General features: G+C 69.4%; 54 protein-coding genes and 1 tRNA gene (1 of these 55 cut by a window edge). 24 read left to right on the top strand and 31 right to left on the bottom strand.

Annotated elements, in window-relative coordinates:
- The 3 genes in view from Q7S93_RS00365 to Q7S93_RS00355 are tightly spaced (each overlapping or abutting the next) and all read left to right on the top strand, a layout consistent with a single transcriptional unit that may run on beyond the window.
- Window positions 1-459 carry the 3' portion of a DUF484 family protein gene (locus tag Q7S93_RS00365; protein WP_304711516.1) on the top strand. Its footprint begins 228 nt before the window's first position, so 459 of the gene's 687 nt are visible here — the last part of the coding sequence; its start codon lies off the left edge, out of view; its stop codon occupies window positions 457-459.
- Window positions 456-1394, top strand: a complete 939-nt coding sequence (locus Q7S93_RS00360; protein ID WP_304711515.1) for a tyrosine recombinase XerC — start codon at window positions 456-458, stop codon at window positions 1392-1394. Before Q7S93_RS00365 ends, Q7S93_RS00360 begins: the two co-directional genes overlap by 4 nt.
- Complete coding sequence (locus tag Q7S93_RS00355) at window positions 1391-1891, top strand: GNAT family N-acetyltransferase (protein ID WP_304711514.1); 501 nt, start codon at window positions 1391-1393, stop codon at window positions 1889-1891. The genes Q7S93_RS00360 and Q7S93_RS00355 overlap by 4 nt, the downstream gene beginning before the upstream one ends.
- A gap of 272 nt (window positions 1892-2163) precedes the next feature.
- Here Q7S93_RS00355 and lpdA read toward each other — a convergent pair whose 3' ends face one another.
- From lpdA to Q7S93_RS00315, 8 genes are all read right to left on the bottom strand, one after another.
- Window positions 2164-3564: a dihydrolipoyl dehydrogenase gene (gene lpdA / locus Q7S93_RS00350; protein ID WP_304711513.1), complete on the bottom strand. Its 1401-nt coding sequence runs from the start codon at window positions 3562-3564 to the stop codon at window positions 2164-2166.
- A 51-nt stretch (window positions 3565-3615) separates the two neighbouring features.
- Complete coding sequence (locus Q7S93_RS00345) at window positions 3616-4080, bottom strand: PIN domain-containing protein (RefSeq protein WP_304711512.1); 465 nt, start codon at window positions 4078-4080, stop codon at window positions 3616-3618.
- On the bottom strand, window positions 4077-4316 hold the full coding sequence (locus Q7S93_RS00340) for an antitoxin (RefSeq protein WP_300573939.1): 240 nt from the start codon (window positions 4314-4316) through the stop codon (window positions 4077-4079). Before Q7S93_RS00340 ends, Q7S93_RS00345 begins: the two co-directional genes overlap by 4 nt.
- A 48-nt stretch (window positions 4317-4364) precedes the next feature.
- Window positions 4365-5600, bottom strand: a complete 1236-nt coding sequence (odhB, locus tag Q7S93_RS00335) for a 2-oxoglutarate dehydrogenase complex dihydrolipoyllysine-residue succinyltransferase (protein ID WP_304711510.1) — start codon at window positions 5598-5600, stop codon at window positions 4365-4367.
- A 46-nt stretch (window positions 5601-5646) separates the two neighbouring features.
- Window positions 5647-8598: a 2-oxoglutarate dehydrogenase E1 component gene (locus Q7S93_RS00330; protein WP_304711509.1), complete on the bottom strand. Its 2952-nt coding sequence runs from the start codon at window positions 8596-8598 to the stop codon at window positions 5647-5649.
- Between the two features lie 75 nt (window positions 8599-8673).
- Complete coding sequence (sucD, locus tag Q7S93_RS00325; RefSeq protein ID WP_304711508.1) at window positions 8674-9552, bottom strand: succinate--CoA ligase subunit alpha; 879 nt, start codon at window positions 9550-9552, stop codon at window positions 8674-8676.
- Window positions 9552-10775, bottom strand: coding sequence for an ADP-forming succinate--CoA ligase subunit beta (sucC, locus tag Q7S93_RS00320; protein ID WP_304711531.1), 1224 nt, complete (start codon window positions 10773-10775; stop codon window positions 9552-9554). Before sucC ends, sucD begins: the two co-directional genes overlap by 1 nt.
- Before the next feature lie 103 nt (window positions 10776-10878).
- Window positions 10879-11439 carry a DUF2306 domain-containing protein gene (locus Q7S93_RS00315; protein WP_304711506.1) on the bottom strand — a complete coding sequence of 187 codons (561 nt, stop codon included), beginning with the start codon at window positions 11437-11439 and terminating at the stop codon, window positions 10879-10881.
- Between the two features lie 88 nt (window positions 11440-11527).
- Here Q7S93_RS00315 and Q7S93_RS00310 point away from each other — a divergent pair, with 88 nt between their 5' ends.
- Window positions 11528-12367: a LytTR family DNA-binding domain-containing protein gene (locus Q7S93_RS00310; RefSeq protein WP_304711504.1), complete on the top strand. Its 840-nt coding sequence runs from the start codon at window positions 11528-11530 to the stop codon at window positions 12365-12367.
- 6 nt (window positions 12368-12373) lie between these two features.
- Here Q7S93_RS00310 and Q7S93_RS00305 read toward each other — a convergent pair whose 3' ends face one another.
- Window positions 12374-12928 carry a GNAT family N-acetyltransferase gene (locus Q7S93_RS00305; protein ID WP_304711503.1) on the bottom strand — a complete coding sequence of 185 codons (555 nt, stop codon included), beginning with the start codon at window positions 12926-12928 and terminating at the stop codon, window positions 12374-12376.
- A 99-nt stretch (window positions 12929-13027) separates the two neighbouring features.
- Here Q7S93_RS00305 and Q7S93_RS00300 point away from each other — a divergent pair, with 99 nt between their 5' ends.
- Window positions 13028-13765: a lysozyme inhibitor LprI family protein gene (locus Q7S93_RS00300; protein WP_304711502.1), complete on the top strand. Its 738-nt coding sequence runs from the start codon at window positions 13028-13030 to the stop codon at window positions 13763-13765.
- Between the two features lie 3 nt (window positions 13766-13768).
- Here the strand turns inward: Q7S93_RS00300 and Q7S93_RS00295 are convergent, their stop codons facing one another.
- From Q7S93_RS00295 to Q7S93_RS00270, 6 genes are all read right to left on the bottom strand, one after another.
- The gene (locus Q7S93_RS00295) at window positions 13769-14242 is read right to left on the bottom strand and encodes a universal stress protein (RefSeq protein ID WP_304711501.1); all 474 of its coding nucleotides are present in this window, start codon (window positions 14240-14242) and stop codon (window positions 13769-13771) included.
- A gap of 55 nt (window positions 14243-14297) precedes the next feature.
- Complete coding sequence (gene trpS, locus Q7S93_RS00290; RefSeq protein ID WP_304711500.1) at window positions 14298-15332, bottom strand: tryptophan--tRNA ligase; 1035 nt, start codon at window positions 15330-15332, stop codon at window positions 14298-14300.
- A gap of 253 nt (window positions 15333-15585) precedes the next feature.
- Window positions 15586-17271, bottom strand: coding sequence for a murein biosynthesis integral membrane protein MurJ (gene murJ, locus Q7S93_RS00285; RefSeq protein ID WP_370652029.1), 1686 nt, complete (start codon window positions 17269-17271; stop codon window positions 15586-15588).
- 31 nt (window positions 17272-17302) lie between these two features.
- The gene (locus tag Q7S93_RS00280; protein WP_304711499.1) at window positions 17303-18928 is read right to left on the bottom strand and encodes a peptide ABC transporter substrate-binding protein; all 1626 of its coding nucleotides are present in this window, start codon (window positions 18926-18928) and stop codon (window positions 17303-17305) included.
- A 71-nt stretch (window positions 18929-18999) separates the two neighbouring features.
- Window positions 19000-19425: a PaaI family thioesterase gene (locus Q7S93_RS00275; RefSeq protein WP_304711498.1), complete on the bottom strand. Its 426-nt coding sequence runs from the start codon at window positions 19423-19425 to the stop codon at window positions 19000-19002.
- Window positions 19422-19877 carry a PaaI family thioesterase gene (locus Q7S93_RS00270; protein WP_304711497.1) on the bottom strand — a complete coding sequence of 152 codons (456 nt, stop codon included), beginning with the start codon at window positions 19875-19877 and terminating at the stop codon, window positions 19422-19424. The genes Q7S93_RS00275 and Q7S93_RS00270 overlap by 4 nt, the downstream gene beginning before the upstream one ends.
- Window positions 19878-20236: 359 nt before the next feature.
- On the opposite strand from Q7S93_RS00270, the gene Q7S93_RS00265 reads away from it, so the two are divergent.
- Window positions 20237-21247 carry a ligase-associated DNA damage response exonuclease gene (locus Q7S93_RS00265; protein WP_304711496.1) on the top strand — a complete coding sequence of 337 codons (1011 nt, stop codon included), beginning with the start codon at window positions 20237-20239 and terminating at the stop codon, window positions 21245-21247.
- 11 nt (window positions 21248-21258) lie between these two features.
- Here the strand turns inward: Q7S93_RS00265 and Q7S93_RS00260 are convergent, their stop codons facing one another.
- Window positions 21259-21525 (bottom strand): DUF3892 domain-containing protein, encoded by a 267-nt coding sequence (locus Q7S93_RS00260; protein ID WP_304711495.1) that lies wholly within the window; start codon window positions 21523-21525, stop codon window positions 21259-21261.
- 83 nt (window positions 21526-21608) lie between these two features.
- Between Q7S93_RS00260 and Q7S93_RS00255 the strand changes: the two genes are divergently transcribed.
- Window positions 21609-23231 carry a cisplatin damage response ATP-dependent DNA ligase gene (locus Q7S93_RS00255; RefSeq protein ID WP_304711494.1) on the top strand — a complete coding sequence of 541 codons (1623 nt, stop codon included), beginning with the start codon at window positions 21609-21611 and terminating at the stop codon, window positions 23229-23231.
- A 205-nt stretch (window positions 23232-23436) separates the two neighbouring features.
- Here the strand turns inward: Q7S93_RS00255 and Q7S93_RS00250 are convergent, their stop codons facing one another.
- Window positions 23437-23967: a D-glycero-alpha-D-manno-heptose-1,7-bisphosphate 7-phosphatase gene (locus tag Q7S93_RS00250; RefSeq protein ID WP_304711493.1), complete on the bottom strand. Its 531-nt coding sequence runs from the start codon at window positions 23965-23967 to the stop codon at window positions 23437-23439.
- Between the two features lie 110 nt (window positions 23968-24077).
- Between Q7S93_RS00250 and Q7S93_RS00245 the strand changes: the two genes are divergently transcribed.
- The 4 genes from Q7S93_RS00245 (at window position 24078) to Q7S93_RS00230 (ending at window position 28932) form a co-directional block, all read left to right on the top strand.
- Entirely contained in the window at window positions 24078-25913 is a 1836-nt protein-coding gene (locus Q7S93_RS00245) for an ABC transporter ATP-binding protein (protein ID WP_304711529.1), read from the top strand.
- Between the two features lie 80 nt (window positions 25914-25993).
- Entirely contained in the window at window positions 25994-27106 is a 1113-nt protein-coding gene (locus Q7S93_RS00240) for a GNAT family N-acetyltransferase (RefSeq protein WP_304711492.1), read from the top strand.
- Between the two features lie 108 nt (window positions 27107-27214).
- Entirely contained in the window at window positions 27215-28423 is a 1209-nt protein-coding gene (locus Q7S93_RS00235) for a threonine ammonia-lyase (RefSeq protein ID WP_304711491.1), read from the top strand.
- Window positions 28424-28449: 26 nt separating this feature from the next.
- Window positions 28450-28932 carry an FKBP-type peptidyl-prolyl cis-trans isomerase gene (locus Q7S93_RS00230; RefSeq protein ID WP_304711490.1) on the top strand — a complete coding sequence of 161 codons (483 nt, stop codon included), beginning with the start codon at window positions 28450-28452 and terminating at the stop codon, window positions 28930-28932.
- 8 nt (window positions 28933-28940) lie between these two features.
- On the opposite strand, the gene Q7S93_RS00225 is transcribed toward Q7S93_RS00230, so the two are convergent.
- Window positions 28941-30659, bottom strand: coding sequence for an ATP-binding protein (locus tag Q7S93_RS00225; RefSeq protein ID WP_304711489.1), 1719 nt, complete (start codon window positions 30657-30659; stop codon window positions 28941-28943).
- A gap of 229 nt (window positions 30660-30888) precedes the next feature.
- Here Q7S93_RS00225 and argE point away from each other — a divergent pair, with 229 nt between their 5' ends.
- Window positions 30889-32082: an acetylornithine deacetylase gene (gene argE / locus Q7S93_RS00220; protein WP_304711488.1), complete on the top strand. Its 1194-nt coding sequence runs from the start codon at window positions 30889-30891 to the stop codon at window positions 32080-32082.
- Here argE and Q7S93_RS00215 read toward each other — a convergent pair.
- Window positions 32042-33079 (bottom strand): glycosyltransferase family 2 protein, encoded by a 1038-nt coding sequence (locus Q7S93_RS00215; protein ID WP_304711487.1) that lies wholly within the window; start codon window positions 33077-33079, stop codon window positions 32042-32044. The genes argE and Q7S93_RS00215 overlap by 41 nt on opposite strands.
- A gap of 36 nt (window positions 33080-33115) precedes the next feature.
- Here Q7S93_RS00215 and rfbC point away from each other — a divergent pair, with 36 nt between their 5' ends.
- The 3 genes from rfbC to Q7S93_RS00200 are packed head-to-tail and all read left to right on the top strand — an operon-like array spanning window position 33116 to window position 35387.
- Entirely contained in the window at window positions 33116-33676 is a 561-nt protein-coding gene (gene rfbC / locus Q7S93_RS00210) for a dTDP-4-dehydrorhamnose 3,5-epimerase (RefSeq protein WP_304711486.1), read from the top strand.
- Window positions 33673-34509, top strand: coding sequence for an acyl-CoA thioesterase (locus Q7S93_RS00205; RefSeq protein WP_304711485.1), 837 nt, complete (start codon window positions 33673-33675; stop codon window positions 34507-34509). Before rfbC ends, Q7S93_RS00205 begins: the two co-directional genes overlap by 4 nt.
- 59 nt (window positions 34510-34568) lie before the next feature.
- On the top strand, window positions 34569-35387 hold the full coding sequence (locus Q7S93_RS00200; protein WP_304711484.1) for a crotonase/enoyl-CoA hydratase family protein: 819 nt from the start codon (window positions 34569-34571) through the stop codon (window positions 35385-35387).
- A 173-nt stretch (window positions 35388-35560) separates the two neighbouring features.
- Here the strand turns inward: Q7S93_RS00200 and queG are convergent, their stop codons facing one another.
- The 4 genes from queG to Q7S93_RS00180 form a co-directional block, all read right to left on the bottom strand.
- Window positions 35561-36694, bottom strand: a complete 1134-nt coding sequence (queG, locus tag Q7S93_RS00195) for a tRNA epoxyqueuosine(34) reductase QueG (RefSeq protein ID WP_304711483.1) — start codon at window positions 36692-36694, stop codon at window positions 35561-35563.
- Window positions 36675-37361 (bottom strand): FtsZ-binding protein FzlA, encoded by a 687-nt coding sequence (fzlA, locus tag Q7S93_RS00190; protein ID WP_304711482.1) that lies wholly within the window; start codon window positions 37359-37361, stop codon window positions 36675-36677. Before fzlA ends, queG begins: the two co-directional genes overlap by 20 nt.
- Before the next feature lie 136 nt (window positions 37362-37497).
- Window positions 37498-38448 (bottom strand): cation diffusion facilitator family transporter, encoded by a 951-nt coding sequence (locus Q7S93_RS00185; protein ID WP_304711481.1) that lies wholly within the window; start codon window positions 38446-38448, stop codon window positions 37498-37500.
- 66 nt (window positions 38449-38514) lie between these two features.
- Window positions 38515-39621, bottom strand: a complete 1107-nt coding sequence (locus Q7S93_RS00180; protein WP_304711480.1) for a citrate synthase/methylcitrate synthase — start codon at window positions 39619-39621, stop codon at window positions 38515-38517.
- A gap of 88 nt (window positions 39622-39709) precedes the next feature.
- On the opposite strand from Q7S93_RS00180, the gene Q7S93_RS00175 reads away from it, so the two are divergent.
- Window positions 39710-40888, top strand: coding sequence for a citrate synthase (locus Q7S93_RS00175; RefSeq protein WP_304711479.1), 1179 nt, complete (start codon window positions 39710-39712; stop codon window positions 40886-40888).
- On the opposite strand, the gene Q7S93_RS00170 is transcribed toward Q7S93_RS00175, so the two are convergent.
- Window positions 40837-41820, bottom strand: a complete 984-nt coding sequence (locus Q7S93_RS00170; protein ID WP_304711478.1) for a complex I NDUFA9 subunit family protein — start codon at window positions 41818-41820, stop codon at window positions 40837-40839. The two genes, Q7S93_RS00175 and Q7S93_RS00170, sit on opposite strands and share 52 nt — an antisense overlap.
- 150 nt (window positions 41821-41970) lie before the next feature.
- Between Q7S93_RS00170 and Q7S93_RS00165 the strand changes: the two genes are divergently transcribed.
- The 5 genes from Q7S93_RS00165 to lptB all read left to right on the top strand — a co-directional run bounded on the left by Q7S93_RS00165 (window position 41971) and on the right by lptB (window position 44786).
- Window positions 41971-42057 (top strand) — tRNA-Leu (locus Q7S93_RS00165).
- A gap of 99 nt (window positions 42058-42156) precedes the next feature.
- The gene (locus Q7S93_RS00160; RefSeq protein ID WP_304711477.1) at window positions 42157-42774 is read left to right on the top strand and encodes a ribonuclease D; all 618 of its coding nucleotides are present in this window, start codon (window positions 42157-42159) and stop codon (window positions 42772-42774) included.
- Between the two features lie 7 nt (window positions 42775-42781).
- Window positions 42782-43411, top strand: a complete 630-nt coding sequence (gene lptC, locus Q7S93_RS00155) for an LPS export ABC transporter periplasmic protein LptC (protein ID WP_304711476.1) — start codon at window positions 42782-42784, stop codon at window positions 43409-43411.
- A 22-nt stretch (window positions 43412-43433) separates the two neighbouring features.
- Window positions 43434-44009 carry an LptA/OstA family protein gene (locus Q7S93_RS00150; RefSeq protein WP_304711475.1) on the top strand — a complete coding sequence of 192 codons (576 nt, stop codon included), beginning with the start codon at window positions 43434-43436 and terminating at the stop codon, window positions 44007-44009.
- A 24-nt stretch (window positions 44010-44033) separates the two neighbouring features.
- Window positions 44034-44786, top strand: a complete 753-nt coding sequence (gene lptB, locus Q7S93_RS00145; RefSeq protein ID WP_304711528.1) for an LPS export ABC transporter ATP-binding protein — start codon at window positions 44034-44036, stop codon at window positions 44784-44786.
- Window positions 44787-44795: 9 nt separating this feature from the next.
- Here lptB and Q7S93_RS00140 read toward each other — a convergent pair whose 3' ends face one another.
- On the bottom strand, window positions 44796-45149 hold the full coding sequence (locus Q7S93_RS00140; protein WP_304711474.1) for a hypothetical protein: 354 nt from the start codon (window positions 45147-45149) through the stop codon (window positions 44796-44798).
- 106 nt (window positions 45150-45255) lie between these two features.
- Between Q7S93_RS00140 and Q7S93_RS00135 the strand changes: the two genes are divergently transcribed.
- Window positions 45256-45966, top strand: coding sequence for a hypothetical protein (locus Q7S93_RS00135; RefSeq protein ID WP_304711473.1), 711 nt, complete (start codon window positions 45256-45258; stop codon window positions 45964-45966).
- A gap of 46 nt (window positions 45967-46012) precedes the next feature.
- On the opposite strand, the gene Q7S93_RS00130 is transcribed toward Q7S93_RS00135, so the two are convergent.
- The 4 genes from Q7S93_RS00130 to phnC all read right to left on the bottom strand — a co-directional run bounded on the left by Q7S93_RS00130 (window position 46013) and on the right by phnC (window position 49803).
- Entirely contained in the window at window positions 46013-47059 is a 1047-nt protein-coding gene (locus Q7S93_RS00130) for a hypothetical protein (RefSeq protein WP_304711472.1), read from the bottom strand.
- 23 nt (window positions 47060-47082) lie between these two features.
- Window positions 47083-47841, bottom strand: coding sequence for a phosphonate ABC transporter, permease protein PhnE (gene phnE / locus Q7S93_RS00125; protein WP_304711527.1), 759 nt, complete (start codon window positions 47839-47841; stop codon window positions 47083-47085).
- Between the two features lie 112 nt (window positions 47842-47953).
- Window positions 47954-49012: a phosphate/phosphite/phosphonate ABC transporter substrate-binding protein gene (gene phnD, locus Q7S93_RS00120; protein WP_304711471.1), complete on the bottom strand. Its 1059-nt coding sequence runs from the start codon at window positions 49010-49012 to the stop codon at window positions 47954-47956.
- On the bottom strand, window positions 49009-49803 hold the full coding sequence (gene phnC, locus Q7S93_RS00115) for a phosphonate ABC transporter ATP-binding protein (protein WP_304711470.1): 795 nt from the start codon (window positions 49801-49803) through the stop codon (window positions 49009-49011). The genes phnD and phnC overlap by 4 nt, the downstream gene beginning before the upstream one ends.
- 303 nt (window positions 49804-50106) lie before the next feature.
- Between phnC and Q7S93_RS00110 the strand changes: the two genes are divergently transcribed.
- A complete protein-coding gene (locus tag Q7S93_RS00110; protein ID WP_304711526.1) occupies window positions 50107-51360 on the top strand; it encodes a type III PLP-dependent enzyme in 1254 nt (417 codons plus the stop codon).
- Between the two features lie 104 nt (window positions 51361-51464).
- Complete coding sequence (locus Q7S93_RS00105) at window positions 51465-52523, top strand: 1,9-bis(guanidino)-5-aza-nonane synthase (protein ID WP_304711469.1); 1059 nt, start codon at window positions 51465-51467, stop codon at window positions 52521-52523.
- Window positions 52524-52625: 102 nt separating this feature from the next.
- Here the strand turns inward: Q7S93_RS00105 and Q7S93_RS00100 are convergent, their stop codons facing one another.
- Together Q7S93_RS00100 and Q7S93_RS00095 are read right to left on the bottom strand one after the other, a co-directional pair.
- Entirely contained in the window at window positions 52626-53081 is a 456-nt protein-coding gene (locus Q7S93_RS00100) for an OsmC family protein (RefSeq protein WP_304711468.1), read from the bottom strand.
- On the bottom strand, window positions 53081-54247 hold a 1167-nt coding region (locus tag Q7S93_RS00095; protein WP_304711467.1), incomplete at its 5' end, for an acyl-CoA dehydrogenase C-terminal domain-containing protein. The genes Q7S93_RS00095 and Q7S93_RS00100, both read right to left, overlap by 1 nt.

Raw genomic sequence — 54247 nt, 5'->3', positions numbered from 1 at the left:
ACGGCCCGGGCCAATTTCGCCGCCCAGGCCCACACCCACGGCGCCGTCATCGACCTGCTGGAGGCCCGCAACCACGCCGATCTGGCCCGCCGGGTGGACGACCTGGCCCAGCTGCGCTTCGCCCTGTGCAGCGGCGTCGTGGCCCTGGAAGGGCCTGAGCGCACCCCGGCCGGCTGGCGGCCCCTGGTGGAGGGCCAGGTGGACATGATCCTGGGCGGGCATCAGAAACTGACCCGCATGGGCTTCTGGGCCCCGGCGCTCGGCCTGTTCGGCGACCGGGCCGGGGACGTGAAGTCCATGGCCCTGGTGCGCCTGGCCATGTGGGAGCCGGCCCGGGAGGGCATCGTAGCCTTCGGCTCGTCCGATCCCGAAGGCTTCACCGAAGACATGGGCGCCGAGCTGGTGGCCTTCCTGGCCCGGGTGATCGAGCGCACGGCGGAGCGTTGGCCGGTCCTGTGAGCGCCCTGCCGGGCCAGCAGGCCGAGGCCGTGCAGGCGGTTCAGGCCTGGCTCGCTCACCTGGCCCAGGAGCGGCGGGCCTCGCCCCGCACCCTGGAGGCCTATGGGGCGGCCGGTCGTCGCTATGTGGCCTTTCTGGAAAAGCACCGCGGCGGTCCCCTGACCATCGCCCACCTGGCGGGAATCGAGACCGCTGAGCTGCGCGCCTGGCTGGCCTATCTGCGCCAGGGTGATCATCCCCTGTCGCCGCGCTCCCTGTCCCAGGCCCTGTCGGCCGTGCGAGGTTTCCACAGGTTTCTCGATCGAAGGCTCGGCGTCGCCAACGCGGCGGTCACCCTGGTGCGCGGCCCCCGGGTCAAGCCCGGCGCCCCGCGGCCGATCAGCGAGGACCAGGCCTTCGGCCTCATCGCCGAGCCGGGCCTCAACGCCGACCTGGACCCCTGGGAGGCCAGCCGGGACGCCGCCGTCTTCACCCTGCTCTATGGTTGCGGCCTGCGGATTTCCGAGGCCCTGTCCCTGCGCCGCAGCGACGCGCCCCTGGGGCAAACCCTGCGGATTACCGGCAAGGGCGGCAAGACCCGCCTGGTCCCGGTGCTGCCGGCGGTGAGCGCGGCGATCGAGGCCTATCTGGCCGACCTGCCCTTCGTGCTGGCGGGCGATGAGCCCCTGTTCCGCGCCCGGCGAGGCGGACCGCTCAGCCCGCGGCACGTGCAGGCCAGCATGCAGATCCTGCGCGGCCGGCTCGGCCTGCCCGACAGCGCCACGCCGCACGCCCTGCGTCATTCCTTCGCGACCCACCTCCTGGGGGCGGGCGCCGACTTGCGTTCTATTCAGGACCTGTTAGGCCACGCGTCGCTGTCCACCACCCAACGTTACACCGAGGTGGACGCCCAGCGGCTGCTCGCCGCCTACGCCAAGGCTCACCCCCACGCATGACCTGCCCGATCCGACTGCGATCCGTCACATCCGCCGACCTGCCGATCTTCTTCGAGCAGCAGCGGGACAAGAGCGCCAACCGCATGGCCGCCTTCGGCGCCGCTGATCCCGAGGACCGCGCCGCCTTCATGGCCCGCTGGGACCGTCTGCTGAAGACGCCGGGCGTCGCCGCGCGAACCATCGTGGTGGCGGGCGACGTGGCCGGCCACATCATCAACGAAGCGCCCTATGGGGCGCCGTCGATCTCCTATTGGGTGGGCAAGCCCTGGTGGGGCCATGGGGTGGCCACCGGCGCCCTCACCGCCTTCCTGGAGCAGGTGGAGGTCCGTCCCGTCCAGGCCCGGGTGGCCAAGGACAATATCGCCTCGATCAAGGTGCTGCAGCACGCCGGCTTCGCCATCCGCGGCCAGGCCAGGGCCTTCGCCCCCGGTCGCGGGGAAGAGGTCGAGGAATACGTGCTGGTGCTGGAAGCCGAGGCCCTGGCCCAGGCAAGCTGAGCCCGACGGGCCCAGCCCTCATCCCGATTGTTTTCCGTCACCCTTGGGCTGGACCCGAGGGCCCATGCGCACCGGCCTATCGCGGTGTTCATGGATGGTCGGGTCAAGCCCGACCAAGATGAGAGATAATGTGGAACACCGCCCAGCGACCGCCCTCGTCCTTCGAGGCCTTGCTTGCGCAGGGGCCTCAGGATGAGGACGGACTGAGGCCCGCCAACCCACCGCCCTCATCCTGAGGTGCGAGCGCCAGCGAGCCTCGAAGAACGCAGGGCCTAGGCCTGCATGGTCCAGCCTTCGACGCCCATGGCGGCCTGGCGGCCGGCTTCGGAGCGGGTGGGGTGCGGGTGGCAGATGCGGGCGATGTCCTCGCTGGCGGCCTTGAAGGCCATGGCCACGCAATATTCGCCGATCATCTCGCCAGCCTGCGGCCCGACAATATGGACGCCGAGGATCTCGTCGGTCTTGGCGTCGGCCAGGACCTTGGCGAAGCCGTCGGTCTCGTGGTTGATCTTGGCCCGGCTGTTGGCGGTGAAGGGGAACTTGCCGACCTTGTAGGCCACGCCGACCTCCTTCAGCTGCTCCTCGGTCTTGCCGACCCAGGCCACTTCCGGGGCGGTGTAGACCACGCTGGGCACCAGATTATAGTCCACATGACCAGCCTTGCCGGCGATCAGCTCGATGCAGGCCACGGCGTCTTCCTCGGCCTTGTGGGCCAGCATGGGGCCATGGATGGCGTCGCCGATGGCCCAGACGCCCTGCGCCGAGGTCTTGAAGTGATCGGTCTCGATGACCCCGCGCTTGTCCGGCGTGACGCCGACGCTCTCCAGGCCCAGGCCTTCGGTGTAGGGCCGTCGGCCGATGGCCACCAGGACGTAGTCGGCCTCCAGCGTCTCAGCCTCGCCGCCGGCCACGGGCTCGACCGTGAGCTTGACCCCGGACTTGGAGGTCGCAGCGCCGGTCACCTTGGCGCCCAGCTTGAAGACGATCCCCTGCTTGGTCAGGGACCGCTGGAAGGTCTTGGCCGTCTCGGTGTCCATGCCCGGCGTAATGCGGTCGAGGAACTCCACCACGGTCACCTCGGCGCCCAGGCGGCGCCAGACCGAGCCCAGCTCCAGGCCGATGATGCCGGCGCCGACCACGATCAGCTTCTTGGGCACTTCCGGCAGGGACAGGGCGCCGGTGGAATCGACGATGCGCTTCTGGTCGATGGTCACGCCGGGCAGCGGGGTCGGCTCCGAGCCGGTGGCGATGACGATGTTCTTGGCGTCCAGGGTCTGGACCGAACCGTCGGCGGCGGTGACCTCGACCTTGCCGGGGCCGGTGATCTTGCCGGCGCCCTTGATCCAGTCGGCCTTGTTCTTCTTGAACAGGAATTCGATGCCCTTGGTCAGCTGGGTCACCGAGTCGGCCTTCTGGGCCATCATCTGCGACAGGTTCAGCTTGGGCTTCACCTCGATGCCGAGGGTGGCGAAGTCCTTGCCCACGGCGGCGTCATACATTTCCGAGGCGTGCAGCAGGGCCTTGGACGGCATGCAGCCCACATTCAGGCAGGTGCCCCCCAGGGTCTCGCGCTTCTCGACGCAGGCGACCTTCAGGCCCAGCTGTCCGGCTCGGATGGCCGCATTGTATCCGCCGGGGCCGCCCCCGATGATGACGACGTCGTATTGGGACATGGGACTAGGATCCGTTGGTCAGAGGGTCAGTAACGAGGATAGGGCGAAGATTCAGGGGCGAGGGCGGCGTAGTGAGAGATCGCCTCCCAGGAAGCGTACGGGTCCGGCAGGGTCGGACCAGTCCTCTAGAGGGAGCCCCTTCACGCGAATGAACTCACGGATGTTGGCGGTGACCACGGTCCAGCCTCGATTGAGAGCCTGACCCGCGATGAGGACGTCAAAGCTGCCGATGCTCAGGCCCGAGAGGCGAAGCTCCGCGCGAAGGCGGGCGGCCGCGAGGCCGTCCTCTGGCGTCCAGCTTTCCAACGTCATCTGAGACGCCAGGCGATCGACCTGCGCCATGTGATGGACGGGCCGGTCGCTCCTATGGGCGCCGTACATGAGCTCGTGGAAAACGATGGGGGAGAGATGCAGGCCTCGTCCCTCCCGGTCGACTTGCGCCAGGCAGTCTCTGAAATGCGGCAGCCGCCCGCGGATGATCTCGATCGCAGCGTTCGTATCGAGGCTGATGCTCATTCGTCGAAATCGATCTCGCGCGGGAGCAGTTGCTCCGCGCGGTCGGGAAAGGGCGCGTCGGTGATGTCGTCTATGTCGCGCCAGACGGCGGCCCAATCCGTCTGGATCGGCTCCAAAATCACTCGTTGACCCTCCTTGCGGATACGAACCTCCGAGGCGTCGAAGCGAAACGCCTTGGGAAGCCGCACAGCCTGGCTGCCGCCATGGGTGAAAATCTTCGCACGAAGGTCCGACATAGAACGTATATACGCCCCGTATCTACTCCAGACAAGCGCTCGCCTGGACTAGAGGTCCAGCAGCAGGCGCTGGGGATCTTCGATGGCGTCCTTGACCTTCACCAGGAAGGTCACCGCGCCCTGGCCGTCCACCACGCGGTGGTCGTAGGACAGCGCCAGATACATCATCGGGCGGACCACCACCTGGCCCTTCACGACCATGGGACGCTCCTGGATCTTGTGCATGCCCAGGATGCCCGACTGGGGGGCGTTCAGGATCGGGGTGGACATCAGCGAGCCATAGACCCCGCCGTTGGAGATGGTGAAGGTGCCGCCCTGCAGGTCGTCCAGGGCCAGCTGGCCGTCGCGGGCCTTCTTGCCCATGGCGCCGATGGCCTTCTCGACCCCGGCCAGGCTCATATCGTCGGCGTCGCGGATGACCGGGACCACCAGGCCCTTCTCGGTGCCGACCGCCACGCCGATGTCGTAGTGGTTCTTGTAGATGATGTCCTGGCCGTCGATCTCGGCATTGACGTCGGGCACCTGCTTCAGGGCCGCGATACAGGCCTTCACGAAGAAGCTCATAAAGCCCAGGCGGACCCCGTGGCGCTTCTCGAACACGTCCTTGTATTCGGTGCGCAGGGCCATGACCGCGCTCATGTCCACCTCGTTGAAGGTGGTGAGCATGGCGGCGTTGTTCTGCGCCTCCTTCAGGCGGCGCGCGATGGTCTGGCGCAGGCGGGTCATGCGGACCCGCTCCTCGCGCTCATGCAGCTCCCGGGGCGCGGCGGGCGCCGCGGCTGGAGCCGGCGCATTGGCGCGGGCCTCCAGGGCGGCGATGGCGTCGCCCTTGGTCACCCGGCCGTCCTTGCCTGAGCCGCCGACCTTGGAGAGGTCGAGGCTGTTTTCCGTGGCGATCCGCTGGGCCGAGGGGGCTGCGGGCTTGCTCGTCATGACCTCGGGCTGGGCGGCAGGCTTGGGCGCCTCGGCCTTGGGTTCGGGGGCGGCTTCAGCCTTGGGGGCCTCAGCCTTGGGCGCGTCTTCGGCCTTGGCGGGCGCGGCGGCCGCGCCACCCTCGGACATCTTGCCCAGCACCGTGCCCGGCTCGACCGTGTCGCCTTCGCCGGCCAGGATCTCGCTCAGCACGCCGTCGGACGGGGCGGCGACTTCCAGGCTGACCTTGTCGGTCTCCAGCTCCACCAGGATCTCGTCCTTACGGACGGCATCGCCTGCCTTCTTGGTCCAGCGCGCCACCGTCGCCTCGGTGACGGACTCGCCAAGGGCGGGGGTCATGATGTCGGCCATAGTGGTAGATTCCTGTTCTTATTCAGTTCTTTAGGCGGACGACGCCTTAGGCGAAGGCTTCGTTGAGGAAGGTTTCAAGCTCGGCCAGGTGGCGGCTCATCAGGCCCGCGGCCGTCGAGGCCGAGGCCGGACGGCCCACATAGCGGGCGCGGCGGGTCTTGAGGTTCAGGCGCTCCAGGGTCAGCTCCAGCCACGGATCGACGAAGGTCCAGCCGCCCATATTCTTGGGCTCTTCCTGGCACCAGACCAGCTCGGCGTCCTTGAAGCGCTTGAGCTCGTTGGACAGGGACTTCACCGGCCAGGGATAGAACTGCTCCAGCCGCAGGATGTAGACGTCGTTGATCCCCTTGGCCTCGCGGGCCTCGAGCAGATCGTAATAGACCTTGCCCGAGCACAGGATGACCCGACGGATCCTGTCGTCGGGAACCAGGCTGACCGTGGTGTTCTCGCCCCGCTCGGCGTCGTCCAGCAGCACCCGGTGGAAGGACGAGCCCTCCGACATGTCGGTGAGGCGCGAGACGGCCTTCTTGTGACGCAGCAGGCTCTTGGGCGTCATCAGGATCAGCGGCTTGCGGAACTCCCGCAGCAGCTGGCGGCGCAGGATGTGGAAATAGTTGGCCGGGGTGGTGCAGTTGGCCACCTGCATATTGTCCTCGGCGCAGGACTGCAGGAACCGCTCGAGCCTAGCCGACGAATGCTCCGGACCCTGGCCCTCATAGCCGTGGGGCAGCAGCATCACGAGGCCGCTCATCCGCAGCCACTTGCGTTCGCCCGAGGAGATGAACTGGTCGATGACCACCTGGGCGCCGTTGGTGAAGTCCCCGAACTGGGCCTCCCACAGGGTCAGGGTCCGGGGCTCGGCCAGGGAGAAGCCGTATTCGAAGCCGAGCACCGCCTCTTCCGACAGGGCCGAATCCAGCACCTCGAAATGGGCCTGGGTCGGCGAGAGGTTGCGCAGCGGGAAGTAGGTTTCCTCGGTCTTCTGGTCGATCAGGGCCGAGTGGCGCTGGGTGAAGGTGCCCCGGGCGCTGTCCTGGCCCGACAGGCGCACCGGATAGCCCTCGTCCAGCAGGGCGGCGAAGGCCAGGTGCTCGGCGGTGGCCCAGTCCAGGCCTTCGCCGCTTTCGATGGCGTCGCGCCGCGTCTGCAGCACCCGGGCCACGGTCTTGTGGACGGCGATCCGTTCCGGCGTGGCGGTGATCTTGCGGCCGAGGTCCAGCAGCTTCTGCAGCGGCACGGCGGTGTCGCCGCGGCGGTCCTCGGTGGTGGGCAGGGTCAGGCCCGACCACTTGCCGTCCAGCCAGTCGGCCTTGTTGGCCTTGTAGTCCTTGCCGGCGTCGAATTCCTTGTCGAGGAAGTCGGCGAATTCGGCGATCCAGGCGTCCACTTCCTCGGTCGTGACGACCTTCTCGTCGATCAGGCGCTGGGTGTAGATTTCCCGGGTCGAGGGGTGGCCCTTGATCTTGGCGTACATCAGGGGCTGGGTCATCGTCGGGTCGTCACCCTCGTTGTGACCAAACCGCCGATAGCAGAACATGTCGATGACCACGTCCTTGCCAAACTGCTGGCGGAACTCGGTGGCCACCTTGGCGGCGAAGACCACGGCCTCGGGGTCGTCCCCGTTCACGTGGAAGATCGGCGCCTCGACCATCAGGGCGACGTCGGAGGGGTAGGGCGAAGACCGGCTGTTCTTCGGGCTGGTGGTGAAACCGATCTGGTTGTTGACGATGAAGTGGATCGAACCGCCGACCCCATAGCCCTTGAGGCCTGAGAGCGCGAAACACTCGGCCACCACGCCCTGGCCGGCGAAGGCGGCGTCGCCATGCAGCAGCAGGGGCAGCACATGGCCGCGGCCGGCCTCGGGATTCTCCCGCAGGGTGAAGGCCTGCTTGGCGCGGGCCTTACCGATCACCACCGGGTTGACGATCTCCAGGTGGCTGGGATTGGCCGTCAGTGACAGGTGGACCGAATTGCCGTCGAAGCTGCGGTCGGACGAGGCGCCCAGATGATACTTGACGTCGCCCGAGCCCTCGATGTCGGTGGGCAGGGACGAGCCGCCCTGGAATTCGTGGAAGATCACGCGGTAGGGCTTGCCCATCACCGCGGCCAGCACGTTCAGGCGACCCCGGTGGGGCATGCCCAGCACGATGTCGCGTACACCCAGCGCCCCGCCGCGCTTGATGATCTGCTCCATGGCCGGGACCATGGCCTCGCCGCCGTCCAGGCCGAAGCGCTTGGTGCCAGGGAAGCGGCGATGCAGGAAGCGCTCGAAGCCCTCGGCCTCGATCAGCTTCTTGAGAATGGCGATCTTGCCCTTCTCGGTGAACTCGATCTCCTTGTCGCGGCCCTCGATCCGCTCCTGCATCCAGGCCTTCTGGTGCGGATCGGAGATGTGCATGTACTGCACGCCCAGGTCGCCGCAGTAGGTGCGCCGCAGGATGTCGAGGATTTCCCGGATCGTGGAGGTCTCGAGCCCCAGCACATAGTCCAGGAAGATCGGCCGGTCGAAGTCGGCCTCGGTGAAGCCGTAGCTGGCCGGATCCAGCTCGCTGGCGTCGCCGGGGACGATGGCGATGCCCAGGGGGTCGAGATTGGCCCGCAGATGGCCGCGCATCCGGTAGGCCCGGATCATCATGATGGCGCGCAGGGAATCCAGCGTGGCGGCGCGGACCGCGTCGGTGGAGGCGGCCGGCGTGCGCTCGGCGACCTTCTTTTCCAGCTTGGCCTCGACGGCGGGCCACAGCCCGTCCAGGGCCGAGAGCCAGTCGGGCCGCGCGGCGGGCGCGTCGGGGCGGACCCAGCCGGGCTTGGCGGCCGCCTGCTTGATCTCCTCGGCCCGCTCGTGGAGCGAGGCGAAGAAGGCCCGCCACGAAGGCTCCACCGAGCCGGGGTTCTCCGCCCACCGGGCGTAGAGGTCCTCTACGAAGGCCAGGTTGCCGCCATAAAGGAACGAAGTCTCGGCGAGAACCTCGTTAATCAGACCTGCGTCGTCCGCCATGCTTCCGCTTCCAGACGGCCCGCGAAGCTTCTTGGTGAGAGGAGCCGACGGCGGACCGCCATACGCTTGATTGTGTCAGGCGCCCTTGAGCACCTGGAGCAGGGTTTCGCCAAGTTTCGCGGGCGAAGGCGAGACGCGGATGCCCGCATCTTCCATCGCTGCGATCTTGTCCTCGGCGCCGCCCTTGCCACCCGAGATGATTGCGCCCGCGTGACCCATCCGCCGCCCGGGGGGGGCGGTGCGTCCCGCGATGAATCCGACCATAGGCTTCTTCTTTGGTGAATTCTTGATGAATTCCGCCGCCGCTTCCTCGGCTGCGCCGCCGATCTCGCCGATCATGATGATCGACTCGGTCTCGTCGTCGTCGAGGAACATCTGAAGCACGTCGATGAACTCGGTGCCCTTGACCGGGTCGCCGCCGATGCCGACGGCCGTGGTCTGGCCCAAGCCCACCTGCGTGGTCTGAAACACAGCTTCGTAGGTAAGCGTGCCGGAGCGGGAGACAACACCCACCGAGCCGCGCTTGAAGATATTTCCCGGCATGATGCCGATCTTGCACTCGTCCGGCGTGAGCACGCCGGGGCAGTTGGGGCCGATCAGGCGGGACTTGGAGCCCGACAGGGCGCGCTTGACCTTGACCATGTCGGCCACCGGGATGCCCTCGGTGATGCAGATGATCAGGGGGATTTCGGCCTGGATGGCCTCGAGGATCGAGTCCGCGGCGAACGGCGGCGGCACATAGATCACGCTGGCCTCGGCGCCGGTCTGGCTGACCGCCTCGCTGACGGTGTCGAACACCGGCAGGCCGATATGGGTCGTGCCGCCCTTACCGGGCGTCACGCCGCCGACCATCTTGGTGCCATAGGCGATGGCCTGTTCGGAGTGGAACGTGCCCTGGCTGCCGGTGATGCCCTGGCAGATGACGCGGGTTTCTTTTCCGATGAGGATGGACATTAAGCGGCTCCCCGAACGGCCTTGACGATTTTTTCCGCGCCGTCCGACAGATCATTGGCGGACACGACGTTCAGCCCGCTCTCGGCGATGATCTGCTTGCCGAGCTCGACATTGGTGCCTTCCAGGCGAACCACCAGGGGCACCTGCAGGCCGACTTCCTTCACCGCCTCGACCACGCCCTCGGCGATGATGTCGCAGCGCATGATGCCGCCGAAGATATTGACCAGGATCCCCTTCACGCTGGGATCGGCGGTGATGATCTTGAAGGCCGCGATGACCTTCTCCTTGGTGGCGCCGCCGCCCACGTCCAGGAAGTTGGCCGGCTCGGCGCCATAGAGCTTGATGATGTCCATGGTCGCCATGGCCAGGCCCGCGCCATTGACCATGCAGCCGATCTCACCATCGAGGGCGATATAGGAGAGGTCGTACTTGGACGCCTCGATCTCCTTGTCGTCCTCTTCGCTGGTGTCGCGCAGCGCCACGATGTCGGGGTGGCGATAGAGCGCGTTGCCGTCGAAGCTGACCTTGGCGTCCAGCACCCGCAGGTGATCGTCCTCGGTGACGATCAGCGGGTTGATCTCGAGCATCTCCATGTCCTTGGCGAGGAACGCCGCATAGAGCTGGCCGAGCAGGGTGGCGGCTTCCTTGGCCAGACCGCCGGTCAGGCCAAGCGACTTGGCCAGGCTCCGCCCATGATGCGGGAAGACGCCGGTGGCCGGGTCGATGGAGAAGCTGATGATCTTTTCAGGGGTCGAGGCGGCGACCTCTTCGATGTCCATGCCGCCTTCGGTGGAGGCGACCACCGAGACCCGGCTGGTGTCGCGATCGACCAGCAGGGAGAGGTAGAGCTCCCGGGCGATGGCCGCGCCTTCCTCGATATAGAGGCGGTTGACCTGCTTGCCCTTGGCGCCGGTCTGGTGCGTCACCAGCACACGGCCGAGCATCTCTTGGGCGTTGGACTTCACATCGGCGGCGGACTTGACCACCCGGACGCCGCCCTTGGCGTCGGGGCCAAGGCCCTCGAACCGGCCCTTGCCGCGGCCGCCGGCGTGGATCTGGGATTTGACGACCCAGACCGGGCCTCCCAGCTGCTCGGCGGCCTGGGCGGCCTCTTCGACGGTGTGGGCGGCGTAGCCGCGCGGGACCGCCACGCCGAACTCTGCGAGGACGGCTTTGGCTTGATGCTCGTGAATGTTCATGAGGCCGCGATTTGTCGCTGAAATCGTCTCGCCCAGACCGGCGAGTTCTCGGGCTTATAGGCGCCGCCTCCCAGCGTGGCAACCCGCTAACCCGGCGTAACGCCATCACCAAAGTTACGAGGCCTGCCTAGCCAAAGAATAGGCTCCACATGGTGCGGCCGGGAATGAAGGCGATGATCAGATTGATCGCAAAGGCGCCATAGAACAGGCCCATCATCGCCCGCCTGTGGCGCGCCACCTCGCGGCGCTTCGCCCAGATCACCGCCAGCGGCAGGATGATCAGGGTCCAGCCGGTGAACAGATGGATCAGCGACCAGCGTCCGGGGGTCAGGCTGGTGATGAACAGGGTGGAGATCGCCGTGGTCATCACCAGGGCCACCCAGATCCAGCCGGCGGTTCGGTGAAAGACCCGCCCCTTCCGCGCCGCCATCAGCCCCGCGCCGAGCCCCAGGGCGGCCAGGGCCGTATAGAGGTGGACCTTGATGACCGGCGACAGGCCCGCCAGCAGGGCGAGGTCCGGGGCATGGGGCCGCACATCGGCCAGCTGTCCCAGCATGGCCGGCCAGGTCCGCCAAAGCGCCGCACCCAGGACGGCGGCCACCACCACCATGCTGAGCGCAAAGCCGCGGCCGAAGGTCCAGGCGGGGCGCCGCCTCTGAGGGACAGCGTCTTGCGGGGCGAGCGACATGGGGTATCTCCTGGGCCTTGCGGCGGGGCCGCGTTCTGGGCGCAAGACAAGGGTGGGGCCGGAGATGAAGCCAGCGTGGTTTCGCCGAATGACGTCCCGTCGTCGTGAACCGCCACGCGCCACGGCTGGCGAAACGTCGGCGGCGCGCCGCCCCCTGGCCTGGGGTCCCTATGAGGACCTGACCGGCTGGCTAAGGGGGCTCGCCATCGCCCTGGCGGTCGGGGGCTTCCTCGCCCTGTCGGGGGCCTTCGTCGACCGGGACGCCGCCCTCGGTCTGCGGCTGGCCTACTGGCTGCCGATGATGGCGATCGGCGCCCTCTGGGGCGGCTTCGTCGTCCGCGCCCTCTTTCCCCATGACGAGATCACAGGCGCCGCGGCGCCTCGGCTCTGGCTCCGCTCGCTCCTGGCCGCCCTGGCCATGGCCGGACCCTTCACCGGTCTGGTCTGGGTCGCGAACGGGCTCGCCTTCGGCCGCCAGATCCCCTGGGGCGGCCTGCCCTATCTGTTCGGCAGCGTCTTCGTCCTGGCCCTGGCCATGACGGCGCTCAACACCCTGGTCGAAAGCCGCCGGCAGGCCATGCGCAGGCTCAGCGCCGTCCCGCCGCCGCCGCGGCCGGTGCGGTTCCTGGACCGCCTGCCCCCGCGGCTGCGGGGCGCCGAGCTGCACGCCATAGAGGCGGAGGATCACTATCTGCGCCTGCACACCTCCCGGGGCCAGGACCTGATCCTCATGCGCCTGGGGGATGCGGTCGAGGAGCTGGAGGGCCTGGAGGGCGCCCAGGTGCACCGCTCCTGGTGGGTGGCCCGGGGCGCCATCGAAGATGTCCGTCGCGGCGACGGCCGCGCGGTCCTGACCCTGAAGGACGGGGTCGAGGTCCCGGTCAGCCGCACCTATGCCCGCCAGCTGCGGGCGGCCGGCTGGTACTAGGGCGCCCTAACTCCGCCGGGCGCGCCAGGCCGCGCGGCTCTGGCCCCACACATCGACATCGACGTCCATGGGCAGGGGCAGGCGGGCCTGGCGCAGGACCGCCGAGCCCAGGCGCCGGGCCACCGACTGGGAATTGTGATTGGCGGCCTCGATGGTGTGGATCACCTCGTCCCAGCCCAGATGGTCAAAGGCCCAGTCCATGGCCGCGGTCGCCCCCTCCGGCGCATAGCCCCGGCCCCAGCAGTCGCGGATGATCCCCCAGCCCACCTCGGTCCCGGGCCAGCCATGGGGCCGCCAGGGCCCCAGCCGGCCGATCCAGCGGCCGCTCTCCTTCTCGATCACCGAGAACATGGAAAAGCCCTCCAGCGCCCAGGACCCGGCGATCATCATCATGGAGCGCCAGACCTGGGCCGGATTCATCGGCCCGCCGATATAGCGGGCCGCCTCCTCGTCGGCGGAGAAGGCGCACCAGGGCTCGAAGTCGGCCATGGCCGGCGGGCGCAGGATCAGCCGCTCGGTCTCCAGGGTCGGCCCCAGGGCCGCGCTGTCGGTCATGGTCATGATCAGTCTCCCGCCCCGGTCGCATCGTTCAGCCGCAATTCAGGCCTATGGGCTGAGGCTTGTCGATACAGGTCCGCATATTCCAAGCCCGATAGGCCCATGAACCTCGACTCCTTCGACCCCGCCCCCCGCAAGCCTGGCGCAGATCCGGACGCCGCCGACCTGCGGATCGAGCCGATCGCGCCCTTGGCCCCACCCCCCAGGCGCCGGGGCCTGTGGATCGCAGGCGGCCTCGTCGCCGTCGTGTTCGGCGTCGCCGCCCTGGGCCTCACCCTGGGCGATGACCTGCCCGACATGGCGCCGGAGGGGGCGCAGACCCTGGATATCGAGGTCGCCGACCAGCCCGCCCCGCCGCCCGCCGGCGCGGTGGCGCCTGGGACGGCCCTGGACGTCCTGCCCGAGGACATGGCGTTGGCTGCGCCGCACAATCCGCCACCCGTCTATGAGCCGCCGCCGGAGATCGCCCTGGCCGAGGCGTCGCCGGAAATGGCGTCGCCTGAGCGGCAGGCCCTGCGCCAGCCGGCCAACCTGACCTTCGCCCCCAGCTTCGACTGCCGTCGCGCCCGCAGCCAGGGCGAGCGGGTGGTCTGCGCCGATCCGGCCCTGGCCGCCGCCGACCAGCGGCTGAACGCCGCCTACCAGCAGGCCCTGGACGCCGGCGTGCCCGACTGGCGGCTGGAGCGGCAGCAGCGGCGCTGGCTGCGCGCCCGGGAGGACGCCGCCTTCGCCGCCCCTGAGGCTGTGGCCGAGGTCTATGAGGCGCGCATCGCCGAGCTGCAGGCCCAGGCCGATGTGGCCCCGCCCCCGGAGGCCCCACCCTGGCCGTCGCCCTGGTAGGGATCAGGCCAGGTCGGCGATTTCCGCGTCGGTCAGCTCGCCCGGCACCACGGTGACCGGCAGGTTGCGCCCGCCCCAGCGGATCCCCTCCTTGGCGATGGAGGAGACCAGGGGGCCCGGCCCCCGGCCGTGGGGCGCCGCGCCCAGGACCAGGATCTTGATGTCCGGGTCGTCGGCGATGACGCTGCGCAGGGCCTGACGGGCGCTCTCGGCGTTGACGATGATGAATTCCGGGGCCGCCCCGGTCTCGGCGATGACGAACTCGGCCATCTTCTGCAGGAAGGCCTCGGCCTCGGCTCTCGCCTGACGCTCGATCTCCTCGCGGACCCCTGACCAGTGCTCGAAGACCGCCGGCTCGATCACCCGCAGCATGGCCAGGTGGCCGCCGGTGGAGCGGGCGCGGCGGCAGGCGAACCGCAGGGCGGTCTGGAACTCGGGCGTGTCGTCGGCGATGACGAGGAACTTGCGCTGACTCATGGGCCGACGTTGGCCCGGCGGCGGGATTTGGGCAAGAGGGCCGAGGGGCGGGGCCTCAGGCGCCCCAGAAGCCCACCTTGGCCCGCACCTCCGCCAGGGTCGGGGCCGCCGCCGCCCGCGCCCGTTCGGCGCCCTTGGCCAGGACCGCGTCGATCTCGCCCGGATCGGCCATCAGCCGGTGCATCTGCGCGCCCACAGGGCCAAGCCTGGCCACCGCCAGATCGGCCAGCTTCGGCTTGAAGGCGCCAAAGCCCTGGCCGGCGAATTCGCTCAGCACCTCGGCGGCGGCGCGGTTATCCAGGGCCGCATAGATGCCGATCAGGTTCTCGGCCTCCGGCCGGCCCTTCAGCTCGTCGAGGGTTTCGGGCAGGGGCTCAGGATCGGTCTTGGCCTTGCGCACCTTCTGGGCGATGGCGTCCTCGTCATCCAGCAGGTTCAGCCGCGAATTGTCCGACGGGTCGGACTTGGACATCTTCGCCGTTCCGTCCCGCAGCGACATGATCCGCGAGCCGGGGCCCTGGGTCAGGGCGTCGGGCAGGGGGAAGAAGTCCGGCGCGTCGAAGTCGTGGTTGAACTTGGCGGCGATGTCGCGGGTCAGCTCAAGGTGCTGGCGCTGGTCGTCGCCCACCGGCACGTGGGTCGCCTTGTAGAGCAGGATGTCGGCGGCCTGCAGCACCGGATAGGTATAGAGGCCGACGCTGGCGCGCTCCTTGTGCTTGCCCGACTTCTCCTTGAACTGGGTCATCCGGTCGAGCCAGCCGACCCGGGCCACGCAGTTGAAGATCCAGCCGAGCTCGGCGTGCGCCGGCACGGCAGATTGCGGAAAGATGGTCGCCTTGTCCGGATCGAGGCCGGCGGCCAGATAGGCTGCGGTGATCTCGCGCACCTGGTTCGCCAGCAGGGCCGGGTCCTGCCAGACGGTGATGGCGTGCAGGTCGGCGACGAAGATGAAGGTGTCCATCTCGTGCTGCAGGCGGGCGAACTTTACGAGCGCGCCCAGATAGTTGCCCAGATGCAGGGCGCCCGACGGCTGGACGCCGGAGAGCACGCGCTGGGGGCCGCGATAGGCGGGGGGGACTTGGTCGGTCATGGGATCGGCTTCGACTTCGAGCGGAGTGTGAAGACGCGCGCCAAGGCGCGCAGAGGCTTGCGCCCCCTAGGACGGGGCGTTCAGGACGCGCGGCGCCATCGCCAGGAGTTCCGAGCCGGAAAAGCCATGCCGATGCGCATAGTCGGGCCAGGGGCCGGTGGCAAGCCTGGAAGGCCGCGCCCCTCTCACGCTCCTCACGTCCCCGTCTTGGTCGGGTCAAGCCCGAGGGAAGCGGAGGAAGGCGCGAAAGGACCTAGGTCAGATCCACGGGCGCGCCCGGTGTCCCGTTGCGGCGGGTCATGGCGGCCCGAAGCTCCGCCCGGGTCACGCCGCCGAAGACCAGGACGAGCAGGCCGTAGAGGGCCATGCCGGCCGCCGAAAGCGCCAGGACGCCGATCTCCTTGGCGCCGATGAACGGCAGGCCGAGGCCCGCGATCACCCCCTCGATGGCCGCCCGGTTCATGGCCGCGAAGGCCAGCACAGCCCCCATGACCAGGCTGGCGGCGGAGACCCGGACGATCTTGGAGATCACCAGCGCCGAGGGGCGGTAGTCGCCGCGGCGCCAGAGGGCCAGCAGCATCTGGATCACCGCGATCCAGGCCGCCAGGCTGGTGGCCGCGGCGATGCCGGGCACGCCGATCACGAAGAACAGGGCCACACCGGCCACGATATTCACCCCCACCGAGATCAGGGCGAAGCGCATGGGCGTCTTGGTGTCGTCGCGGGCGAAGAAGGCCGGCTGCAGGATGCGCTGCAGGACGAAGGCCGGCGTCCCCCAGCCATAGTGGAACAAGAGGGCGCCGGCCGCTGCGGCGTCGGCGAAGACGAAGGCGCCGCGGGTGAACAGCCCATCGATCAGATAGACCGGCATGGCCACCAGGGCGGCCGCCGCCGGCAGGCTGAGCGCCAGGCCAAACACCAGGCCCTGGTCCATGACCAGCTTGGCGTCGGCGGCGTCCCCCCGGCGCAGGGACTGGGACAGCCGCGGCAGGAGCGCCACCCCGATGGCCACCCCCACCAGGCTCATGGGCAGCTGATAGAGCCGGTCGGCGACGTTCAGCCAGACCCGGGCGCCGGCCACCTGCGAGGCCAGGATGCCGGAGACGAAGATGTTGATCTGGGTGGCGCTGTTGGCGATGGCCGCAGGAATGGCCAGCCGCACCAGGGCCTTCATGTCCGGCGTCAGCCGCGGCCGCACGAAGCGCACCCGGGCGCCGGCCCGCCGCGCCGCCCAGATGACCAGGGCCGCCTGGCCGACCCCGGCCACGACGACGCCGACCGAGGCCGCATAGGCCGCGGTGATGGCGTCCCCCTGCGGCCAGACCACGGCCAGCATGACCACGTTCAATATGGTCGGATAGAAGCCCGAGACGATGAACCGGCCATGCGCATTCAGCACGCCGGAGAACAGGGCCGCGATGGCCATGCAGGGCAGGTAGGGCATGGTGATCTGGGTCAGGATCACCGCCAGCCGGAACTTGTCGGGATCGTCCACATAGCCGGGATTGATGACGTACATCAGCCACGGCATGGCCGCCTGGGCCGCCAGGGTCAGGGCGACGGTGACCACCGCCAGGCCGGCGGCGGCGTCGGCCGCATACTGGTTGGCGACAGCCTCGCCCTCCCCCTCCAGCCGCTTGGCGTAGCCGGGCACGAAGGCGGCGGCGAAGGCGCCCTCGGCGAAGATCCGGCGGAACAGGTTGGGAAAGGCCAGCGCCGTATAATAGGCGTCGGCGGCGATGGTCAGGCTGGCGCCCAGCTTGGCGGTGACCACCAGGTCCCGGGCCAGGCCCAGCACCCGGCTGAACAGGGTGAGCGCCGCAAAAATCACTGATGAGCGCAGCATGCCCCCGCGGCGGGGGGCCGGCGGCGGCGCGGGCGCAGGCTCGCCGGGGGCGGCGACGTCTCGCGCGGAATCGGTGGGCGGGGTCTGGCTCACGCCGGGCCTTTGAGGCGCCGGGGGACGGGGGTCAAGCGCCGCCCTGCCCGGCGCCTTCCACGCACAGCCAGCGGCTGCGGTGGAAGTTGGCGATATTGTCGACCCAGCCGGTCACGCGGGGCGCCACCAGGGCCTTGTTGACCACGAAATAGATCGGCGCGAGGGCGTCCTCGGCCAGCATCAGGGCCTCGGCCTGGGCGAGGATCCGGGCGCGGGCCGCAAGGTCGGCCTCGGCGTTGGCGGCCGCCAGCAGGGCGTCATAGCGGAGGTTGGAATAGTCGCCATAGTTCTGCGCCCCGGTGTCTGACTTCAGAAGCTCCAGGAAGGTCAGCGGGTCGTTATAGTCGGCGTACCAGCTCATGGCGCCCACATCGAAGTCCCGCATGCGATAGGCGGCGAACGCGATCTGGCCCTCGTTCTGCACCAGGGACACATTGACCCCGATGGCCTGCCAGTCGGCCTGGATGGCCTGGACGATGAGCGTCGTGTCCGGGGTGTTGCCGGTCTTGATCTCGATCTCCAGCGGCCGTTCGGGCGTATAGCCCGCCTGCGCCAGCAGATCGCGGGCCAGGGCCTGGCGGGCCTCGAAGTCCAGGCCGGCGAAGCTCGCCTTCGGGCCGTCCTCCACATAGTTGGCCGTGCCCGGGGGCACGAAGGCATAGGCCGGGACCTGGCCGGCGCGCAGCAGCTTTTCGGTGAGGAAGTCCCGGTCCACGGCCGCCGACAGGGCCTTGCGCACGCGGCCGTCGCGGAAGGCGGCCACCTCGCGGGTGTTGAACGAGAGGTAGGCGGTGGCCAGGGAAATGTGCGTGCGCGCATAGCCCGGCATGGCCTCATCGATGCGGGCCAGGCGGTTGGACTGGAAGCCGGTGTTGATGTCGAGTTCGCCGGCCGCCACCCGGCGCTCGGCGGTCACCGCGTCCGGGGTGGGATAGTAGCGGATGGTGTCGACGCAGACCTGCTCGGCGTCCCAGAACTGGGGGTTCTTCCGGACCTCGATATATTCGCCCAGCCGCCAGGAGACGAGCTGGTAGGGCCCGCTGCTCACATAGTTCCCCGGCCGCACCCAGGCGTCGCCCAGCTTCTCGACCACATGTTGCGGCACGGGGAAGAAGGAGAGGTGCTTGAGCATTTCCGGCAGGTAGGGGGCCGGGTGATCGAGGGTGAGCTCCAGGGTGCGCGGGTCGATGGCCCGCACCCCCAGGGTCTCGGGCGCGGCCTCGCCGGCGTTCACCGCCGCGCCGTTCTTCAAGAGGAAGACCAGATAGGCGTAGATGGACGCCGTCTCCGGGGCCAGGATCCGGCGGTAGGCGTAGACGAAGTCGCCCGCGGTGATGGGCGCGCCATCGGACCAGCGGGCCTCGCGCAGATGGAAGGTCCAGACCAGGCCGTCGGCGCTGGTCTCCCAGCGTTCGGCCAGGGCCGGAATCGGCGTGCCGTCCGGCGCATCGGTGGTCAGGCCGACATTGAGGTCGCCGATCACCTGGAACTCGTCGACCAGATTGCTCTTCTGCGGATCCAGCGTCGCCGGCTCGGTATTGTTGCCGAACTCCAGGCAGGTCTCGCCGGCCGGGCAGGCGGGACGGCTCGGCCCCTCCTGGCAGGCGGTCAGGACCAGGGCGGCCGCCAGGGGCGCCAACACTCGCAGCAGCGACACGGGGCGAAGACTCCGAAGCATCATGGGGTCATAAGCGCACGGCCGGCTTGGCCCTGTCGAGGCTAAGGTCTTCAGCCCTCGGTGGGCGTCTGGAAGTGGCCGCGGATGGCGGCGACGGGCTTGGCGCGGGCCTCCTGCCAGGCCTCCACATGGACGCTGGAGATCCGCCGCCCAGCCTTCTTGATCTCCGCCCGGGCGTAGGTGTCCATCGGCCGGCCGGGCCGCAGATAGTCGATGGTGACGTCGATGGTCTTGGCGGGCCTCGGCCCCCCGGTGATCACCGCCAGCTGAGCCAGCGCCGTCATCTCCATGAAGGCGCCCAGCACGCCCCCGTGCAGGGCCGGCAGCAGGGTGTTGCCGATCAGGTGCGGCGAGAACGGCAGGATGGCGGTCATCTCGTCCCCGGCCAGCTCGGCCCGCATGCCGAGGAAGGCGATATAGGGGGTGCGCGCCAGGAAGGCGGCCAGCCGCTCGGCCGGCGTGGTTTCAAGGCTCATGCCCCGCCCCCGATCAGGGCGAAGGCCGCCTGGGCGGTGGCCACCGGGTCGTCCGGATCGCCGTCATGGGCCAGGGCCCGGACGAAGGCGATGGTGCGGGTGAGCTTGTAGCAGTGGCCGTCGGCGACGAGATCGGCCTGGGGCCGGGCCGGCCGCATATAGTCGATGCGCAGGTCCAGCGTGCCCTGGGGGACCGCATTGGCCGCGCGGATCGACAGGCCGCAGACATGGTCCAGCAGGGTGGTGACGACGCCCGAGGCGATGACCCCGGTCTCGGGGTCCCCCACCAGGTCGGCGCGCCAGGGAACCCGGATGGCGCCGCGGGCTTCACTGATGGAGACGAACTGGAAGCCGAGCGCCTGCGTCTGAGGCGTGCGGGTGACCATGTGCCGGGCCGCCTCCTCATCGAGGCTCCCGGTCATGGCGGCGATGAAGTCGGGCGGCTTGACCATCCCTGAGGGCGTAGCGGCTTGCCCTTGGGGTGGTCAACGGAAACGGCGCCGCCCTGAGCCGTTTAGAACAGGGGCAGGGTGTTGCTGTAGGCGGCGATGGCGATGGCCAGGATTGGGGTGGCGGCGAGCGCGATATTGGCGAAGGCGAGAAGGTTGGTGCGGATCATGGCGGGTCTCTCTGGTCTTGTGAGGGTGGAGCGCGTCGGCCGCGTTCCGATGACCCGTGTATAGATCTGCCGATCTTCGAATACTCGTTACGTCTTGGTCATGAGCCCGATTTCACAATATGAATACTGTGTAATGAAATGGACATTCCGTAATCTGGCGGGGAGGCGCGGGCCTCACCATCTGGAGGGGCGATGATCAAGCCGCAGGATCTGCTCTGTCCTCGCCCCGAGGGACTCTATTGCGCGCCCGGCGATTTCTATATCGACCCCGTCCGGCCGGTGGCCCGCGCGGTGGTCACCCACGGCCATGCCGACCACGCCCGGGCCGGCCACGGCGCCGTGCTGGCGACGCCGGAAACCCTGGCCATCATGGGCGAGCGCTATGGCGCAGACTTCGCCCAGACCCGCCAGGCCTCGCCCTATGGGGAGACCGTGGCCCGCGATGATGTGGCGGTGACCCTGGTCCCGGCCGGCCACGTCCTGGGCTCGGCCCAGGCGGTGGTCCGCTGGAAGGGCCTGACCATGGTGGTGTCCGGCGATTACAAGCGACGGCGCGATCCCACCTGCGCGGCCTTCGAGCCCGTGCCCTGCGACGTCTTCATCAGCGAGGCCACCTTCGGCCTGCCGGTCTTTCGCCACCCCGACGACGCCGGCGAGATCGCCCGCCTGCTGCGTTCGGTGGCTCAGTTTCCCGAGCGGACCCACATGGTCGGCGCCTATGCCCTGGGAAAGGCCCAGCGGGTCATCCGCCTGCTGCGCGAAGGCGGCTGGGACAGGCCGATCTACGTCCACGGCGCGCTGGAACGCCTCAACCGCCTCTATGAGAACCACGGGGTGGATCTGGGTCCGCTCCTGCCGGCCACCACGGACAAGAAACAGGACTTCGCCGGGGCCATCGTCGTCGGCCCGCCCTCGGCGCTCGCCGACCGCTGGGGCCGCCGGTTCAACGATCCGGTCCTGGCCTTCGCCTCGGGCTGGATGCGGGTGCGCGCCCGGGCCCGGCAGCGGGGCGTGGAGCTGCCGCTGATCATCTCCGACCATGCCGACTGGGACGAACTGACCGCCACGGTGGACGAGATCCGCCCCGGCGAGCTGTGGATCACCCACGGCCGGGAGGAGGCCCTGGCCCGCTGGGCCGAGCTTGCGGGCATCCCCGCCCGGGCCCTGGCCCTGGTGGGCTATGAGGAAGAGGACGAGGCGTGAGGCGGCCGCGCTCAGATGCAGGTGGGCAGGGTCAGCAGGCTGTCGTTCCACTGGCCATGCTCATAGGCCCGCAGATACTTGCCGTTCGGCCCGTTCAGCACGCCGATCTCGGCCCGGGTGACGCCGACCTGGATATAGAAGGTGTCGCGGCCCCCCTCGATGGCGGCGATCACCTCGGCCTTGGTGCGCTTCCAGCCATGCCCCCCCAGATGGGTGATCCCCTCGTGCGGGCTCTTGCGGGGCTGTTTGGTGACGCAGGTCACGCGGGCGTCGGCCATGGTCAGGGGCTCCCGGTCTTGGGCGGCGGTCGCCTTCGCTATAGCCCAAGTCTCGCGGCGCGCCAGCCGGGGCTGCGGTCCTGATGCGCGCCTTCGCCGAGCTGCTCGACCGCCTGTCCCTGACCGCCTCGCGCAACGCCAAGCTGACCCTGGTGCGGGACTATCTGGCGACGACGCCGGACCCTGATCGCGGCTGGGCCCTGGCGGCGCTGACTGGCGAGCTGAGCTTTTCCGCCGCCAAGCCGGCCTTCATCCGCAAGGCGGTGGAAGAGCGGATGGACGCCATCCTGTTCCGCTGGTCCTATGACTATGTGGGGGACCTGGCCGAGACGGTGGCCCTGGTCTGGCCGACGCGGCCCGGCGCCAATCGCGAGCCGGAGCTGTCGGAGGTGGTGGATGCGCTCGCCGGCGCCACGCGGCCCGAGGTGCAGCGGCTGATCGAGGGCTGGCTCGATGCGCTCACCGATCCCACCGCCCGCTGGGCGTTGCTGAAGCTGATGACCGGCGGTCTTCGCGTGGGCGTCTCCTCGCGCCTGGCCAAGCAGGCCTGCGCCGACCTGGGCGGGGTGGCGATCGGCGAGGTGGAGGAGGTCTGGCACGCCCTGCACGCGCCCTATGAAGACCTGTTCGCCTGGCTGGAGGGGCATGGGACGCGGCCCTCCCCCGATGCGCCGGGGCGGTTCCGGCCGGTGATGCTGGCCCAGGCCATCGACGAGGCGGCGGACTTCGGGCGGCTGGACGCTGACGCCTATGCGGCGGAGTGGAAGTGGGACGGCATCCGCATCCAGGCGGTCAGCGAGGCCGGCGTGAAGCGGCTCTACAGCCGCACCGGCGATGACATCTCCGGGGTCTTTCCCGACGTGGTCGAGGCGCTGGACTTCGAGGGGGCCCTGGATGGCGAACTGCTGGTGCGCCGCGAGGGCGTGGTGGCGCCGTTCGGCGACCTGCAGCAGCGGCTGAACCGCAAGACCGTCGACGCCAAGATGCTGCGGGCCTATCCGGCCGCCATCCGCGCCTATGACATCCTGGCCCTGGCGGGCGAGGACCTGCGGACCCTGGCCTTCACCGAGCGGCGGGCGCGGCTGGAGGCCCTGGTGGCGAGGCTGGCCGATCCGCGCATCGATCTGTCACCCCTGCAGCCCTTCGGGACCTGGGCCGAGCTGGCCGAGCTGCGGGCCGATCCGCCCCCCGGGGACCCGCAGATCGCCGAGGGTCTGATGCTCAAGCACCTGACCTCGATCTATGAGGCCGGCCGCCCCAAGGGGCCGTGGTTCAAGTGGAAGCGCGACCCGTTCCTGATCGACGCGGTGCTGATGTACGCCCAGCGCGGCCACGGCATGAGCTCGAGCTTCTATTCCGACTATACCTTCGGGGTGTGGACGACCGGCCCTGAGGGCGAGCGCGTCCTGACGCCGGTGGGCAAGGCCTATTTCGGTTTCACCGACGCCGAGTTGAAGCAGATCGACAAGTTCGTCCGCGACAACACCCTCGAGCGGTTCGGCCCGGTGCGTTCGGTCCGCGCCGAACCGCAGATGGGCCTGGTCTTCGAGGTGGCCTTCGAGGGGCTGCAGCGCTCCCCCCGGCACAAGTCCGGGGTGGCCATGCGCTTCCCCCGCATCAGCCGCCTGCGCTGGGACAAGCCGCCCGGCGAGGCCGACGAGCTCGCCACCCTGGAGCGGATGCTGGACCAGATGGAGCGGCGGTAGGGAGGCCTTGCGTCCTTCGAGGGCGAGTTGGGTCAACCACGAAGCCCACAAAGGGCGCGAAGGCGCCGCGCCTTTCTTGGTGGCCTTCGTGCCCTTTGTGGTTCGTCTTTCGGACGCCTGCGGCGCGCGAGACGGCCGTCTGCGCCCCCGCCCCACCACGTCATCCGGGCCTCGCGCCCAGGATCCCTCGTGACGCGCGCGCCCCTCAGGGCAGGCGGCCCTGGGCCTTGAGGAAGGCGCGCAGGTCGCCGCCTTCGAACCGCAGGCCCTCGACGCCGGCGCGGGCGGCGGCCTCCATGTCGCCGGGCTTGTCGCCGACCATGAAGGAGGCCTGCCGGTCCACCGGCCAGTCGGCCATGGCCCGCAGCAGCATGCCAGGATTGGGCTTGCGATCGGGCGGGTCAGGGTGACGGTAGCGCTCTTCGGCCGCGTCTGGATGGTGCGGGCACCAGTAGAAGGCGTCGATCCGCGCCCCGTCCTGCGCCAGATCCTCGGCCATCCGGTCATGCAGGGCGTGCATGTCGGCCTCGGTGTAATAGCCCCGGCCGATCCCCGACTGGTTGGTGACCACGAAGACCCACCAGCCGGCCTGGTTGAAGGCCCGCACCACGGCCCGGGCGCCGGCCACCCAGGTGAAGTCCTCCCAGCGCGACACATAGCCCCGGTCGAGGTTCAGCACGCCGTCCCGGTCCAGGAAGAGGGCGGGCCTTGGCGGTGAGGCGTGGGGCGGGGACATGGTCGGTGGGCCTCCGGACGGCGGAACGGGGACGGATGTTCCGGTTGTTTCACAAGGGGCGCCGCCCGGTCTATGGTCGGCGCCAGACGATCTGGAGTTCGCCCTTGTCCGTGACAGAATCCGCCCCGCCCGTCCTGGCGATCGATGATCTGAAGGTCACCTTCGACACCCATGACGGCCCGGTCGCGGCCGTGCGCGGGGTGAGCCTGCAGGTGGCCCGCGGCGAGACCCTCGGCGTGGTGGGCGAAAGCGGCTCGGGCAAGAGCCAGACCTTCATGACGGTCATGGGCCTGCTGGCCCAGAACGGCCGGGCCACCGGCTCGGTGCGGTTCCAGGGCCAGGAGATTCTGGGGCTGAAGCCCCGGGCGCTCAACCGCCTGCGCGGTTCGAAGATGACCATGATCTTCCAGGATCCGCTGACGGCGCTCACCCCCCATGTGCGGATCGGCGAGCAGATCGCCGAGCCCCTGCGGCTGCATCTGGGCCTGTCGGCCAGCGACGCCATGGCCAGGGCGCGCCAGTGGCTGGACCATGTGCGTATTCCCGACGCCGCTCGGCGCCTGCGCCAGTATCCGCACGAGCTGTCCGGCGGCATGCGCCAGCGGGTGATGGTGGCCGCGGCCATGGCCGGCGGCCCCGAACTGCTGATCGCCGATGAGCCGACCACGGCGCTGGATGTCACCGTCCAGGCCGAGATTCTCGACCTGATGGCTGAGCTCGGCCGTGAGACCGGCACGGCCATGGTGCTGATCACCCACGACATGGGGGTCATCGCCCGCCTCGCCGACCGGGTCTGCGTGATGAAGGATGGTCAGTATGTGGAGGAGGGGCCGGTGCGCCAGCTCTTCGCCGCCCCCAAGGTCCAGTACACCCGCGACCTGCTGGACGCGATTCCCAGGCTGGACCGCGCCGACCGCGGCGGCCGGCCCACCGTCACGCCCGTCGCCGCCGACGCCCCGGTGATCGTCGAGGCCCGGGACGTGAAGGTCTGGTTTCCGATCCGCCAGGGCCTGATGGGCGGGACCCGCCAGCTGCGCGCGGTGGACGGGGTCTCCTTCGACGTGCGCCAGGGCGAGACCCTGGGCGTGGTGGGCGAGAGCGGCTGCGGCAAGTCCACCCTGTCGCGGGCGGTGCTGAACCTGATCAAGCCCACCGACGGGGTCGTCACCCTGATGGGCCGCGACATCACCCACGCCCAGAAGGCGGAGATGCGGGCGGCCCGCAAGGACCTGCAGATCGTCTTCCAGGACCCCTTGGCCAGCCTCGATCCGCGCATGACCATCGGCGACTCCATCGCCGAGCCCCTGAAGATCTTCGCCCCGCAGCTGAACCGCGACGCCCGCGACGCCGAGGTGGCCGGCATGATGGCCCGCGCCGGCCTCTCGCCCGAGCTGATCAACCGCTATCCGCACGAACTGTCCGGCGGCCAGAACCAGCGGGTGGGCATCGCCCGGGCCATGATCCTGAAGCCCAAGCTGGTCATCTGCGACGAGGCGGTCTCGGCCCTGGACGTCTCGATCCGCGCCCAGATCATCGATCTGCTCATCGACCTGCAGAAGGAGATGGGCCTGGCGATGATCTTCATCAGCCACGACCTGGCGGTGGTCCGCGAGATCAGCCACCGGGTGATGGTGCTGTTCCTCGGCCGGGTGATGGAGATGGCCGACCGCGACAGGCTCTATGCCGATCCCCAGCACCCCTATACCCGGGCCCTGCTTTCGGCCGCGCCGATCCCCGATCCCGACCGGGAGCGCAACCGCCAGCGGATCAAGCTGACCGGCGAGCCGCCGAGCCCGATGGACCCCGGCGCCGCCCTGCGCTTCCTGCCCTCCCGGGTCAGCGTCGATCCCCTGGCGCCCATCTATGTGCCCCGCCTGAGCGAGGTGGCGCCCGGCCACCTGGTGTCGGAGTTCGACGTCGACTGGGAAAACCGCGGCGCAGCCTGAACGGGGGTTTTCGGCAACCCGTCGGAAACCCTTGGCGGCCTAGGGTGGCTTGACTGCAACCCTGTCGAGTATCGCCGTCCATGTCCGCCCTGCATATCGAGGTCGTTCGTCCCCAGGACCTGACCCCTGCGCGCCTGCAGCGCTGGGCCGAGCTGCAGAGCCAGCAGACCGACGCCGCCTATGACAGCCCCTTCCTCTCGCCCCACTGGGCGCGGGCGGTGGAGCGGGCCCAGGCGCGCACCGGCGGCGGGGCCCGCGGCGTGCGGGTGGCGGTGGTCACCGACGGCGCCCAGGACCTCGGCTTCATGGCCGCCCATGTGGGCGGGGCCACGGCCCTGCCGGCCGGCGCGCCCTTCTGCGACTATCAGGGCCTGGTGGCCGCGCCCGGCGTGGAGATCGACGCCCGGGCCATCGTCTCGGCCCTGCGGGTCCAGCGGCTGGACTTCTGCCACATGCTGGACGACAGCGGCCCCTTCCAGGGCTTTTCCCACGGGGAGTCGGTCTCCTATGTGGTCGAGATCGGCGAAAGCTATGAGGCCTACGCCGCCGAGCGCCGGGCCGCGGGCGTCGGCCTGCTCAAGGACTGCGACAAGAAGCGCCGCAAGGCCGAGCGCGAGCTGGGGGAGGTGGTCTTCACCGCCTTCAACCGGTCGTCCAGCGACTATGACCAGCTGATCGCCTGGAAGCGGGCGCAGCTGCGGGCCACCGGCCAGTTCGATCTTTTCCAGCCGGGCTGGACGCGGCGGCTGCTGGCCGACCTGTTCGAAAGCCGCGACCCCGATTTCGGCGCGGCCCTGTTCACCCTGCATATCGGCGGCAAGCTGGCGGCGGCGCACCTGCACCTGCGCAGCGGGCGCACCATCCACGGCTGGCTGATCGCCCACAATCCCGAGTTCGAGCGCTCCTCGCCGGGCCTGCTGCTGTTCCAGGACATCCTGCGCTGGATGGACACGACCCCCTATAGCCGCCTGGACCTGGGCGCCGGCGACTATCGCTTCAAGCGCGAACTGGCCAATGCCGAGGTCCGGGTCGGCCACGGCTTCGTCGGCGTGCTGTCGCCGGCCACCCTGCTGCGCCAGGCCGCCTACAGCCTGCGGCGGGCCGCCGAAGCCCTGCCGCTGGGCGCAGCCTCGGAGCTGCCGGGCAAGGCCATGCGCCGGGTCGACCGCCTGCGGGGCCTGCGCTCGGCCTGACGCTGACCTGACATCGCCCCGACATTGCGGAGGGCGCCCGCGCCCGATAGGTTGCCCGCCTTCCCGCCCGCACCATATCTGGGCGGCCTCCCCGGACCACCGACCTTCATGACGCTTTCCATCGACGACATCCGCGCCGCAGCCGCCCGGCTGAACGGGCATATCGAGCGCACGCCGTGCCGCCTGTCGCGAACCTTGTCGGAGATTACCGGCGCCGAGGTCTGGGTGAAGTTCGAGAACCTGCAGTTCACCGCCGCCTACAAGGAGCGCGGGGCGCTCAACAAGCTCTTGCAGCTCACCGAGGCCGAGAAGAAGCGCGGCGTCATCGCCGCCTCGGCCGGCAATCACAGCCAGGGCCTGGCCTATCACGCCGCGCGCCTGGGCATTCCGGTGACCATCGTCATGCCGCGGTCCACCCCCTTCGTGAAGGTGCAGCAGACCCGCGCCTTCGGGGCCGAGGTGGTGCTGGACGGCGAGGGCTATGACGAGGCCTCCGGCCGGGCCAAGCAGATCTGCGAGGATCGCGACCTGGTCTTCGTCCATCCGTTCAACGACCTGGACGTCATGGCCGGCCAGGGCACGGTCGCGCTGGAGATGCTCGAGGACGTGCCGGACCTGGACGTGCTGCCCATCCCCATCGGCGGCGGTGGGCTGATCGCCGGCTGCGCCACGGCGGCCAAGCATCTGCGGCCCGAGATCAAGGTGGTGGGGCTGGAGCCGGCCATGTACCCCTCCTTCACCGCCCGCATGCGCGGGGTGAATGGTCCCAGCGGCGCCGGCGGGGCGACCATCGCCGAGGGCATCGCCGTCAAGCAGGTGGGCGATGTCAGCTACGGCGTCGCCCGGCCGCTGATCGATGAGGTCCTGCTGGTCGAGGAGCCCTTCTTCGAACGCGCCGTGGCCCTCTACTGCAATGTGGAAAAGACCGTCGCCGAGGGCGCGGGCGCTGCAGCCCTGGCCGGACTGCTGGCCTATCCCGAGCGGTTCCGTGGCAAGAAGGCCGGGCTGATCATCACCGGCGGCAATATCGACACCCGCCTGCTGGCCTCGGTCCTGACCCGGGAGCTGGTGCGCGAGCAGCGCCTGGTGTCGCTGCGGATCATCGGCGACGACCGGCCGGGCCTGCTGGGCAATGTTTCGGCGATCATCGGCCAGATGGGCGCCAATATCGTCGAGGTGGCCCACAACCGCCTGGCCCTGGACGTGCCGGCCAAGGGGGCGGAGTTCGACATCATGATCGAGACCCGCGACGCCCAGCATACTCAGGAAATCATGGAAGCCCTGCGCGAGCGGGGCTATCCGCCCCGCGCCGTCTGACCCTTCACCAGCCAAGGATCGCCTTGATGCTCGCCCCCCTGCTCGCCCTGGCCGCAGCCCTCGCCCTGGTCGCCTGTTCCCCTCAAGGGGACGAGGCCGCCTCTGAGGCTGCGGTCTATATGGAGGAGAACGCCGAGCGCGAGGGGGTCGAGACCCTGCCCTCGGGCGTCCAGTACGAGATCGTCCGTTCCGGCCCGCCGGAAGGGCTGAAGCCCACCGAGGCCGACGAGGTCAAGGTCCACTATGAGGGCAAGCTCGCCGACGGCGAGGTGTTCGATTCGTCCTATGAGCGCGGCGTGCCGGCGGCCATGCCCCTGTCGGGGCTGATCCCGGCCTGGCTCGAAGTGCTGCCCCTGATGCGGCCCGGCGACGAATGGATCATCACCGTGCCGCCGGAGATGGGCTATGGCGAATCCGGGCAGGGTCCGATCCCGCCCAACAGCGTGCTGATCTTCCGCATCGAGCTGATTGATGTGCTGCCAGGTCCCGGCCGCGTCCAGCGGGGCTGAGGCGGGGCTCAGAGGGCGGCTTCGAGGACCCCGTAGAGGCGGGTGACGTCGATCGGCTTGCTGACATGGTGGTCCATGCCGGCGGCCAGGAGTTCGTCCACCTGATGGGCCATGGCGTCGGCCGACAGGCCGATGATCGGTGTGCGCCGGCGGCTCTGGGCCAGCTCCCGGGCGCGGATTTCGCGGGTGGCGGTCAGGCCGTCCATCACCGGCATGCGCACATCCATCAGCACTAGGTCCCAGTCCCCGGTCTCCCAGGCCGCAAGAGCCGCGGCGCCATCGGCGACCATGACCGGCTCGATGCCCAAGGGCGCCAGCAGGGCGCGCAGCACCACCTGGTTGACGTTGTTGTCCTCGGCGGCCAGCACCCGCAGGCGGCCAAGCTTGTTGTCAGGCGCCGCCTGCGCGACCTCGGCGGTCGGTTCGGCCTCCGCCAGCCGGGGCAGGGGCAGGACCAGGGTGAAGACCGAGCCCGAGCCGGGCGTGCTGACCACGCCCAGGGTCCCGCCCATGAGGGCGCAAAGCTCTTGCGAGATGGCCAGGCCGAGGCCCGTGCCCCCGTGCCGACGGGTGGTGGAGGCGTCCAGTTGGGCGAAGCGGGCGAACAGCCGGGCCTGCTGGGCCTCGTCCAGGCCCGGCCCTGTATCGGCCACCCAGATCCGCACGCCCTGTGGACCAGCCTCGGCCCCCAGGGTGATCTGGCCCTGGTCGGTGAATTTCACGGCGTTGGCGACGAGGTTGTAGATCACCTGCCGCAGCCGGGTGGGATCGCCCTCGAAGACGCCACGGGCGGACGGGGCGATCTCGAGATTGAGGTCCAGCCCCTTGTCGGCCGCCAGGGTCGCAAAGGCCGACCGGGCCGAATCCACCAGGGCGGCGAGGTCGAAGGCGATGGCCTCGACCTCCATCTGACCGGCCTCGATCTTGGAGAGGTCGAGCACATTGTTGAGCAGGGCGGTCAGGGCCTCGCCGGACTGGCGGATCACGTCCAGGCGTTCGCGTTGGGCCAGGCTCAGCTCGTCGCCGGCCATTACCTGGGCCATGCCGAGCACCCCGTTCAGGGGGGTGCGGATCTCGTGGCTCATGGTCGCCAGGAAGGTGCTCTTGGCCATGTTGGCCGTCTCGGCGGCCCGCTCCTGGGTCCTGGCCTGGACCAGGGCGTCCGCCAGGCGAGCCTCGACCGCCTCCCGGTGCAGGGCGGCTTCCAGCACATAGGCGAACAGGCAGGCGACCGCGACGAGGGCCACCGTCAGGGCCGCCCTGCTGCCGTCGTGGGGGCTGAACAGAAGGCCGCCGGCCGCCATCCCGCCGATGGCCGCCAGCGCGGCGGCGGCGATCCGGCGAGAAGCCGGCAGCTCGGAAGCTCCGCTCAGGGCCACGGCGCCGATCATGGCCATGGCCGCCACGGTGGCGTTCTGCTGCCCGATCATCAGCAGGGCAAAGGGCAGGACGCCATAGCCCAGGGTCTGGATGAAGGTGAAGCCGGCGAGGGCGGCTTCGTCCCGCGACCCCGGCGCGTCATGGGCCAGGATGCGCCGGCAGAGCATCTGGTTGAGCAGCTGCAGGGCGATATTGACGCCCAGCCAGACGCCGACGAAGACCGACTCCAGCCAGACGAGGCTCCCGGCGGCGGCGACGAGGGTGAGCGGCAGGATGATCCGGACGTCCCGCTTGCGGAAGCGCGCCACATCGACCCAACGCGCCGATCGGCCTGACTGGCCCCTCATGGATAATGAACCGGCGCCCCTTGGGCTCGGCCTCCCTCAAGACGAGAATTAATCATAGTGCTCGCCCCTTAACGCCTAGTGAAACACCCGGCCATGATGTGGGCGCCCATCGGGGCCGGCGACGCGGCCGCTGGGCGAATGCTGGGCGCTTTTGGCCTGGGCGCGGTCTTGTGGCCTTGATGTGCGCCGAGCGCTGGAGCAGGGCCGCGCGGAGGTCTAGGCTTGGGCCATGTCCTCCTCCCAGACCCTTACGCCCCAGACCCTCACTCCCAGGGCGCTCGAGATCCTCGACCGCCTGGTGGCCTTCGACACCACCTCCCGGCTTTCCAACCTGGCCCTGATCGAATGGGTCGAGGCCTATCTCGATGGCCATGGGGTCGGCCACCGGCGGGTTCCCAACGCCGACGGGACCAAGACCAACCTGATCGCCACCATCGGCCCGGACATTCCCGGCGGGGTGGTGCTGTCGGGCCATACCGACGTGGTGCCGGTGGACGGCCAGCCCTGGACCTCCGATCCCTTCCAGGTCACCCCCCGGGGCGGCCGGCTCTATGGCCGCGGGACCTGCGACATGAAGGGCTTCCTGGCCCTGTCCCTGGCCGCCGTCCCCGACATCCTGTCCGTCCAGCCGAAGAAGCCGGTCCACCTGGCCTTCTCCTATGACGAGGAGGTGGGCTGTATCGGCGCCCCGGACATGATCCGCATCATCGCCAGCGAGCTGCCACGGCCAGCCCTGGTGGTGGTCGGCGAACCCACCAATATGGAGGCGGTCAGCGGCCACAAGGGGATCAACACCTTCCGGGTGACCGTGCGCGGCCATGAGGCCCATTCCAGCCAGACCCAGCTGGGCGCCTCGGCCAATATGGTCGCCATCCGGCTGATGGGGATGCTGTGTGATCTGGCCGAACAGCTGGAGCGCGACGCCGATCCGGCCTCGCCCTTCACGCCCAGGCACGCGACCTTGACGGTCGGCCAGGTGAATGGCGGCACGGCGGTGAACATCCTGGCCCGGGAATGCGTCTTCTTCTTCGACCTGCGCAGCCCGCCGGGCCTCGACCCCAAGGCGGTGCTGGCCCCCTTCTTCGCCGCCTGCGAAGCCGCCGACGCGGCGCTCAAGGCCCGCTTCCCCGACACCGGGGTCGAGGTGGTCCAGCGTTCCCACACCCCGCCCTTAGCGCCGGAGACCGATGGCGCGGCCGAGGCCTTCGCCCGCAGGCTGGCCGGCGACAATGGCCCGGCCAGGGTGGTGGCCTTCGCCGCCGAGGCCGGCCAGTTCCAGGAGGCGGGATTCTCCACCGTCATCTGCGGGCCGGGCTCCATCGACCAGGCCCATCAGCCGGACGAGTTCGTCGAGGTCTCTCAGATGGAGCGGGGCGGGGCCTTCATGGCGCGCCTCGTCGACTGGGCCGCAGCGGGCGAATGACCGCCCGGCGGCCGCGCAGGTCATTGGGGTTCCAGGTCCAGGTGCGCGCCAGCGCGAGGGCCTCGACCCGGCGGGTCCCCTGCACGGCGCGGCGCGACCGCCAGACCCGCGGCAGGTCGGCGAAGGCCGCCTTGAGCCCGCGCCAGGTGACCGCCGCCTGAAGCCGCCCCTCCCGGCGGGTGGCGATGACGGCCACGGCCAGCAGGTGCAGGGGCAGGACGATGGGCAGCAGCAGGCCCGGCGTGTCCTTGATCAGCACCCAGAAGCGGTTGCGCGTGCCGTGAAAAACGGCGAACTCTGACTTCGGGCCGCCGGACGAGGCCGAGCCCTCATGGGCGATCACGGCTGTGGGGACCAGCAGGGTGGGTTCCCCCGCCAGCTGCAGGCGATAGCCGAAGTCCACATCCTCGCAGTAGCAGAAGAAGCTCTCATCCAGGCCGCCGAGCCTGAGGAAGAGGGCGCGGTCGACCATCATCGCCGCCCCGCAGGGGGAGAAGACCTCGCCCTCAGCCGAGTCGCCGGGATCAGGCGTCTGATAGCCGCCGCGATAGGGAATGGCCGGCGCCGACATGACGTCGCCCAGGCCGTCCAGCACGCTGCGGTCCTGGGCCATCACCTGGCGGGAGGTGAAGGAGAGCACCTTCGGGTGACGCCGGCTGGCGGCCACCAGTTGCGCCAGCCAGTCGGGATCGGGATAGGCGTCGGGATTGAGCAGCACCAGCCAGCGGCCGAGCGCCGCCCGCGCCCCCAGATTGACGCCAGCGGCGAAGCCGAGATTGCCGCCGGCCTCGATGACCCGGGCGCCGGGCAGGCTCGCCGCCGCAGGGGCGGCTTCGCGCTGGGGCGAGTCGTTATCGACGATGATCAGCTCGAAATCACCGAAGGTCTGGGCGGCCAGGGCGGCCACGCAGCGGCCCAGGGTCGCGCCGCTGTTATAGGCCACGATGACCACGCTCAGCGCCGGGGGCGCCTTGTCTTCGCCGGAAGGCTCGTTCATGCGAGGGATCGCTCCAACACCGACTCGTAGAGACTCATGACGACCATCACCCCGCTCGCCCTGCCCGAGGTTCTGCTTATCACGCCCAAGCGCCATGGCGATGCGCGGGGCTGGTTCGCCGAGACCTGGAGCCGCAGGACGCTGGGCGAGGCCGGTGTGATCTGTGATTTCGTGCAGGACAACCAGGCCTATAGCGCCCGCAAGGGCACGGTGCGCGGCCTGCACTTCCAGACGGCGCCGCACGCCCAGGCCAAGCTGATCCGGGCTCTGCGCGGCGCCATCTATGATGTCGCGCTCGATGTTCGACCGGGCTCTGCGACCTTCGGCCAATGGGTCGGCGCCGAGCTGAGCGCCGAAGGGGGCGAGCAGCTCCTGGTCCCCCGCGGCTTCGCCCACGGCTATTGCACGCTCACCGACGACTGCGAGCTCTTCTACAAGGTCGACGGCCTATATGCGCCGGACTGCGAAGGCGGCGTGCTCTGGAACGACCCGGACCTGGCCATCGACTGGCCGGTGGACGCCGCGGGCGCCACCACCTCGGACAAGGACAAGGTCCTGCCCCGCCTGAAGGACATGCCGGAGGCCCACTTCGAATGAGCGAACCGCAGAACGAACTTCTGGAGATCCTCAATCTCGAACAGATCGAGCTCGATCTCTATCGCGGCCTGACGCCGGCCCGGGAAGGTCGCCGCATCTATGGCGGCCAGGTGGTGGCCCAGGCCCTGACGGCGGCCTATCGCACCATCGAAGGCCGGCTCTGCCACTCCATGCACGCCTATTTCATCCGCCCGGGCGACCCCTCCATCCCGATCCTGTTCCAGGTGGACCGGGCCCGGGACGGCGGCTCCTTCTCGGTGCGTCGGGTCACCGCCATCCAGAACGGCAAGCAGATCTTCAACCTGGCCGCCTCCTTCCAGGTCCCCGAAGAGGGCTTCGAGCACCAGGACCAGGCGCCGGTCGTGACGCCGCCGGAAGATCTGCTGAACGAAGAGCAGCTGCGCGAGGCTGACGGCGTTCCCCCCCGGGACCGGGACTGGCCCGTCGAGGTCCGCCCGGTCAATCCCCAGCGCCGCGGCCGAACCGAGCCCCTGGAGCCGTTCTACAATGTCTGGTTCAAGGCCCGGCAGTCGGTGGGGACCGATGTGGCGATCAACCAGTGCGCCCTGGCCTATGGCTCGGACATGAGCCTGCTGGATGCGAGCCTGCGGCCCCACCCCGTCCCGGACGGCGAGCTGCAGGTGGCCAGCCTCGACCACGCCCTGTGGTTTCATCGCCCCAGCGACTTCTCCGACTGGCACCTCTATGTCCAGGATAGCCCGTCGGCCTCGGGCGGGCGGGGCTTCAACCGGGGCTCGATCTTCGACCGTCAGGGCCGGCTGGTGGCCTCGGCGACCCAGGAAGCGCTCATCCGCCATCGCCCGCCCGGCTGATCCGTGACAGTCTTTCGCTACACCGGCGCGCAAGCCGGGAGACCAGCGGGAGGATGCTCATGAACGATCGGGTAAAGGTGGAGATCACGGACGGCGTCGCCGACGTGCGCATGGTCCGCACCGACAAGATGAACGCCCTGGACGACGCCATGTTCTCGGCCCTGATCGAGACCGGCGAGGCCTTGAAGACCACCCGGGGCGTCCGCGCCGTGGTGCTGTCAGGCGAGGGCCGCGCCTTCTGCGCCGGCCTCGACATGGGCTCCTTCGCCGCCATGGCCTCGGGCGAACGCAACCGCGGGGCGGCCGATGGCGAGACCCTGCTGACCCCCAAGCGCTCGGCTGGCGGGTCGAACCGCGCCCAGCATGCGGTCATGGTCTGGCGCGAGCAGCCGGTCCCGGTGATCGCGGCGGTGCACGGGGTGGCCTTTGGCGGCGGCTTCCAGCTGGCGCTCGCCCCAGACATGCGCTTTGTGACCCCTGACGCCCGCATGGCGGTGATGGAGATCAAGTGGGGCCTGGTGCCGGACATGGGCGGCATGGTGCTGATGCGCCATCTGGCCCGGGGCGACGTGATCCGCGAGCTCACCTATTCCGGCCGTATCTTCGATGGCGATGAGGCGCTGCGCCTGGGCTTCGCCACCCGGGTCTGCGCAGACCCCCTGGCCGAGGCCCTGGCCCTGGCCCGCGAGATCGCCGCCAAGAGCCCGACCGCGATCCGCGGCGCCAAGCGGCTGATCGAGCTTTCCGAGACGCCCGCCGACCAGCACGAGATCCTGAAGGTGGAGAGCGCCGAGCAGGGGGCGCTGATCGGATCTGCGAACCAGAAGGAGGCGGTGATGTCGAACGTCGAGAAGCGGGCGGCGGTCTACGCCGACTGAGGGCGCTCTCATTGCGGCCGCCCTCGTCCTTCGAGGCTCGCTTCGTCGCCCTCGGACCTGATCCGAGGGCCCATGAACACCTCGTCCAGTCCCGTGTGCATGGATGCTCGGGTCAAGCCCGAGCAAGACGGTGGTGGGGTGAAGGGCTAGACCCGGACGCCACCTCCCGGGGGTCAGGCGGGCGTCCGCCCCCACTCGGCCCGCACGGCGTCATCGCCCTCGCTTGGCAGGGCCAGCCCCCGTTCGGCGGCGAAGGCATCCGCTGGCAGCAGCTGCGACAGCGCCCAGACCGCGGCCCCCCTGACGACCGGCGCCTCATCGGCCAACCGCGCGCGCGCCACCTCGACCATCCCGGGGTCCCCGCTGTTGCCGAGGGCGTAGAGCACGTTGCGGACGAAGCGGTCGCGGCCCAGGCGCTTGACCGCGCTCTTGGTGAACAGGGCGCGGAAGGCGGCGTCGTCCAGGGCGGCCAGGTCCTCCAGCCGCGGGGCCTTCAGAACCTCCCGGGCCTGAAGCTGCTGCTCGCGGGCCTCTTGCGCGAACTTGTTCCAGGGACAGACCGCCAGGCAGTCGTCGCAGCCATAGATGCGGTTGCCGAGCGCCGGCCGGAATTCCAGTGGGATCGGACCCGACAGCTCGATGGTCAGGTAGGAGATGCAGCGCCGCGCATCGAGCTGATAGGGCGCGGGAAAGGCGTCCGTCGGGCAGACGTCCTGGCAGGCGCGGCAGGAGCCGCAGGCGTCATCGCCCGGCGGATCGGGCGCAAGCTCCAGCGAGGTGAGCACCGAGCCGATGAACAGCCAGGAGCCGAACCGGCGGGAGACGAGATTGGTGTGCTTGCCCTGCCAGCCCAGGCCCGAGGCTTCCGCCAGGGGCTTTTCCAGCAGGGGGGCGGTGTCGACGAACACCTTCACCTCGGCCCCGAAGGTCTGGGCCATCCAGGTCGCCAGCTGCTTCAGGCGCTTCTTGATCAGGTCGTGATAGTCCGAGCCTTGGGCGTAGACCGATATGGCCCCGCGGTCGGGATGGGCCAGCACGCCGCGGGGGTCGTGGTCGGGACCGTAATTGACCCCCAGCATGACGGCCGAGCGGGCGCCCTGCCACATGGCCTGGGGGTGTGAGCGGCGCTCCAGGGTGGTCTCCAGCCAGGCCATCTCGCCGTGGCGACCCTCGGCGACGAATTCGGCCAGTCGCGCGCCGGCGGTCCAGGGCTGATCGGCCCGGGCCAGGCGGCAGTCGTCGAAGCCCAGGGCGAGGGCTTGGGCGCGGATCCGGTCTTCAGGCGATTCAGAAATCGAGGTCGTCATAATGGGCCGCGGGCGCGAGCCCCGGCCAGCGATCGGCGAGCAGCGGCCTGAAGCAGGGGCGGGACTTCACCGTCATGTACCACGTCTTGACCGCGGCGAAGTCCCGCCAGGGCACATCGCCGAAATAGTCGATCACCGACAGGTGCGAGGCGCCGGCGAAATCGGCGAGGCTCAGCCGGCGGCCGGCCAGCCAGTCGCGCTCGGCCAGCAGGCTGGTGAGATAGGTCATGTGATGGCGCAGGGCCTCACGCCCCCGCCGCAGGGCCGCCAGGTCCGGCGCGCCCATGCGCAGCAGGCGCTTTTCCATCTTCTCATGCAGAAGGAAGGAGCCGACCTCGTAGTCGAACTTGCGGTCGAACCACTGCAGCAGCCGCCGCGCCTCGGCCCGGTCGGCGGCCTCGCGGCCCAGCAGGGCCGGCTCGGGATAGGTCTCTTCCAGGTGGTCGAGGATGGCCCGGCCCTCGCACAGGACCAGGCGGCCCTGGGGACCTTCCTCGACCAGGACAGGGGTCAGGCCCGAGGGATTGAGCGCCGACAGGTCATCGGGCTGCTCCCAATAGCGGACGATCACATCCTCGAAGGCCAGGCGCTTTTCGCCCAGGGCCAGACGGACCTGTCGCGACGCCGGATCGAGCGGAAAATGATAGAGGGTGCGTTGGACGCTCATGCCGGCATTTCGCCGCGAATGCGGCCAGTTTGATCAGGGCTCGATAAGCCCGCAGGGGCCTTAAGGGCGCGTTTACGAAGGCCCTGTCTGTCCCGATTTGGGCGCCCCGTCCGGGTCCCCGTCACGGTCTGCGGCGTCAGGTCGCGGACGGCTCGGCGAACGCGCCGCCGTGGGGCTCGGCCCGGCCCCGGGGGTCGGCGTGAATCAGGATGTCGGCGGCGGGAAAATGCTCCAGCAGCCGCTGCTCGGCCTCGACGATCACCTGGTGGGCGGCGTCCAGGGTCAGGTCCGGATCCAGGTCGGCGTGCATCTGGATGTGCACATAGGGGCCGGACGCCCGGGTGCGCAGCTGGTGGATGTCGGTGAGCCGGGCGTCCTGCGTCATCAGCCGCACGATGAGCGCCCGCTGATCCTCGGGCAGTTCATGGTCCATCAGCTGGTGGGCGGCCTCGCGGAAGACGCCGATGGCGGCCCAGACCAGGATGGCCGCGACGATCAGGCCCGCCGCCCCGTCCAGGCTGGTGAAGCCCGCCATCGTCGCGCCGGCCACGCCGAGCAGGGCGGCGAGGTTGGAGGCCAGGTCCGAGAAATAGTGCGCGCGGTCGCCGGACACGGCCACCGACTGGGTCTGGCGCAGCACCCGGGTCTGGGCGGTCACCAGCAGGCCGGTGAGCAGGATGGAGCCGGCCATGACGGCCATGGCCCAGCCGCCATGGGTGATCGGCTGGGGATCGAGCAGGCTGGCTATGGCCTCGCGGCCCACCAGGGCGGCCGAGGCGAAGACCAGGCCCGCCTGCATCAGGCTGGCGAAGGCCTCGGCCTTGCCATGGCCGAACCGGTGTTCGGCGTCCGGCGGAACCACGGCGTAGCGCACCGCGAAGAAGGTGATCAGCGAGGCGATCAGGTCGAGGCCGGAATCGGCCAGGGAGGCCAGCACCGCCACCGATCCGCTGGCCAGCCAGGCGGCGGTCTTCAGGGCGACCAGGATCAGGGCGACGGCCACCGACAGCAGGGTGATCCGCCGGGTCAGGACGGCGGTCTGGGCGGGCGTCAGGGCCGATGCGGTCGGCGGGTCGAGGGACGTCATGATCCCCCGACCCTAGACCTTCACCGGGCGGCGCCCCAGGGGGTTTTTCTGCCGCGCGCCGGGTGTTTAGGCCGCCTTTCGGGGTTCTGGCCCCACATAGACCGACTGGGGCCGCACCAGCCGCCCGCCGGCCAGCTGCTCGCGGGCATGGGCCAGCCAGCCGGCCACCCGACCCATGGCGAAGACGCAGGTGAAGGCCGGCGGCGGGAAGTCCAGGGCCTCCAGCAGCAGGGCGGTGTAGAACTCCACATTGGTGTCCAGGGGCCGGTCGGGCTTGTGGGTCTTGAGGATGTCGAGGGCGGCGGCCTCCACGGCTTCGGCGAAGGCCACGCGGCCGGCCCCGCCGCCGCCGCTCGCCGCCAGGGCGCGCACGGGGCCTTTCAGCGCATCGGCCCGGGGATCACGCACCCGGTAGATCCGGTGGCCAAAGCCCATCAGCCGCTCGCCCCGGGCCAGGGCCGCCTCGATCCAGGCCCGGGCGTTCTCCGGCTGGCCGATGCCGTCCAGCATCTCGATGACCGGACCCGGCGCGCCGCCGTGCAGCGGGCCTTTCAGTGCGCTGATGCCGGCCAGCACCGCCGAGGTCAGGCCGGCCCGGGTCGAGGCCACCACCCTGGCGGCGAAGGTCGAGGCGTTCAGGCCATGGTCGGAGACGGTGACCAGATAGGCGTCCAGGCCCGCGACCTGGGCCGGGCTCGGGGCAGCGCCGGTCAGCATCCGCAGGATGTCGGCGGCGTGGGGCAGGGCGGGATCGGGGGCGATCGGCGCCTGGCCGGCCTGGGCGCGGACCACGGCCGGGGTGAAGACTGCAGGCGCTGCGATCAGGCGCAGGGCGGTGGCCAGGTCGTCGCCATCGGCCAGCCGGGCCATCAGGGCGCGGACCGCCTCCACCGGCTCCCGGGCCAGGAGACCTTTGTCGAGATAGGCCACCTCGGCGAACACCTCGACCCGGGCCGCGCCCAGGGCGGCGGCCAGATCCGCCGGCAGATCCTCGAAGAAGCCCGCAAACAGCAGGGCGATCAGGTCCTCGAAGGTCGCGTGGCCGGCGAGGTCGTCCAGGGAGCGGCCGCGGATGATCAGGCGGCCGGCCTGGCCATCGACTTCGGACAGCACGGTGCGGGCGGCGACGACGCCTTCGAGGCCTTCGGGGGGCGCGGAAGCATGGGCGTTCATGGGGAGGCTCCAGTTTCGACTTGCGCCGCCGAATGTCCGCCGCCAAGTTCCATCGTCAATCTTGATCAATATAATCAATGTAAGGCCCATGACCGACTGGATCGGCGCCGAAGAGGCCTGCGCCCGGCTGAAGGTGCGCAGCCAGACCCTCTATGCCTATGCGAGCCGGGGCCGGGTGGGGGCCCGCCCCGATCCGGCCGATCCCCGCCGCAGCCTCTATCGGGCGGCCGATGTGGCGGGACTGGCGGCGCGCAAGTCCCGGGGGCGCAAGGCCGCGGCCGTGGCGGCCGGCGCCATCGCCTGGGGGGAGCCGGTGCTGGACTCCGCCATCACCACGGTGGTCGAGGGCCGCCTCTATTACCGGGGGCGGGACGCCGTCGCCCTGGCGGAAACCGAGACGCTCGAATCCACCGCGCGCCTGTTGCGCGGCGGGGACGGGGCGGCGCTGAAGCGGAGCGCGCGGGGGACGCCGCCGGCCGGGGCCGACATGCGCGCCCGGGCCTTCCTCGTACTCGCCGAGCGGGCGGGCCTGGACTCGCCGGCGCTGGGCCGCCATCCCCTGGCCCTGGCGGTGGAGGCCGCCACCCTGCTGGACGTGCTGACCGACGCGGTGGCCGGCGCCGCTGGCGGCGGGCCGATCCATGAGCGGCTGGGGACGGCCTGGGGCTGCGCCCGGGGGGACGGGGGCGCTGAGCTGATCCGGCGCGCCCTGGTGCTGCTGGCCGACCATGAGCTGAACGCCTCGACCTTCGCCGCCCGGGTGGCGGCCTCGACCGGCGCATCCCTGGCGGCCTCGGCGCTGGCGGGGCTTTCGGCCCTTTCAGGGCCAAGACACGGCGGGGCGGGGGCGGCGATGCGGGGGCTGCTGGCGGAGGCGGTCGAACAGGGGCCGCCCGGCGCCATCGCCGCGCGGCTGGCCCAGGACCGGAGCCTGCCGGGCTTTGGCCACGCCCTCTATCCGGACGGCGATCCCCGCGCCCAGGCGCTTCTGGCGCGGTTCGAGCCGCCGGCCGATCTGGCGGCCCTGCGCCGGGCGGTGGAGGGCGCCACGGGCCAGGCGCCCAATGTGGACTTCGCCCTGGTGGCCCTGGCCGAGGTGCTGAACCTGCCGAAGGATGCGCCCTTCGCCCTGTTCGCGGTGGCCCGCTGCGCCGGCTGGATCGCCCACGCCATCGAGCAGGCGCAGACCGGCGGCCTGATCCGGCCGCGGGCCCGCTATGCGGGGGTGACGCCAATCGCCGGGGCTTCCGGCGGCTCGGCGAACTGACCGCCCTTGCGATAGCGATAGAGGTAGGTCCCGAGCACCGATTCCACCGCCGTCGGGCGAACCCCCAGGGCCTCGAGCCCCGGCAGGGCGGGATCGGCGACATTGTCGACCCGCAACTGCTCGACCTGATCGACCGTCAGCGGCGGGGCGATGGGCGTCATGGCCAGCAGGCCGCCCACCTTGCCGATCATCCGGGCGACCGGGAAGGGCAGGGGAACCAGGAAGCGGCGGCGCTGGGTCTGGCTCAGCACCATCTCCAGGATCTGGCGGAAGGTCAGGATCGCCGGGCCGCCCAGCTCATAGGTCTTGCCGGCCGCATCGGGGTCGGCCACGGCGGCGGCCACCGCGCGGGCCACATCGCCCACGAACACCGGCTGGAAGCGGGTCTTGCCGCCGCCGATCAGGGGCAGGGCCGGCGACAGGACGGCCATGGCGGCGAAGCGGTTGAAGAAGTCGTCCTCCGGCCCAAACACGATCGAGGGCCGCAGGATCACCGCCTCAGGCAGGATCTCGCGCACGGCGGCCTCGCCGTCGGCCTTGGTGCGGGCATATTTCGACGCGCTGTCGAGATCGGCGCCGATGGCCGAGATCTGCACCATGCGCCGCACGCCGACGTCGCGGGCGGCCTGCGCCACATTGCGCGCGCCCATGGTGTGCAGGCTCATGAACTTCTGGCGGCCGCTCTCGTAGAGCACGCCCACCAGATTGACGCAGGCCTGGGCGCCGTCCAGCGCCCGGGCGACCGAGGCCATGTTGCGGATATTGGCCTGGACCACCTGGATCTGGCCCACATCGCCCAGCAGCAGCAGGTCATGGGCCCGCGCCGGCTGGCGCACGGCGACTCGCACCCGATATCCGGCCCGGGCCAGAGCCCGCACCACCTGACTTCCGACAAAGCCCGAACCGCCGAAGACGGTGACGAGATCCTGCATGGCCCGGCCCGTTGTTTTCCAATGTTCCTGAGCGCCCGGATAGACGATGCGGACCCCTGCCGCAATGCGACTTGCGCGATGTGTGAAAAGGTCCGTTGACGCCCGTCTGGCTTTTCCTTAGTAGTCCCGCCTCCCGATCCGACGGACCGGGCCCAGGTGGCGGAATTGGTAGACGCGCTGGCTTCAGGTGCCAGTGGCTTAACGGCCGTGGAGGTTCGAGTCCTCTCCTGGGCACCACCCCTCTCTCAAGGTCCATCCGGGGGTGGTCGCCCTTCTTTCCCCCGCAGGACGCCCGAAAGCCGCGGTAAGGTCCGCGCATAAGCGGAGCAAGCGGTCTTGGCCAACTTCCTTCACAAGGGCGATCTGCCCGACGGTCTGTTCCAGGGCGTTGACGCCGTGGCGGTGGATTCCGAGACCATGGGCCTGCGCCTGGGGCGCGATCCGCTCTGCGTGGTGCAGATCTCGGCCGGGGACGGCGACGCCCATCTCGTGCAGCTCGATCGGGCCACCTATGACGCGCCCAATCTCAAGGCCCTGCTGACCGATCCGACGATCACCAAGATTTTTCACTTCGGGCGGTTCGACATCGCCATGTTCCATCTCCATCTGGGGGTGATGACCGGCCCCGTCTATTGCACCAAGATCGCCTCCAAGCTGGCCCGGACCTATACCGACCGGCATGGGCTGAAGGACGTGACCCGCGAAATGGTCGGCGTCGATCTCTCCAAGGCCCAGCAGAGCTCGGACTGGGGGGCGGCCAACCTGTCCGACGACCAGGTGGCCTACGCGGCCTCCGACGTCCTGCACCTGCATGCCGTGCGCGCCCGGCTGGACGCCATGCTGGCCCGGGAGGGCCGCGACGCCCTGGCGCGGGCCTGTTTCGAATTCCTCCCTCATCGGGCCGCCCTCGACGTGGCCGGGTGGGAGGAGTCCGACATCTTCGCCCATAGTTGAGACGCCGGTGAGCGCCCTGGCATATGAGGCCCGCGGGCCGGCGTCGGCCCTGGCCATGGCCCGGTGGCGGCGCCGTTCGCGGCTGATCCGCCAGCTTCGCGTGCTGCTGCCCCTGCTGATCGCCGCCATCGTGCTCAGCCTGGTGGGCCTCGTGGTCTATCGCAGCGTCGTGGGCCAGACGGCCAAGCCGGAGGAGGCCGAGGCGCCGATCCGGCTGGTGAACCCCCGCTTCCTGGGGCGCGACATCCAGGGGCGCTCCTTCGTGATCACCGCGGCCAGCGCCGTGCGCGACGAGAACGACTACCAGCGGGTGGTGCTGGACCGGCCGGCCATGGTGGTGGATGGCGAGGGCCTGAGCCCCATGCGGCTCTCGGCCCGTTCAGGCGTCTTTCATGAGGGCGATGGGATTCTGCGGCTTCAGGGTGATGTCACCCTGAACGATCAGGCGGCGGCCTTCGATACGCCGAGCGCGGTGTTCAACACCGCCACCGGGGTGCTGGAGGGCGAGGGACTGATCACCGGCGCCGGCCCGCTTGGCGAAATCCGTGCTAGGTCCTATGGCGTGTACGACAAGGGCGAGCGCATGGTCTTCAAAGGCGGCGTAACCGGCCGGGTCACCCCGAACTCGCCGCGATGATGCGAACATGAGGCGTCCGAAGATGAACTTTCCTCACGCACCCGGCGCCCGGACACGCGTTCCGGCGATCCTGGCTGCGGGCCTGATCCTCGGTCTGGCGGCGCCGGCCCAGGCTCAGCTGGCCAGCGGCTCCAACGCACCGGTCGACATCACCGCCGACGAGCTCGAGGTGGTCAACGCCGACTGCCTGGCCATCTGGCGGGGGTCGGCCGAGGCCCTGCAGGACGGCTCGCGCCTGCGCGCCGACGTGCTGCGCATCCGCTATGCCCCGGGCCGCACAGGCGCCACGTCCGGAGGCGCCAGCTGCGGCGATCTCCAGGGCATGGAGGCGCAAGGCTCGGTCTTCTATGTCACCCCCCAGCAGCGGGTGCGGTCCAATGCGGCGGTCTATGACGCGGCTGCCGACACCATCACCATGACCGGCGACGTGGTCGCCGCCCAGGGCCAGAACGTGCTGCGCGGCGAGCGCCTGGTGATCCAGGTGTCCACCGGCCAGGCCCGGATGGAGACCAGCGCCCGGGGCGCCGGCTCTCCAGGCCGGGTGCGCGGCGTCTTCTATCCCAATGCGTCGCAGGGCCAGCCTGCCGCCAAGCGCTAGGAGACCCGCGTGCTGGACAAGACGATGGCGACGAAAGCCCCCGCGGCGGCGCTGGGCGAAGGCCTGGTGGTCGACAATATCGGCAAGTCCTATCGCGGCCGCCCCGTGGTCAAGGGCGTCTCCCTGCGCCTGGCCCGCGGCGAGGTGGCGGGCCTGCTCGGTCCCAACGGGGCGGGCAAGACCACCTGCTTCTACATGATCACCGGCCTGATCGCCGTCGACTACGGCGCCATCTATCTGGACGGCGAGAACATCACCTCCCAGCCCATGTACCAGCGCGCCCGGATGGGCCTGGGCTATCTGCCGCAGGAGACCTCGATCTTCCGCGGCATGACCGTGGCCCAGAACGTCATGGCCGTGGTCGAGCTGCGTGAGCGGGACGGGGCCAAGGCCCGCGCCACCGTCAACCAGCTGCTGGAAGAGCTGCATATCGAGCACCTGCGCGACGCCCCGGCCATCTCGCTCTCCGGCGGCGAGCGGCGGCGGGTGGAGATCGCCCGGGCGCTGGCCAGCGAGCCGTCCTTCATGCTGCTGGACGAGCCCTTCGCCGGGATCGACCCCCTGGCCATCGCCGACATCCGCGAGGTCATCACCTATCTGAAGACCCGGGGCATCGGCATCCTGATCACCGACCACAATGTCCGCGAGACCCTGGACATCATCGACCGGGCCGCGATCATCCATGCGGGCGAGCTGCTGTTCGAAGGCTCGCCGGCCGAGATCATCGACAATCCCGAAGTCCGCCGCGTCTATCTGGGCGACCGCTTCGGGGGCTGATGACCCCGTTTACGGGACGTCCGACGTCCCCGACTGCGACCTCAGCCACCGCGTCATCAGATACAGGTGCAGGGCGTGGACGGCGATGTAGGCCAGGCTGACCAAGGCCAGCACCAGACGGAATTCAAGCCGCTCGTCGGGCTCCACCCAGAGGCTGGCCAGGCTGAACGGGGTGAGGGTGAAGGCCGCCAGCAACGGGGTGATGGCCAGGGCGATCCCCCGTGGCGCCGACCAGGTCGGCTTGCGGTCGAGCCCCCACTGCATGGGCAGCTTCATGCCTGCCGGAACACGACGCGCAAAGGCCAGCGACATGGCCGCCAGCACCAGAACCGTAATGCCTGTGACGAAGGGCGCGCTGAACATGCCGCCAGCTTGGCAGGTTTGGCGCACGACTCAAACCAGTCAGGCCCAAATGCGGGAGTTGCGCAACCGCGTTCGCTGAATCTGACCGAGGTGGTAGCCTGGGAACATGACAGCCCGGGCGCCCATACAGAATTCGGCCTCCACCTGGGCTCAGCCTCTGCCGACGGAGACCTCAGACGAGCGGCTGCGACTGCTGGCTGTCGTAGCGCAACAGGTGTGCGCCCTGGGATCGGGACGGCTCAAGGTGGCGGTGGACGGCCGCACGGCGTCCGGAAAGACGTCGTTCGGCCACGAGTTGGCCCACGCGCTGGCCGCAAGGGGGCGGCCCGTCCTGCGGGCCAGCCTCGACGACTTCAAGCGGCCCTGGCGCGACCGAGGCCTGTATGATCGCGAAAGCGGTGAGGGCTATTACCGGAACGCCTTCGACTATGACGCCGTGCGCCGCCTGCTTCTGACCCCGATGGCGGGAGACGGGATGTGCGCCCTCTGTTCGATCGATCCCCGCACTCAGATCGACCATTCCGGGACGCGGGTGCGGGCGGCGCCCGACGCGATCCTCGTGGTGGACGGCGTCTTCGCCTTCCGAGCCGAGCTTGACGACCACTGGGACCTGCGAATCTGGCTCGAGATCGCCACGACGGACTCCATCGCCCGGGGCCTGGCGCGGGACGGCGGCGACGGGACGGTGATGCGCGACCGCTACGTAGTGTCCGAAGACCTCTATGCCGTCGAAGTCGATCCCGCCGCCCGGGCCGATGTGGTGATCGATAACAGCCGGTTCGACCGACCCAGGGCGCTGAGGGGGCTGGTCGGCTAGCCCGCCCGTTCGAGATCAGCCGCCGCGCCGATGAGGCTGATGGTGCTCAGCGGACCTTCAGGGCGAGCGTCACCAGCAGGGCCGAGACGGCGAGGTGCACCAACATGAAGCGAACGAGGACCTGGCTGTTGGACCAGCCCAGCTCTTTGCGGCAATGGTCGTGAAGAGGGAAGCGGACGCGGCTCAGAACTCGCAGGCCAAAGAAGCGCATCAGAGCGACCTTCAGGAGGCCGGTGGCGCCATTCAGCAGCAGCATGGAGCCCACGAGCACAAGAAAGACCGGACTATTGGTGGCGACGACGAGCATGCCGATCATCAGGCCGATGGGCCGGGAGCCAGCATCGCCCATCAGCACCTGGCTAGGCGGCGCATTGTACCAGAGGTAGCCCGCCACGCAGCCTACCATGACGAAGGCCATGATCGCCCAACTCGCGCCGTCGGCGTTGAAGGGTACGCCCAGATGGCGGGCCACCACTTCGCTGCCGATGACCGCGTAGAGCAGGCCCCCCAGCAGCATCATGGCCGTGCCGCTGAGACTGCCCGAGACGCCGTCCACCCCGTCGGAGCAATTGGTGGCGTTGATCGCCAGCCAGATCACGCCAGTGGCCAGGGGGATCGCCATCCAGGCCGGCAGCACGATCACCGCCGGCCAGAGTGGCAGCCACAGGGTGGCCGGGAGGAGGCCGTGGATGGTCACGGCTGCGCCGATAGCGATGACCAGGTCCATGGCGGCGAGCTGATACTCGGAGAATCCCCCGCGGCGGTCGTCCAGATAGCCGACGACCATGGCCGCCAGCACCAGGGGCAGGGTCAGCAGGGGCCGCGCGTCCAGGGGCACGAAAACCAGGGCGGCGAGCGCGAAGATGCTGACGAAGATCAGGCCTGCGCTGACCGGCTTGCCGACGCTCTGGTCTGCGTCGACAGCGAAGGCCCGACCCCGGTCAGTGGGCAGGTGTCCCCAAAGCCTGGGCAGCGCGAGCCAGGTGGCCAGGGCGGCGGCTGAAAAACCTGCGGCCGCCAGGAAGAAGAACGAGTCAAAGAGGCGAAGCGGGCCCCAATGTTCGCCCAGCGCCTCGTAGATCCAGTTCAGCATGTCAGGGCCTTCAGGCGCCCGTTCTAGATCAGCCGCGAGCGGATGGCCTGGGACAGGATGTCGATCAGGGTCACGGCGACGACGATCACCAGGGCGATGGCGGCGACGCGGGAATAGTTGAAGCTGTTGAGGCTATCGAACAGGATCTGGCCGATGCCGCCGGCCCCGATGAGGCCGAGGATGGTGGCCGCTCGGCTGTTGGATTCGAAGCGGTAGAGGGCGTACGAGGTCCACAGCGGGGCGACCTGCGGGACCACGCCCCAGGCGATCTCCTGCAGCTTGTGGGCGCCGGTGGCGCGCACCCCCTCCACCGGGCCCTTGTCGATGGACTCCACGGCCTCGGAGAACAGCTTGCCCAGCACCCCGCCGGTGTTCAGCGCCAGGGCCATGACGCCGGCGAAGGGGCCAAGGCCGACGGCGACCACGAAGACCATGCCGATGACCAGGTCGGGCACCGAGCGCAGGATGTCCATGATCCGGCGCACCGGCCACTGGATGGCGGGCGGGGCGATGTTGCGGGCGCCCAGCAGGCCCAGCGGCACGGCGATGAAGACGGCCAGCGCCGTGCCCCACATGGCCATCTGGATGGTCAGCCACATCTGGCTGATGAAGAAGGGCAGAAGCTCGAAGTCCGGATTGACGAAGGCCCGGCCGAACTCGCGCATATTGTCCGAGCCGGAGAACAGCCGCGGGAACTTCTCGATCTCGGCGGGGCCGAAGCTGACCGCCAGGACGATGGCGATCCCGCCCCACAGCAGGACGTCGAAGATCCACTGACCCATGGGCCGCGCGGGCGGCTTCAGGGCGGCGCTGGTCGCGGTGTCGGTCACAGGCGTCAGGCTCTTCGTCTTTTCAGGGCGCAGGCGTCAGATCGCAGATGTCGGATCGCAGATGTCAGGGCGCAGGCGCCTGGGCCGGCGGCGCGGCGGCCTCGCCAGCCCGGGCGTCCAGGGTCTCGCGCTCGGCCCGGATGGCGTCGAGGGTGGTCTGGGCCTCGGCGATGCGGGCCTGGTCGCCGGCGTTCCTGGCGTTCAGCAGGGCCTCGGTGGCCTCCATCTCGCGCACCGGCAGCAGATGGGTGGCGTCGGCCGGCAGGAAGCCGCCGATGGAGATGGCCGAGAGCAGCTTGCGCTGGCGCTCGGCCTCGGGGCCTTCGCCCTTGCCATAGGTCAGGAAGAACTGACGGACCTTTTCCTTGACCGCCGGGTCCAGGTCCTTGCGCCAGACGATGGGGTCCTCGGGCAGCTTGGGCGATTCCCAGATCACATTGACCTTGTCGACCACGGTGGGCTGGCCGTTGGCGCGGTTTTCCTGGTCGCGGATGCCCTGTAGGCGGATGGCGGTGGAGTTGTTGGTGGCCACGTCAAGCACGCCATTGGCCACGGCGAACAGGTTGGCCTGGTGATTGGCGGCCCGGACCTGCTTGAAGCACTTCTCCGGCTCGATGTTCTGCGGCGCGAACAGATAGGTCATGGGCGCCAGCGTGCCCGAGGTGGACTTGGCGTCGCCGATCCCGAAGTCGAGGGTCTTGTCGCACTTGAGCACGTCTTCCAGGGTCAGGCCGCTGGCCGCCGTGGCGATCAGCACCGAGCGATAGCCATCCTCGCCGGAGGGATCGAAGGTGCGGGCGAAGATCTCGGCGTCGGCCCGGCGCACGGCCTCCAGCCCCGACAGGTTGGAGAACCAGCCCACATCGGTCTGGCCAAACCGCAGGGCCTCGATCAGCGCGGTGTAGTTGGAGCCGTAGAAGGGCTTCACCGGAATGCCGATCTCCTTCTCCATGTCGGCCAGGATCGGCCGCCAGAAGGTGTCCAGGCTGGTGGAGTTCTCCGTGGCCAGGACCGAGAAGTTCAGCACTTGCGGCGCGGCGCCGGCGGTGTCGGCGCGTTCCGAACAGGCGCTGAGGCCAAGGGCGACCATCAGGCCGGCGGCGAGGAGGCTGCGGCGGATCATTGGGGGGCTCCTTCCCAGAAGACGTCTTCGAATTCCGGACCGTAGATGTCGATAAGCTGCTTGCGGTCCAGGCCCCGCGGCGGACCATCATAGACCACCTGGCCGGCCTTCAGGGCCACCACCCGGTCGCAATAGCGCATGGCGTAGTCCACCTGGTGCAGGGTGACGATCAGGGTGAGGCCGTCGGCCCGGTTGAGGTCGCGCAGGATCTCCATCACCCGACGGGCCGAGACGGGGTCGAGGGAGGCCACCGGCTCATCGGCCAGGATGATCTTGGCCTTCTGCACCAGGGCGCGCGCAATGGCCGCCCGCTGCTGCTGGCCGCCCGACAGGGTGCCCGCCCTCTGGCCGGCATATTCGGCCACCCCTACCCGGGCGAGCGCCGCCATGGTGGCGCCCTTGGTCTCGGCGGGCCAGAAGCCCAGCAGACCGCGCAGGAAGCCGATCCGGCCCAGGGATCCCATGGCCACATTGGTGAACAGGGTCAGCCGGCCCACCAGGTTGAACTGCTGGAAGATCATGCCGATGCGGATGCGGGTGCGGCGGACATTGTGGTCCACCCGGCCATCAGCCTGCACCTGGTCGCCAAAGGCCTCGATACGGCCGGCGCCCTTGTCGATGGGGGCCAGGCCGTTGATGGCGCGCAGCAGGGTGGACTTGCCCGATCCCGAAGGACCGATCAGGGCGATCATCTCACCACGGGCGACGTCGATCGAGACGGTGTCCAGCGCGCGGCGGGATCCGAAACTCTTCGACACTTGGCGCACCGAAAGGACGGCAGCGTCAGACATGTACGGCGAATATCCCCTGGACGTCGGCGGCCGGACTCATAACCCGCGTGTGTCGCCGAGCCCCACGACGGTTTCATGACATGGGCGTTCGGCGGGGTCCAGCACGGCGCCCCCACGCGCCGAGGATCGTGGGGGCGCAGGCGAATTTAACCCGCGCCGACCCCCGACGCCGCAAGGTTCTCTGGCCCGCGCCCTTTACATCCGATCCATATGCCCCTATTTCGCATGGCTCCGGCGGACCCCGTTGTCCAAAGCGTTGCTAACGCCGGATTGGGTTCAACAATCTGTTGGGGGTTGCGTGAGGTGCATAAGTACCATACGCCCCTGGACCTGGTCCGTGAGCGGTCACCGGAACGTCCTGTCGCCTTTGCGCGACCGGACGCCGTGGCCCTAGCGGCGCGCTGGTTCCAGGACAATTTCAAAGGCGACGTCTTCTACGCTGTGAAGGCCAATCCTTCGCCGTGGGTGCTTGAAACCCTCGCGGCGAACGGGGTGCGCGCATTCGACGTGGCGTCGGTTCCGGAAATCGAGCTGGTGGCCAAGCACGCCCCCGGCGCGCGCATGGCCTTCATGCATCCGGTCAAGAGCCGCCGCTCGATCTCCACGGCCTATTTCGACCATGGGGTGCGGACCTTCGCGCTCGATACGCACGAAGAACGGGCCAAGATCCTCGACGCCACCGGCCACGCCAAGGACCTGAACCTGATGGTTCGCCTGGGCGTCGCGGCCGAGGGCGCGGCCTATTCCCTCTCCGGCAAGTTCGGCGTCGACATGTACGAGGCGCCCGACCTGCTGCTGGCCGCCCGCCGGGCGACCCAAGAGCTGATGGGCGTCTCCTTCCATGTGGGCAGCCAGTGCATGCGGCCCACCGCCTATCAGGCGGCCATGAGCCAGGCCTCCCGGGCGCTGGTCCGCGCCGGCGTGTTCGCCGACGTGGTCGATGTGGGCGGCGGCTTCCCGTCGGTCTATCCCGGCATGGTTCCGCCGGCCATGGCCGACTACATGGACTCCATCGACCGCGGCTTCGCCGAAATGATGGTCCACGAGACCACCGAGCTGTGGTGCGAGCCGGGCCGGGCCCTGGTGGCGGAAGCCTCCTCGGTGCTGACCGCCGTCGAGCTGCGCAAGGGCGACGCCCTTTATCTGAACGACGGCTCCTATGGCAGCCTGTTCGACGCCACCCACACCAAGTGGCCCTTCCCGGTGAAGCTGATCCGGTGTGAGGACGGCGAGGCCCGCGAGGTCGAGGGCCCACTGAAGCCCTACCGCTTCTATGGCCCGACCTGCGATTCCCTGGACCACATGCCGGGCCCCTTCTGGCTGCCCGAGGATGTGCGCGAGGGGGACTATGTCGAGATCGGCATGCTCGGCGCCTATGGGGTGGCGATGAACACCCGCTTCAACGGCTTCGGCGACACCGAGACCGTGGCGGTGGATGATCCGCCCATGGCCTCGATGTATGGGCTGGCCCGCCGCTCCATCCCGGTGCCGCGCAGCGAGAACCAGAATGTCGTCAAGCTGTCGCGGGCGCGGGGCAAGAAACGTCGTCGGCGCTAGGGCGTTAGGGTCGACGCACACACGCATGAGACGCGACCGGTCGCTCCGTCCCGGTCGCCTCCTTTCTCCATGGACGGGCGCTCAAACTCTAGGACTCCAAGAGAATGAACGCTGAGGTTCAGTCCAACCGCAAGGCCGAGCTGCTGTCGTCCACCGTCGAGCACGTGGCCATCGATCAGTACGACGCCCGCCCGATCATCGACGCCATGCGTCAGATGAGCTTCACCAGCCGCGACACCGCCCGGGCCGCCGACATCTTCTCGATGGCGCTTGAAGATCCCTCCTGCTCCACCTGGCTGACGCTCGCCGGCTCGACCAGCGCCGGCGGCTGCATGCACATCTATCGCGACATGGTGAAGTACGGCCTGATCGACGCCGTGGTCGCCACCGGCGCCTCCATCGTGGACATGGACTTCTTCGAAGCCCTGGGCTTCAAGCACTACCAGGCGAAAGAGCCGGTGGACGACCGCGACCTGCGCGCCCTCTATATCGACCGGATCTACGACACCTATATCGATGAGGAAGAGCTGCAGACCTGCGACGCGGTGATCAAGGAGATCACCGACCAGCTGGAGCCGCGGCCCTATTCCTCGCGGGAATTCATCTGGGAGATGGGCAAGTGGCTGGCGGCGGGCAACGCCAAGAAGCCCGGCTCGCTGATCCAGACGGCCTATGAGGAAGGCGTGCCGATCTTCTGCCCGGCCTTCACCGACTCCTCGGCGGGCTTTGGCCTGGTGAAGCACCAGGTGGAACAGATGAAGGCGGGCAAGCCCTACCTCACCATCGATTCCATCGCCGACTTCCGCGAGCTGACCGATGTGAAGATCGCCGCTGGCACCACCGGCCTGTTCATGGTCGGCGGCGGCGTGCCCAAGAAATTCGCCCAGGACACGGTGGTCTGCGCCGAAATCCTCGGGAAAGAGGTGGACATGCACAAATACGCCATCCAGCTGACGGTGGCCGATGTGCGTGACGGCGCCTGCTCGTCCTCGACGCTGCAGGAGGCCTGCTCCTGGGGCAAGGTCGACGTCACCTGGGAACAGATGGTCTTCGCCGAGGCCACCACCGTGGTGCCGCTGATCGCCTCGGACGCCTGGCACCGGGGCTCGTGGAAGACCCGCGAGCGCCGCCGCTGGAACAAGCTGTTCGAAAAGACGGCCTAAGGATCAGGCCCCGCTCCGGCGGGGCCTTTTTCTTTGGGGGCGGCGCGCCATGCCGCCGTCACCCGCCCCGGCGCCGGTGGCGACAGGGCGAAAGCCCGCCGCTCAGGCCACCACGACCTCGGTCTTCACCGAATTGGCGATGAAGCACTCCTCATGCGCCTCGTGGTGCAGGCGCGCCAGGGTCTCGGCGTCGGGGGCTGGGCCAGCCCATTCGATGACCGGATGCAGGGTGACCTTGGTCACCGCCTGGCGGCCCGGCGCGGTCTCGCTCATCACGCCTTCGGCCTCGTCGGCATAGGCGGCGACGGAAAAGCCCGCCAGCCGCGCCCGGTGCAGGAAGGTGAGCATGTGGCAGGACGACAGGGCCGAGACCAGCATCTGCTCGGGATCCACCGCGCCTTCCACCGACCACCTGTTGCCCACCACATGGCGCGAGGCGGTGCCGGGCACGGTGGTGCCCCGGTCGAAGACGAGTTCGTGGCCGCGGCTGTAGCGGCCGGCGGGAAAGTCCTCCCCCGCCGACAGCCGCCAGGTGACCGTGGCCCGGTAGGTGGCCATCAGAAGGCCTCGGCCGGCAGGCTCATCAGGGTTTCCGAGCCGGTCTTCAGCTTGGCCAGGTGGGCCGAGGTCTCCGGCAGAATGCGCTCCACATAGTAGCGGGCGAGCGTCAGCTTGGTGGCATAGAAGGGGTCGGTGTCGCCGGCTGCGATCCGGCCTTGCGCCGCCTGCGCCATCATCGCCCACATATAGGCGAGCGCCGTGAGGCCGAAGAGGTGCATGTAGTCGGTCGACGCCGCCCCGGCGTTGTCGGGATTGGCCAGGCCATTGGCCATCAGCCACATGGTGGCGTCCTGCAGCTCTTCCTTGGCGTGGGACAGGCCCTCGATGATCGGGGCCAGAGCCTTGTCGTTCTCGTGGGCGCCCACATAGGCGTCGATCTCGGCGAAGAAGCCCATGACCCCGCGGCCGCCTTCGGCGGCCAGCTTGCGGCCCACCAGGTCGAGGGCCTGGACGCCATTGGTGCCCTCATAGATCAGCGCGATGCGGCAATCGCGCATGTACTGGCTGACGGGGAAGTGCTCGGTGAAGCCCGAGCCGCCATGCACCTGGACGGCGTCGGAACAGACCTTGAAGCCGCGGTCGGTGAGGAAGCCCTTCACCACCGGCGTCATCAGGGCCATGTAGTCGGCCCCCTTCCGGCGCACCGCCTCGTCGGGGCTGCCCTGGGCCAGGTCCCCGTGCAGGGCGGTCCAGAACAGGAAGGCGCGGCCGGCCTCGATGACGGCCTTGGAGTCCATCAACATGCGGCGCACGTCGGGATGGACGATGATCGGGTCGGCGGGGCCGTCGGGATTCTTCGGCCCCGTCAGCGAGCGGCCCTGCAGGCGGTCCTTGGCGAAGCTGGCGGCGGCCTGATAGGCGGCCTCGGCCTGGGCGCCCCCCTGCAGGCCCACCCCGATACGGGCCTCGTTCATCATCACGAACATCAGGCGCAGGCCCTGGTTCTCCTCGCCCACCAGCCAGCCGACCGACTCCTCGTGCTGGATGACGCAGGTGGCGTTGCCGTGGATGCCCATCTTCTCTTCCAGACCGGCGCAGAAGACGGTGTTGCGCGCGCCCGGCTTGCCGTCGGCGTCCGGGATGAACTTGGGCACGATGAACAGGCTGATGCCGCGGGTGCCGGCCGGGGCGCCCTCGATGCGGGCCAGGACCAGGTGGACGAT

This window comes from Phenylobacterium sp. (assembly GCF_030646615.1).
Lineage (GTDB): Bacteria > Pseudomonadota > Alphaproteobacteria > Caulobacterales > Caulobacteraceae > Phenylobacterium.
Note: the sequence above shows the minus strand (reverse complement) of the source record. Positions and strands in the feature narration are given on the sequence as shown.

What these genes read in the sequence shown, in the direction of transcription:
- Q7S93_RS00170 (WP_304711478.1), bottom strand. Translation starts at nt 41,820, where the DNA reads ATGCAGGATCTCGTCACCGTCTTCGGCGGTTCGGGCTTTGTCGGAAGT.
- fzlA (WP_304711482.1), bottom strand. Translation starts at nt 37,361, where the DNA reads ATGAGCGTCCAACGCACCCTCTATCATTTTCCGCTCGATCCGGCGTCG.
- Q7S93_RS00255 (WP_304711494.1), top strand. Translation starts at nt 21,609, where the DNA reads ATGCGCGCCTTCGCCGAGCTGCTCGACCGCCTGTCCCTGACCGCCTCG.
- Q7S93_RS00130 (WP_304711472.1), bottom strand. Translation starts at nt 47,059, where the DNA reads ATGCTGAACTGGATCTACGAGGCGCTGGGCGAACATTGGGGCCCGCTT.
- sucD (WP_304711508.1), bottom strand. Translation starts at nt 9,552, where the DNA reads ATGTCCATCCTCATCGGAAAAGAAACCCGCGTCATCTGCCAGGGCATC.
- Q7S93_RS00135 (WP_304711473.1), top strand. Translation starts at nt 45,256, where the DNA reads ATGACAGCCCGGGCGCCCATACAGAATTCGGCCTCCACCTGGGCTCAG.
- Q7S93_RS00330 (WP_304711509.1), bottom strand. Translation starts at nt 8,598, where the DNA reads ATGGCGGACGACGCAGGTCTGATTAACGAGGTTCTCGCCGAGACTTCG.
- Q7S93_RS00150 (WP_304711475.1), top strand. Translation starts at nt 43,434, where the DNA reads ATGAACTTTCCTCACGCACCCGGCGCCCGGACACGCGTTCCGGCGATC.
- phnD (WP_304711471.1), bottom strand. Translation starts at nt 49,012, where the DNA reads ATGATCCGCCGCAGCCTCCTCGCCGCCGGCCTGATGGTCGCCCTTGGC.
- Q7S93_RS00200 (WP_304711484.1), top strand. Translation starts at nt 34,569, where the DNA reads ATGAACGATCGGGTAAAGGTGGAGATCACGGACGGCGTCGCCGACGTG.
- Q7S93_RS00180 (WP_304711480.1), bottom strand. Translation starts at nt 39,621, where the DNA reads ATGAACGCCCATGCTTCCGCGCCCCCCGAAGGCCTCGAAGGCGTCGTC.
- Q7S93_RS00260 (WP_304711495.1), bottom strand. Translation starts at nt 21,525, where the DNA reads ATGGCCGACGCCCGCGTGACCTGCGTCACCAAACAGCCCCGCAAGAGC.
- Q7S93_RS00230 (WP_304711490.1), top strand. Translation starts at nt 28,450, where the DNA reads ATGCTCGCCCCCCTGCTCGCCCTGGCCGCAGCCCTCGCCCTGGTCGCC.
- Q7S93_RS00185 (WP_304711481.1), bottom strand. Translation starts at nt 38,448, where the DNA reads ATGACGTCCCTCGACCCGCCGACCGCATCGGCCCTGACGCCCGCCCAG.
- Q7S93_RS00140 (WP_304711474.1), bottom strand. Translation starts at nt 45,149, where the DNA reads ATGTTCAGCGCGCCCTTCGTCACAGGCATTACGGTTCTGGTGCTGGCG.
- Q7S93_RS00315 (WP_304711506.1), bottom strand. Translation starts at nt 11,439, where the DNA reads ATGTCGCTCGCCCCGCAAGACGCTGTCCCTCAGAGGCGGCGCCCCGCC.
- Q7S93_RS00250 (WP_304711493.1), bottom strand. Translation starts at nt 23,967, where the DNA reads ATGTCCCCGCCCCACGCCTCACCGCCAAGGCCCGCCCTCTTCCTGGAC.
- Q7S93_RS00215 (WP_304711487.1), bottom strand. Translation starts at nt 33,079, where the DNA reads ATGAACGAGCCTTCCGGCGAAGACAAGGCGCCCCCGGCGCTGAGCGTG.
- Q7S93_RS00240 (WP_304711492.1), top strand. Translation starts at nt 25,994, where the DNA reads ATGTCCGCCCTGCATATCGAGGTCGTTCGTCCCCAGGACCTGACCCCT.
- Q7S93_RS00345 (WP_304711512.1), bottom strand. Translation starts at nt 4,080, where the DNA reads ATGAGCATCAGCCTCGATACGAACGCTGCGATCGAGATCATCCGCGGG.
- Q7S93_RS00295 (WP_304711501.1), bottom strand. Translation starts at nt 14,242, where the DNA reads ATGAGTCAGCGCAAGTTCCTCGTCATCGCCGACGACACGCCCGAGTTC.
- Q7S93_RS00305 (WP_304711503.1), bottom strand. Translation starts at nt 12,928, where the DNA reads ATGACCATGACCGACAGCGCGGCCCTGGGGCCGACCCTGGAGACCGAG.
- Q7S93_RS00205 (WP_304711485.1), top strand. Translation starts at nt 33,673, where the DNA reads ATGAGCGAACCGCAGAACGAACTTCTGGAGATCCTCAATCTCGAACAG.
- Q7S93_RS00225 (WP_304711489.1), bottom strand. Translation starts at nt 30,659, where the DNA reads ATGAGGGGCCAGTCAGGCCGATCGGCGCGTTGGGTCGATGTGGCGCGC.
- phnE (WP_304711527.1), bottom strand. Translation starts at nt 47,841, where the DNA reads ATGGGTCAGTGGATCTTCGACGTCCTGCTGTGGGGCGGGATCGCCATC.
- Q7S93_RS00175 (WP_304711479.1), top strand. Translation starts at nt 39,710, where the DNA reads ATGACCGACTGGATCGGCGCCGAAGAGGCCTGCGCCCGGCTGAAGGTG.
- odhB (WP_304711510.1), bottom strand. Translation starts at nt 5,600, where the DNA reads ATGGCCGACATCATGACCCCCGCCCTTGGCGAGTCCGTCACCGAGGCG.
- queG (WP_304711483.1), bottom strand. Translation starts at nt 36,694, where the DNA reads ATGACGACCTCGATTTCTGAATCGCCTGAAGACCGGATCCGCGCCCAA.
- Q7S93_RS00100 (WP_304711468.1), bottom strand. Translation starts at nt 53,081, where the DNA reads ATGGCCACCTACCGGGCCACGGTCACCTGGCGGCTGTCGGCGGGGGAG.
- argE (WP_304711488.1), top strand. Translation starts at nt 30,889, where the DNA reads ATGTCCTCCTCCCAGACCCTTACGCCCCAGACCCTCACTCCCAGGGCG.
- Q7S93_RS00340 (WP_300573939.1), bottom strand. Translation starts at nt 4,316, where the DNA reads ATGTCGGACCTTCGTGCGAAGATTTTCACCCATGGCGGCAGCCAGGCT.
- Q7S93_RS00300 (WP_304711502.1), top strand. Translation starts at nt 13,028, where the DNA reads ATGAACCTCGACTCCTTCGACCCCGCCCCCCGCAAGCCTGGCGCAGAT.
- trpS (WP_304711500.1), bottom strand. Translation starts at nt 15,332, where the DNA reads ATGACCGACCAAGTCCCCCCCGCCTATCGCGGCCCCCAGCGCGTGCTC.
- Q7S93_RS00275 (WP_304711498.1), bottom strand. Translation starts at nt 19,425, where the DNA reads ATGAGCCTTGAAACCACGCCGGCCGAGCGGCTGGCCGCCTTCCTGGCG.
- Q7S93_RS00310 (WP_304711504.1), top strand. Translation starts at nt 11,528, where the DNA reads ATGACGTCCCGTCGTCGTGAACCGCCACGCGCCACGGCTGGCGAAACG.
- lpdA (WP_304711513.1), bottom strand. Translation starts at nt 3,564, where the DNA reads ATGTCCCAATACGACGTCGTCATCATCGGGGGCGGCCCCGGCGGATAC.
- Q7S93_RS00105 (WP_304711469.1), top strand. Translation starts at nt 51,465, where the DNA reads ATGAACGCTGAGGTTCAGTCCAACCGCAAGGCCGAGCTGCTGTCGTCC.
- phnC (WP_304711470.1), bottom strand. Translation starts at nt 49,803, where the DNA reads ATGTCTGACGCTGCCGTCCTTTCGGTGCGCCAAGTGTCGAAGAGTTTC.
- Q7S93_RS00235 (WP_304711491.1), top strand. Translation starts at nt 27,215, where the DNA reads ATGACGCTTTCCATCGACGACATCCGCGCCGCAGCCGCCCGGCTGAAC.
- rfbC (WP_304711486.1), top strand. Translation starts at nt 33,116, where the DNA reads ATGACGACCATCACCCCGCTCGCCCTGCCCGAGGTTCTGCTTATCACG.
- Q7S93_RS00355 (WP_304711514.1), top strand. Translation starts at nt 1,391, where the DNA reads ATGACCTGCCCGATCCGACTGCGATCCGTCACATCCGCCGACCTGCCG.
- lptB (WP_304711528.1), top strand. Translation starts at nt 44,034, where the DNA reads ATGGCGACGAAAGCCCCCGCGGCGGCGCTGGGCGAAGGCCTGGTGGTC.
- Q7S93_RS00270 (WP_304711497.1), bottom strand. Translation starts at nt 19,877, where the DNA reads ATGGTCAAGCCGCCCGACTTCATCGCCGCCATGACCGGGAGCCTCGAT.
- Q7S93_RS00265 (WP_304711496.1), top strand. Translation starts at nt 20,237, where the DNA reads ATGATCAAGCCGCAGGATCTGCTCTGTCCTCGCCCCGAGGGACTCTAT.